This is a genomic window from Streptomyces sp. 796.1 (genome assembly GCF_047525675.1).
Lineage (GTDB): Bacteria > Actinomycetota > Actinomycetes > Streptomycetales > Streptomycetaceae > Streptomyces.
The window spans coordinates 57,672-98,932 of sequence record NZ_JBLIWA010000008.1 but is presented as its reverse complement, the minus strand read 5'-3'; the positions used below and the strand labels follow the sequence as shown (position 1 = coordinate 98,932).

The following is a 41,261-nucleotide window of genomic DNA, read 5'->3' as shown; positions in this document are numbered from 1 at the left end:
CGGCCGCACCCCACGCCGCGACCCACACCCCACGGCCTGCGCTCCACGGCCCACGGCCACGGCCCAACCGGCGATCCCCCTCCCTCACCGCAGCCGCCCACCACCACCCGGCCACGACCAGGGCGGCCTCCCTCCCCCCAGGTCCAACCGGATCCGGCGGCACCCCCTTCACTTGATTTGGACGACCGTCCAGGACTATCGTCCAAATAGAACAGGCCGGTAGACCGCGACATCCCTGGAGAGCGTGATGGACCACTCCCTGCTGACGACCCTGACCGGTGCGTTCCTGGTCTGGGAGGCGCTGCTGCTGATCCCCATGGTGCCGGGGAAGCTCATCGACACGAGGGACTTCTCGGCGCTCCCCCGCTGGCAGTTCAACGGGTTCAACGTCTGCCTCACCTCGCTCGGGCTCGCCAGCTTCGTCGTGGCCGGGTTCGCCATGGCGGACCAACACTGGACGTTCGCAGCGGCGCTGGTCCTGAGCCTTGGCTACGTCGTGGTCTTCGCGGCCGACCTCGGCGCGGTCTTCCCCGTCGTGCGCGACCCGCTGCCGGTGCAACTGCTCGTTCTCGAAGCCCTTGCGCTAGCCTCGGCCGGCGTCGGTGCCGTGCTCGCGATCCAAGGAATGCGCCTGTGAACGACCTCAGCCCGCCCCGAGCGAGCACCCGGGAGAAGATCATCGAGGCCGCTGCCAGCCTCATCCCCGAAGTGGGCTGGGGCGGCGTGACCAGCAGGCGCGTCGCGGAACGCGCGGGTGTGAACACCGGCGTGATCCACTACCACGTGGGCAGTATCGGCGAGCTCCGACGCATCGCCGCGGTGAGCAGAATCCGGCTGTTCTTCCTCGACCGGATCGGCGACGCCCTGGCCCAGCCGGACCCGCCGGCAGCCGTCGACATGCTGCTCCGCCGGCTGTGCGCCACCGACTCACGCGATCCGGAACTCCTGCTGCTGTACGAGTCCCTCGTTGCCGCAGGCAGGGACGAGCAACTGCGGAGCGAGATCGCCGCTTCGCTGGCCCAGCTCCGGCAGTGGCTACACGACTGGTTCGCCGAACACGGGGTCGCCAGACCGCTCACCGCAGCGGTGACCCTCACCGCGGCGATCGACGGCTTCCTCCTTCAGCGCACGCTCGATCCGGACCTCGACCCCACCCCCCTCATCGAGGGCATGACCGCCCTGGTCAGCCCACACCTGGCGTAGCGGCCCCGGACGCCCGCGCGGGCTACGCGGCCACGCGCGCGTACCCGCGCGCAGCCACCCGCCCCCACCCGCAGGACCACAGCGCTGCGCGCGCACCCCACACCCCCACCCACAAGCCGCGCGCCAGCGCCCCCTCACCCCGGCTTCTTCGCGTTCTTCACCACCGCCGCGACCCCCACGCCCAGGCCCGTCACGACCACCCCGACGGCGGGGCTGCTGCCCACCTCCAACGCTGCGTTCTTCAACTGGTCGGCGCTGCGGGCCGCGTCCCGCCAGCGGGTGGTGGCCAGCGCGTCGCGTCCGCCCTCGATGCCCAGCGGGGCACGGAAGTTCTCGACGGCCGTGCCGATCCGGTTGACCGTGTCCACCACGGTCCGGGCCGATGACGCGTGCAGCAGTACGCGCGCGTCGGCGGTGGCCGCCACCGCGTCGAGGCGCTCCATCAGGTGGCCGAGTTCTCGCGAGACCCGCTCGCGGCGCTGCTGCCGGTCGGTCCGCAGTGCGAGGCGGTAGGCGTCCAGGTCGGCCGGCGACTCCTCGCGGACCCGGTCGAGCCGCAGGACGTCGAGCGCGTCCTGAAGTTCGAAGCAGTGCGCCAGGACGGCCAGCAGTTCGGGTATCTCGCCTCCCGCCCGCGCGGCCACCCGGGCGGTTTCACCGACCTTGCGCGCGGCCTCCACCTCCTTGGCCAGGTCGTTGAGCCGCAACAGCGCCCCGGCCGTCGCGTCGCTGATCGTCTGCGTCCTGCCCTGCACCGTGGACCAGTTCGTCGGGTCCACGCGCTGCATCTCGCGGCGGAGGGCCAGGGCGGACTCGATGTCGATCCACGCCCCGATCAGCCTCTGCACGTCCGCGTTCTTCTGATTGCGGAGCACCTCGTCGACCTTCTTGTCGATCGTCGCGAGGTACTTCTTCAGCTCCCCCATCTCGTGCCGCATCCCGGCCTGCGTCAGCAGCCCCGCCACGCCCGACAGCACCGCCGGGTTGGTCAGGAACGTGCCGGCCCCCTGCGCGACCTTGAGCCAGGCGGTGACGTTGCCCGGCGTCCCGAGCATCGCGTAACTGACGCCTTCCGTCTTGGTCTCCATCAGCCCGAGCTCCTTGACGAGTTGGGCCGACTCCTCCGTCAGCTTCAGCCAGCGGCTCGAATGGGCGGCGACCTCCGCGCCCACCTGTGCCAGCCCGGCCCCCGTGTGCAGCAGCGGCCCGAGCCGGTGCAGCTCAAGGTCTTCCGACAGCGACAGCAGGCCGTGGGAGGCGAGGAAGCGCTCGACGTCCCGCCTGCCCCCGATGATCCCCAGCCCGTCGGCGTCACTGACCAGCTCTACCGTGTTGTCCATCGCCCGCGCTCCCCCGTTGTTTCCCGATCCCCCGACCCCCAGCCTCAGCAGGGTAGTTCGGGCAACCGCTCACGAACCCCCGCAACCCGCTACGGCTCACCGGTGGCCGAGCACGTTGACCACCTTCCCGTTCGGGTCGCGGACGAAGAAGCGGCGGACGCCCCACTCCTCGTCCTGGAGGGGGTGGACGATCTGCGCCCCGCTGCGCAGCACCGCCGCGTAGACCGCGTCCACGTCGTCCACCTCCACGCTCAGATCGGGGTTGACCGGGCCGGTCAGGTCCGCGGTCACCACGCTGACCTGGGCCGTCGGCTGGGTGGGCGAGGCGAGCGTCATGATCCAGCCGTGGTTCATGACCTCCTCGAACCCCAACATGCCGTAGAACTCCCGGCTCTCGGGCAGGGCGTCGGACGAGAGGTTGGGGACGACGCGACGTACGCTCACGGGGCGCTCCTTCGGCGGAACGGGCAGGTCGGGCAGGTCAGGCAGCCGGGCGGCCAGTGATCACGGCAGCCACCGCGAGAACGCTAACCCCAGCCACTGACAATCGACCGCCGACAGCCCGCCCGACCGCCCCCGCCGCCCCACCCGCCGCGTAGCCCAGCCACCCCGCGGCCACGCCAACCGCGCAGGTCAGCCACCCCACAGCCGCGTCAGCCAGATGCGCCGGCCCCTCCCACCAACCACCCCGTCACCCCCCGCTCCCACCCCCACCACGCCCCCGCTGGAAGCGCTCGCGGCCGCGAGGTCCACGATCGGCTCCGGGTAGTCGTAGCGGGCGCGCTCGGCCGCGGGCAGCTTCCACGGCTCGTGCACGGCGGGGCCGGAGAGATCGGCGAGTTCGGGCAGCCAGCGGCGTACGTACCGGCCGTCCGGGTCGAACCTGCGCCCCTGCCGCACCGGATTCAGCACCCGACCGGGCCGGGTGTCGGTGCCGGTCCCGGCCACCCACTGCCAGTTGAGCTGATTGTTGGCCACGTCCCCGTCGACCAGCAGGTCGAGGAAGTGCCGGGCGCCGATGCGCCAGTCCACGTACAGCGTCTTGGTGAGGAAGCTCGCGGCGAGCAGCCGACCGCGGTTGTGCATCCACCCCTCGTACGCGAGTTGCCGCATCGCCGCGTCCACCACCGGATAGCCGGTGCGCCCCGCCCGCCAGGCCGCGATCTCCTCGCCCGCGGTGTCCGCGTCGCGCCAGTGGTCCTCGCGCGGCCGGTAGTCGTCCCGCGAACACCGCGGCCTGGCGGCCAGCACCTGGTGGTGGAAGTCGCGCCAGCACAGTTGCCGCACGAAGTCCTCGGCGCCCGCCCCGCCGGCGCTGCGGGCCCTGGCGATGAGCTCGATCGGCGACACCGTGCCGAAGTGCAGGTGCGGCGAGAGGCGCGAGGTCGCGTCGCCCGGCAGGTCGTCGTGGCCGCTCGCGTACGCCGCGAGGCCGGACCGCCGCCAGTTCGTCAGGCGCCGCCGGCCGGCCCGTTCGCCACCGGCCGCGAGCCCGGGCGACAGGCCGCGCACCCGGTCCCTGGCCGGAATCGGGTCGGAGCCGAGCCCGTCGGGCACCCGTACCGCGCGCGGGGCCGGCAGCGGATCGCGCAGCGACTGCCGGGACCAGGCGCGGAAGTACGGGGTGAAGACGGCGAAGTGGTCCCGGCCGCCGCTCGGGGTCACCGCGCCGGGCGGCACCGCGGTGAGCACCGCGTCGTGCACCCGCAGCCGCCGCCCGTCCCGCTCAAGCGCCGCCCGCAGCCGCTCCTCGCGGCGCTGCGCGTAGTCGCTCACCCCGGCCGCGAGGTGCACCTCGCCCGCGCCCGCCTGCGCGGCGACCCGGCACGTCTGCGCCACCACGTCGCCCGACCTGACCACCAGCCGGCCGCCGCGGGCCCGCAGTTCGGCGTCGAGGTCGGTCAGGCAGTCCCGCAGGAACGCCTCCCGGTTGGGCGCGGCGAAACCGGCCGCCGCGATGGCCCTGTCGCGTACGAACAGCGGCACCACCTGCCCGGCCGCAGCCAGCGCGGCCCGCAGCGGCGGATGGTCGTGCACCCGTAGGTCGGCGGTGAACAGCACGACGGAAACCTGCATCGGCTCACTCCTGGTGGGGCAGTTGGGTGCGCGGGGGCATGGCTAGGTGCGCGGGGGCCCTCAACGCGCCCGGTCCGCCGGCTCCGCCGGCCCCCGTGGCGCCTCGCGGGCCGCCGCGCCGGCGATGTTGCGGGCCATGCCGCCGAAGACGAGGGCGTGGAAGGGCGCGACGGCCCACCAGTAGGCGTGGCCGAGCAGCCCGCGCGGGTGGTAGATGGCGCGCTGCCGGTAGCGGGTGCGGCCGGTCTCCGGTTCCTGGTCGACGCGCATCTCAAGCCAGGCGAGCCCGGGCAGCCGCATCTCGGCCCGCAGCCGCAGCAGCCGGCCGGGTTCGATCGCCTCCACCCGCCAGAAGTCGAGCGCGTCCCCCACCCGCAGGTGCTCGGCGTCGCGCCGGCCGCGGCGCAGCCCGGCCCCGCCGACCAGCCGGTCGAGCCAGCCGCGCACCGCCCAGGCCAGCGGGAAGGAGTACCAGCCGTGCTCGCCGCCGATGCCCTCCACCACCCGCCACAGCGCGGCCTGCGACGCGTCGACGGTGCGCTCGCGGCGGTCGGTGTAGAGGCTGCCGCCGGCCCAGTCCGGGTCGGTGGGCAGCGGGTCGCTCGGCGCGCCGGGCAGCGCGGCCGACGACCAGCGGGTGGCCACCTGCGCGTCCTGCACCTTGCGCAGCGCGAGCCGCAGCGCGTCCGCGAAGGGCAGCGGCTGCCGCGGCCCGTCCGGCACGTACCGCGCGATGTCGTGCTCCCGGCAGACCACCTCGTACCGCAGCGACGCGGCCAACGGCGCCGCGATGGCGTGCGGCACCGGCGTCACGAGCCCCACCCAGTAGCTGGACAGCCGCGGCGTGAGCAGCGGCACCGGCAGGATCAGCCGCCGCGGCAGACCGGCCACGCGCGCGTACCGGTGCATCATCGCCGCGTACGTCAGCACCTCGGGCCCGCCGATGTCGAAGGTGCGGTTCACGCCGGCCGGCAGCGCCGCGCACCCCACCAGGTAGCGCAGCACGTCGCGGACGGCGATCGGCTGGATCCTGGTCCGCACCCAACTCGGCGTGATCATGATCGGCAGCCGCTCGGTGAGGTAGCGCAGCATCTCGAACGAGGCCGAGCCGGAACCGATGATCACAGCGGCGCGCAGCACGGCCGTCGGCACCCCGGAGGCGAGCAGGATCTCGCCCACCTCGGCCCGCGAGCGCAGGTGCGGCGAGAGCTGTTCGGGCGGTACGCCCTCGGGGGTGAGCCCGCCCAGGTAGACCAGGCGGCGCAGGCCGGCGGCGGCTGCCTGGTCGGCGACGGTACGGGCCGCGCGGCGGTCGCTCGCCTCGAAGTCCCGCCCGGTGCCGAGCGCGTGCACCAGGTAGTACGCCACATCCATGCCGCGCAGCGCGTCGGCCATCGCCACCGGGTCCCGTACGTCCCCTTCGACGATCTCCACCCGGTCCGCCCACGGGTGGGCCCGCAGCTTCTCGGGCGAGCGCCCCACGCACCGCACCCGGTGCCCGGCCGCCAACAGCTCCGGTACCAGCCGCCCACCGATGTACCCGCTGGCCCCGGTGACCAGGCAGTTCAGGCCCGCCTCCGGCGCGGTGGGCGCGGCTTCGGCAGCCTTCGCCGTCCGCGCCGCTTCCGCTCCCGGCGCGGCTTCCGCCGCCCCATCGGCAGCAGCCGCGCCGGCATCCCGCGCCGCCCTGCCGTCCCCCGCCGTCCTGCCGTCCCCCGCCGGGCTTGCGTCCCCCGCCGGACCTGCGTCCGTCGCCGGCCTTGCGTCCCTCTCCGCCCCGGCCGCTCCCCTCGCCCCGGGCGGCCCTGCGGGCCCCGCGCCCGGCGAATTCCGGGTGCCCCCGGCTTCCCCCGGCCCCGTCGCCCCCGCCGGTCGGTCGTCGTCGCGCATGGCGTTCCCCTCGTGGTGGGTGGTCGGCCGCGCCCAGGTGGACGGCGCGGGGTGAGGTGGCAGGTGGTGGGGTGGTGGATCGCCGCCTCCCCCGACTCTCCCGCTTCCGGGCGCCCGACCGGCGCAGACACGGCGCGGCCGGCCCGCGATTCGCCCCGCGCACGAGTCTTGTCATGTACTCGACCCACTCTTACCGTCTAGTAACACACGCCAGTAACACGCACGGGTAACCCCTGCCGGCCCCGCCACCACCCCGGCCCCGGACCCCACCCAGGAGCCCCCATGGAGAAGCCCCGCCGGCGCACCGCACTCCGCGCGGCACGGCGCTCGGCCGTAGCGATCGGTACGGCGCTCTGCCTGGCCACCACGGCAGCGATCACCGCCACCCCGGCCCACGCCACACCCCCACAACACAGCCAACCCGGCCAACCCGGCCAGCCCAGCCGGGCCGACCAACCCAGCCAGCCTGGCCAGCCCAACCGAACCGACCAACCCAACGAACCCAACCAACCCAACGAACCCAACCAACCCAGCCAGCCCGACCAACCCGGCCGAGCCAACCAACCCAACGCGGCCAACGAGCCCAACCCAGCCACCCACAACGGCCACCCACCCCACCCCAACCGGCCCGCATCGCCTGCCTCGCGCACGTCGCCCGCATCGCGCACAGCCGCCGCGTACCCGGTCGGCGGGCTTCCCGAAGCCGTGCGGAACTTCCTGGTCAGCCCGGGGGCCGTGGCGGGGGCCAACGACTGGCGGTGCAGGCCGAGCGCGGAGCGCCCGTACCCGGTCGTCCTGGTGCACGCCACCGGCGTCAACCTGGGCGCCAACTGGACGCGACTGGCCCCCACCCTGGCCAACGCCGGCCACTGCGTCTTCGCCCTCAACTACGGCATGAACCACCTCTCGCTCGGCCGCATCGGCGGTCTCGGCGACATCCGCGCGTCGGCCGGACAGTTGAGCGCCTTCGTGGACCGGGTGCTGGCCGCGACGGGCGCCCGGAAGGTCAACCTGGTCGGCCACTCGCAGGGCGGCATGATGCCGCACTACTACCTCAAGCGGCTGCACGGCGCGGCCAAGGTGCACACCCTGGTCGCCCTCTCGCCGAGCAACCACGGCACCACGCTCTCCGGCCTCACCCACCTCGGCGAGGCGCTCGGCGTGCTCGGCTTCGTCAACGACCTGTTCGACTTCGTCGGCCTGCCCGCGCTCCGCCAGCAGGAAGTCAACTCCCGTTTCCAGCAGGACCTGTACGCCGACGGCGACACCGCGCCCGGCGTGCGCTACGTGGTGCTCCAGACCACCAAGGACGCGGTCGTCACCCCGTACGCGAACGCCTTCCTCCGCGGCGACGCGGTCCGCAACGTGACGATCCAGGACCAGTGCCCGGCCGATCCCGTCGGCCACGTGGGGATGTTCGTGGACGGCCCGGCCATCCAGCACGTCGTCAACGCGCTCGGCCCCGACGACCCGCACTTCCAACCCACCTGCCGGGACTACGGGCCACCGCTCTGACCCACCCGGCAACCCCCGCTGTCGAGCCGCGGGGGCGGAACCGTTCCGCCGCCCCCGGGCCACACCCCCGCACCAGCACCAACACGCCTACGGGGCAGCACAAATGGAGGCGCACGCCGGGGCCTGACGCGCCCCACACCGCGCGCTACCTACCCCCGCGCACCCCAAGCCGCCCGCCCACACCGGCCCGCGGGGCGCAGCCCAAGTCGCTAACCGGCCACGCCGAAAGCGCCCCGCGCACACCACACCCAGCGGGATCACCCCCACAGCGCCCGGGCCGAACTGCGGAACGCCACCCCGCCCTGGCAGTCAACGGCCACACCGGCCCGTAATTTCTCGGTGCGCACGGGTTTGGGGCCTGGCTCAAAGGAGACCCATCCGTAGCTGACCTCATCTGGTCACTTCTAGTACGGGCGGACGCCACCGCGTCGCACCCGTCACCCCGCGCAGAACGCCGGGGCCAGCACGAGGAGGGGCCGAACCCATCATGCGCAGCACCACGACCACCGCGCACACCACGACCGCCACCCACGGCGCGCACGGGACCACCGGCGCGACCCGCACCGGACGACGGACCGCCGTCCGTACCACCGCCGGCGTCGCCGTCCTGGCCGCGACGGTGTTAGCGACCGGACTCGCCACCGGCAGCGCAGGGGCGACAGAGCGCGCGGCCACCACGCCGACCTGCAAGTTGAGCGGCCTCAAGGTCACGTTCGACAAGGGCGGCGTGCCCGACGGCGTCCGCAACGGCATGAGCCACGCGGGCACCTACCTGCGCTTCAAGAACACCACCGACCACACCTGCATCCTGCGCGGCTACCCCGGGCTCGGCCTCGAAGGCACCCAGCACAAGCCGCTGACCACCAAGACCGAGTGGGGCTCGACCTGGTACGCCAAGGACCCGGGCAAGACCAACGTCACGGTCGAGGCGGGCGACTCCGCCTGGGCGGACCTGGCCTGGACCCAGTCCGGCACGGACGCCGTACGGTCCACGAGCCTGAAGGTCACCCCGCCCGCCGAGACCCGCTCCGCGGTGCTCTCCTTCGACCGCGTCGTGGACTGGGGCCGGCTCCAGGTGACCGCGCTGGCCGACGCCCCGCCGAAGATCGGCTGACCTGCCGGGAGCCCGACGCACCGACGCCACTGGTACGCCGAAGCCGCCGGCCCTCCCGGGACGCCCGAGCCGCCCCGGGAGCCAGGGCCCGGCCACATGACGGCCCGGCCACATGACGGCCCGGCCGCACGACGGCCACACCGCCGGACGTCGGCGCTCCGGGGACGCCGCCGGCTCCGCCCGCACCCCGTACCGCGGGGCGCGGGCGGAGCCGGCGGGGAGCGCCGACGTCCGGTGCTCGTGGCCGGACCGAACCGGCCCCGGTCAGCGGATGTCGACGTCCACGCAGGCGTAGAAGGCGTTGGGCGTGTCCGCGATGTTCCAGATCGCCAGCACCTTCTGCTTGCCGGACAGACCACCGAAGTTGACCTGGTGGGTCACGGTCTCTCCGGGACGGGCGCCACCGTCGTTGAACTGGGCGATCTTGCTGCCGCCGACGTAGTACTCCCAGGTGCTGGTCGCGTGCCGGGCCGTCAGCCGCCAGTTGAAGCTGGTGGTGCGGCTGACCTGGGTGTACTTCCAACCCTTGCTGTCGTTGTCCAGCTCGGCGAAGCCGGCGTTGCCACCACTGCAACTCCGCAGGCCCTTCGGGCCTTCGACGCTCTGCGGCTCGTACTTGATGGCGCCGCAGGAGACGGTGCCCTGCGCGCACTGGGCCTGACGGCTCGGCGGCGAGTTGATGTAGCCGTGGGCGCTGGCCGAGTTGGCCGGCAGGCAGACGGCCAGCAGCGGGGCGACGACCGCCCCGAGCGTGATGGCCAGCCTCTTCTTACCGTGCATGTCGACTCCTTCGGTGGGGGGCTGCCGTGGAGGCAGGGGGAGTTGGACGCAGACGGCGCGGGGCGCGGGCGTATCAGACAGCGACCGGGCGTGGGGGCACGGGTCGTCGGCGGCCGATGAAGCAGCCCCGCGCCGCCTGCTTGGTCTAGACCATACTGCTTGTCGAGACACGGTCAAGAGTTTGTTCGGAACGAACTTTTTCCCTTGCCCTCACCCCACCGTTCCCCCGCACACCCCTTCCCCGCGTCCCCCTCCCCCATCCCCACCCGCCCCGGCCCGGCCCGACCGCCCCTCACCAGCCGGTACGCACCCGCCACGGGCAAGCCCCCACCCCGCGGGCCGCCGCCCGCCCGAACCCCCGACCGCACCAACGCCCCAGACGACCACTCAGGGGCCAGCCGGCCACCCGGAGATCAACCCGCGCAAGCCGGTCAGCGCCCCGACCGCTCGCTCCGCGCTCCGCCCGGCAACCCGAGCTCCGGGAAGGTCGCCTGGATGATCCGCGCCCCGACCGGGCTCAACTCACCGTGCGCGTTGAGGGCGTTGACCGAGTAGACGAGGGTGCGCGACAGGTCCTCGGTGGCCGCGAGAGCCGTGGCGTAACCGGGCCGCGCACCCGCCTTGGCCCACACCACCGTCCCGTCCGCCCCCTCGAACCGCTGCAACCCGGCGCTGTAGCGGGCGCCCTCGACGTCCGGCAGCGTGAGCATCTCCTGCCGGAGCAGCGGACGCGGCACGAGCTTGCCGCGGAACAGGGCCCGCACCAGCCGCTCCAGGTCACCGGTGGTGGAGATCAGGTCGCCGGCCGCCCAGCGGTCCGACACGTTCCACTCCGTCGCGTCCACCACCCGGCCGTCCTGCAACCGCTGGTAGCCACGGTTGTGCGGGCCGTGGACGCGCGGATCGGGCCCGCCGGGGAACGAGGAGTGCCGCATCCCCGCGGGCCGGAAGACCCGCACCGCCGCCTGGTGTTCGTACGAGTCGCCGGTGACCCGCTCGATGAGCATCCCGAGCACGGTGTACCCGATGTTGCCGTACCGCTGCTTCCTGCCCGGCCCCTCGCCCTCCCCGCGGTACGGACCGGCGGCGACGGACGCCGCGACGACGGCCTCCGGGGTGAGCGTCTGGAACCGGTTCTCGTACCCCTCGCCGTCCGTCGGCCCGAGGTCGGCGCCCGGCTTGAGCCCGGCGGTGAAGGTCAGCAGGTGCCGTACGGTGATCGGCTCGAAGGCGTCGGACAGCAGCCCCGGCAGGTACCGCTGCACCGTCCCGTCCAAGTCGATCCGCCCCTCGGCGGCGAGTTGCAGCACCACCGCGGCCGTCACCACCTTGGTCGTGGACCCGGCCCGGAACCTGGCGTCGGCCAGCGCCGGACGCCCACTGGGCAGGTCGTGCACCCCCGCGGTGCCACGCCAGGTGACGTCCCCGCCGACGCGCACCAGCGCCGCGGTGGCGTCCTGGTCCGGCAGCCCGCGCAGCGCCTCGGCCAGCGCCGCCGTGTCGGGGCCCCGGGACGTCGCCGCGTCGGCCGCGGGCGCACCCGCCAGCACGGACCCGGCCGGCGACGCGGCGGGCCCGGCGTCCGCCCAGGCGGGGCCCGCGGTCAGCGGAACGGCGGCGACCAGCCCCAGCACGAGGGCGGCGGCCAGGCCGGTGCGGACGGGCCCCGACCTCGTACTCGCCCGCCCGGCAGACGCAGGGCCGGCGGCGGGGGCTTGGACGTGGTGACGCGCAGGGACATACGGCGGCATGCAGGACTCCCGGAATCAGCGGGCCGAACGGCTCGTGCGGACGCCGCCCATGCTTCCGAGCCACACCGACCCCGGGCGTCCGCCCGAGGGACGGCACCGCCCCTGACCCACCCCGCCCCACCACACCCCGCACGACGGGGCGCACGTCAGGGTTGCTCCCTAAGGTCGACCACGCGCGACGGGCCCCGGCCCACAAGCCCAACCGCCGGGGCCTGGCCGAGAAGGAGGCCGGTCAAGGGGCCCCGCCCCAGCAGCCCCCAGCCCGTCCGGCCCAACTCCCCTACCCGAGCGCCGACTTCACCACATCGGCCAGCCGCCCGGCGACCGTGCGGGCCTGCTCGATGTCGGCGGCCTCCACCATCACCCGGACCAGCGGCTCCGTACCCGACGGGCGGAGCAACACCCGCCCGGTGGCGCCGAGTTCGCGCTCGGCGTCGGTGATCGCGATGCGCAGTTCGGGCGAGGTCGCGGCCCGCGACTTGTCGACGTCGGGGACGTTGATGAGGATCTGCGGCAGCCGCTCCATGACGCCCGCCAGCTCGGCCAGCGACCGCCCGGTGGCCGCGACCCGGGCCGCCAGCAGCAGACCGGTCAGCGTGCCGTCGCCGGTGGTCGCGTGGTCCAACACGATGACGTGGCCCGACTGTTCGCCACCCAGCGCGAAGCCGCTGCGCTTCATCTCCTCCAGCACGTACCGGTCGCCGACCGCCGTCTGCACCAGGGCGACGCCCTCGCGCTCCATCGCCAGCTTGAAGCCCAGGTTGGACATGACGGTGGCCACCACGGTGTCCTGCCGCAGCGCGCCCGCGTCCCGCATCGCCAGCGCGAGCACGGCCAGGATCTGGTCGCCGTCCACCTCGGCCCCGGTCGCGTCCACCGCCAGGCAGCGGTCCGCGTCACCGTCGTGGGCCACGCCCAGGTCGGCACCGTGCTCGACGACCGCGGCACACAGCTTCTCCAGGTGCGTGGAGCCGTACCCGTCGTTGATGTTGAGGCCGTCCGGGTCGGTGCCGATGGTGATCACCTCGGCCCCGGCCCGGGCGAACGCCTCGGGCGAGACCCGCGCCGCGGCGCCGTGCGCGCCGTCGATGACGACCTTCAGCCCGTCCAGCCGGTTCGGCAGCACCCCGATCAGGTGCGCGACGTACTTGTCGAAGCCCTCGTCGTACGTGGTGACCCGGCCGACACCCGCCCCGGTCGGCCGGTCCCACGGCTGGCCGGCGGCGTGTGCCTGGTACGTCTCCTCGATGCGGTTCTCCAGCTCGTCGGCGAGCTTGTGGCCGCCGCGCGCGAGGAACTTGATCCCGTTGTCGGGCATCGCGTTGTGGCTGGCCGACAGCATCACGCCGAGGTCGGCGCCGAGCGAGCCGGTCAGGTACGCGATGGCGGGCGTCGGCAGCACGCCGACCCGCAGCACGTCCACGCCCGCACTGGCGAGCCCGGCCACCACGGCCGCCTCAAGGAACTCCCCGGAGGCCCGTGGGTCACGCCCGACCACTGCCACCGGGCGATGGCCATCGAACGTGCCCGCCGCGGCGAGTACGTGCGCCGCCGCGACCGACAGGCCGAGCGCCAGCTCCGCCGTCAGATCGGCGTTGGCGACACCGCGCACACCGTCCGTACCGAAGAGTCGTCCCACTGGTGTCCTCCGAGATCACATCACATGAACCAGGGTTTACGTCCAGGTATACGCCCCTGGTCGCCGATAACCGAACGCCCCGGCAGCACGAATGGTGCCGCCGGGGCGTGGTAAGCGCAGCGAGGCTCGCTGCAAACCGCTGCGAAGCGGTCGCGAGATTAGCGCTTGCTGTACTGCGGGGCCTTACGGGCCTTCTTGAGACCGGCCTTCTTGCGCTCGACCGCACGGTCGTCACGCTTGAGGAACCCGGCCTTCTTCAGCGCGCCGCGGTTGTTGTCCACGTCGGCCTCGTTGAGCGCACGGGCCACGCCGAGGCGCAGCGCACCGGCCTGGCCGGAGATGCCGCCGCCGCTGATGCGGGCGATGACGTCGTAGCGGCCTTCGAGCTCAAGCACCTTGAAGGGCTCGTTGACTTCCTGCTGGTGCACCTTGTTGGGGAAGTAGCCCTCAAGGGTGCGACCGTTGATCTTCCACTTGCCGGAGCCCGGCACGATGCGGACGCGGGCGATGGCGTTCTTGCGGCGCCCGAGGCCCGCGGCGGGCTGCGGGTCACCGAAGCGGGACGCGAGGGACTCGGAGGTGTACTCCTCGACCGGCACGTCCTCGATGAGCTCGGTCTCCACGACGTCTTCGACGACGGGGGTCTCTGCGGTGGTCTCGGCCACGATTCTCCTCAGATTCTTTTCGTCTTAGGGGGTGGCCGGGACTACTGCGCGACCTGGGTGATCTCGAACGGGACCGGCTGCTGGGCGCCGTGCGGGTGCTCGGCACCCGCGTACACCTTCAGCTTCGAGAGCATCTGACGGCCCAGGGTGTTCTTGGGGAGCATGCCCTTGATGGCCTTCTCGACGGCCTTCTCGGGGTTCTTCGCCAGCAGCTCGTCGTAGCGGACGGAGCGCAGACCACCCGGGTAACCGGAGTGGCGGTACGCCATCTTCTGGGTCCGCTTGTTGCCGGACAGGTGCACCTTGTCGGCGTTGATGATGATGACGAAGTCACCGGTGTCAACGTGAGGCGCGTACACCGGCTTGTGCTTGCCCCTCAGGAGGGACGCGGCCGTCGTGGCCAGACGGCCCAGGACGACGTCCTGCGCGTCAATGATGTGCCACTGGCGCTGGACATCGCCGGGCTTGGGGCTGTACGTACGCACGGTCGTAGCCTTCGCTTCTTCAGTGATGGGGTCGCCCCTGATCCGTGAGAACCAAGGGGACGGGGTCCTGACAAGGCCACCCGGACGATCACGACAGCCCTGGCCACACATCGGGGACGCAACCCGAGTGCTCGCCGCTGGTCATCGGCCCGGTGGACCGGCGTAAGGGCCCCTCACGTGAGATCGAGCAAGCCAATACGCATAACGAACTGGCAGAATACCGGCCCGCCCCCGGCCGGGTCAAAACAGGCGGCCGACCCCCGCACCGCACCGGGCCCGACCCCCGCACCGCACCGGGCCACCGGCCCCGCCCCGCCGGGCCGCCTCACCGCGCCCGCTGCACCCGCCCCTCGTCCCACACCGGCTCGGGCACCTCGCGCACCCGGCCGTCCGCGCCGAAGACCAGGAAGCGGTCGAAGGAGCGGGCGAACCAGCGGTCGTGGGTGACCGCGAGCACCGTGCCCTCGTACGCCGCGAGCCCCTCCTGAAGGGCCTCCGCGCTCTCCAGGTCCAGGTTGTCGGTCGGCTCGTCGAGCAGCAGCGCCGTCGCGCCCGCCAGCTCAAGGAGGAGGATCTGCATCCGGGCCTGCTGGCCGCCGGAGAGCTTGTCGAAGGGCTGGTCGCCCTGGCGCTCCAGCTCGTACCTGCGCAGCACGCTCATCGCCCCGCCGCGATCCTTGGCGTGCTCCTGCCACAGGATCTCGACCAGGGTGCGGCCCACCAGCTCCGGATGGGCGTGGGTCTGCGCGAAATGGCCGGGCACCACCCGGGCGCCCAGCTTCCACGCGCCCGTATGGCTCACCTCTCCACCGGCCAGCAGGCGCAGGAAGTGTGACTTGCCCGACCCGTTGGAGCCCAGCACCGCGACCCGCTCGCCGAAGAAGACCTCCAGGTCGAAGGGGCGCATCAGGCCGGTCAGCTCCAGTTGCCCGCAGGTGATCGCCCGCACCCCGGTGCGCCCGCCGCGCAGCCGCATCCGGATGTCCTGCTCGCGCGGCGGCTCCTGCGGCGGCCCGGCCTCCTCGAACTTCCGCAGCCGGGTCTGCGCGGCCTGGTAGCGCGAGGCCATGTCCGCGTTGTACGCCGCCTTCTGCTTGAACATGAGCATCAGCCGGCGCAGCTTCGCGTGCTCCTCGTCCCAGCGCCTGCGCAGCTCCTCGAAGCGCGCGAACCGCTCCTTGCGCGCCGCGTGGTACGTGGCGAAGCCGCCGCCGTGCACCCACACGTCGCTGCCGGCCGGGCCGGGCTCGACGCTGATGATCTTCTGCGCGGAGCGGGCCAGGAGCTCCCGGTCGTGGCTGACGAACAGCACCGTCTTGGACGTCTCCAGCAGCTTCTCCTCCAGCCAGCGCTTGCCCGGCACGTCCAGGTAGTTGTCCGGCTCGTCGAGCAGCAGCACCGCGTCGGGGCCGCGCAGCAGCGCTTCGAGCACCAGCCGCTTCTGCTCGCCGCCGCTGAGCGTGCGCACCTGCCGCCACTGGGCCCGCTCGTACGGCGTGCCGAGCGCGGCCATCGTGCACATGTCCCAGAGCGTCTCCGCCTCGTACCCGCGCGCCTCGGCCCAGTCGCTCAGCGCCTGCGCGTACGCCATCTGGGCGGCCTCGTCGTCCACGGTCATCACCGCGTGCTCGGCCGCGTCGACCGCCTTCGCGGCCTCCTGCAACCGCGGCTGGGACACCGAGACCAGCAGGTCACGCACGGTGCTCTCGTCCCGCACCGAACCGACGAACTGCGACATGACGCCCAGCCCGCCGCTGACGGTCAGGCTCCCGCCGTGCGGCTTGAGCTCGCCGGCGATCATGCGCAGCAGGGTCGTCTTGCCCGCACCGTTCGCCCCGACCAGGGCGACCGCCGCGCCCTCGGCGACCCGGAAGGAGACGTCGCCGAACAGCACCCGCCCATCCGGTAGGTAGTACTCCAGATGTGCGCCCTCGACGTGTCCCATGCGACCAGTCTCGCCGCCGCGGCCCGTCGCCGGCCAACCGTTTTCCGCCCCGGCCGCCGGGCGCCCCGGGCCCGCCCCCGCGCCCCGGGTGGGGCCCCGCGCGGTGCCCATAGGATGCGCGGCATGAGCTTTGGGCAAGGGGGGCCGTACGGGCCCGGGGGATCTCAGACGCCGGACTGGTCGGCCCTCGCCGACACCGCGGCCCGTGACCGGCGCCGCAAGTGGCTGCTCTTCGGCGGCGGGGCGGTGGCCGCCGCGGCCATCGCCGCGATCGTCGCCACGGCCGTGATCGTCAGCGACGACGGCGGCGGCGACAAGAACGCGACCCGGCTGCCGAGCCCGGCCCAGTTGCCCAGCGAGTCGGCCGTGCCCGAGCCCACGTTCTCCGACGTCGACCCGCCCGCGCCGATCTCCCCGCTGGAGGTCATCGCCGACGGCAAGAAGGACACCGCGCCGATCACCGCGGCCGGCCTGTTCCCCGGCGACCAGGCGGTGATCAGCGGGCGCAGCTACACCAAGGGCGCCGTCACCAGCACCAAGGACTGCGGCTCGGTGGCACAGAAGGCACTGCACCCGGCGCTCACCGGCAACGGCTGCCGCCAGGTGGTACGGGCCACGTACACCAGGGACGGCATCGCGGTCACCGTCGGCGTCGCGGTCTTCGACACCAAGGCCGCGGCGGAGCGGGCCAAGGAGGCCGCCGGTCCCTTCCTCGCGACGCTGCCCGGCGCCGGCGTGGACCGGTTCTGCGCCAACACGGCCTGCCGCTCCACCAGCAACGCCATCGGCCGCTACGGCTACTTCACCACCGCCGGCCACACCGACGGCAGCCCGGTGCCCACCAGCGACACCAAGGTCCGCCAGGCCGGCCTGGACGTCGCCGGCCACGCCTTCGACCGCATCATGCAGCGGGCCACCACCCAGGCGTCGGCCGCCGCCACCACCGACTGACCGCACCCGCCGCCCACCGGCCGACCGCCCGCCAGGCGCGGTCGGCCCGCACCGCGCCGCCCCGCACGACCGGCGGCCCCAGCACGCCCGAACCCACAGGCCCCAGATCTCAGCCCCACAACGATGCCCCCGCCGCGAGCGCGCCCGGTCGCGCGGACGGAGAGCGGGGCCACAAGGTTGTCTTGCGGTCGGAGATTGTGGGCCATTCCATATCGCCGCACCCGAGAGCAACCTTTGCCCCTCCGAACCGTCTAATGAGGCAGTCAGGCCAGAGGGGAGACAGCGCACCACAGGCGCAACCCGTGCTGCGTGAAGCCAACATGAAGATTTCGTTTCTGCTGCACAACGTGTACGGCATCGGCGGCACGATCCGCTCCACGTTCAACCTCGCGGGCGCGCTCGCCGAGCACCACGACGTGGAGATCGTCTCCCTCATGCGGACGCAGGAGGCACCCAGCCTCCCGCTGCACCCCGCCGTACGCATCGTGCCGCTGATCGACCTGCGCAAGAGCAGCCGCGTCAGTGACGCGGACAACCCGCTGCTCAAGCAGATCACCCCGCGCATCCCCGCGGCCGAGGCCAACGGCACGGTGAACTTCAACGCGCTCACCGACGAGCGCATCGCCGGCTACCTGGACTCCACCGACGCCGACGTCGTCATCGCCACCCGCCCCGGCCTGCTGATCTACCTGGCCGAACTGGGCCGCGACGCCGGCCGCCGCTTTCTGCGGATCGGCCAGGAACACCGGCTCTACGAGACGCACAAGCCCGCCCTGCGCGCCGCCTGCGACGCGGCGATCGCCCGGTTGGACGCGCACACCACCGTCTCCGAGGCCGACGCCGCCACCCACCGCGCCAAGCTGCCCGGCATCAGCACCCGGCTGGTCGGCCTGCCCAACGGCGTACCGGCCACCGGCATCGAGCCATCGGACGGCAACGCCAAGCTGGTCGTCGCCGCCGGCCGGCTGATCCCCGTCAAGCGGTACGACCTGCTGGTCACCGCCTGGGCCACGGTCGCGGCCCGACACCCGGAGTGGAAGCTGCGGCTGTACGGGCGCGGCCCCCAGCAGGCCGCCCTGCGCACCCAGATCGACGAGCTCGGCCTCGCCGACCACATCACCCTGATGGGCCCGCACTCCCCCATCGAGACCGAGTGGGCCAAGGGCTCGATCGCCGCCGTGACCTCCCGCGAGGAGTCCTTCGGCATGACGATCGTGGAGGCCATGCACTGCGGCGTCCCGGTCGTCGCCACCGACTGCCCGCACGGCCCCGGCGAGATCATCAGCAACGGCGAGGACGGGCTGCTGGTGCAGAGCGGCGACGCCGACGCCATCGCCAAGGGCCTGCTCACCCTCATCGAGGACGACGACCGCAGGCACGCGATGGGCAGGGCCGCCAAGGTCGCCGCCCAGCGGTACGCCCCCGAGCGGATCGCCGCCGCGTACGAGAAGCTCATCGGCGAGCTCCAGGCGGCGCGCGGCCAGTCCGCCACCGTCCGCCGCTCCCACGACAGCGCGCGCGCCCCCCGCAAGCCGCTCGCCGCCACCCTCAAGGCGACCGTCAAGGGCCTCATGGGCAAGGCGCCGCTGCGCCCCGTCGCCACCTGCCGGGCCGACGGCCACGGCAACCTCACGCTCGCCGTCAGCGGCCCCGGCGTGCAGGGCCAGGGCCTCGCGCTCACCCTCACCGAGCGCGCCAAGGGCAACCACCACCGCGTACCGCTCACGGCACCGGCCACCGCGGGCGGCGCCTGGACCGCGACGCTGGACCTGGCGGCGCTGCGGCTCACCGAGGACCGCTGGGACCTGCACGTGGTCCGCGGCGACGGCACCCGCCGCCGGCTGAGCTGCTCCTACGCCGAGGGCCGCGGCCTGCTCACCGCCCAGCCGCCGGCCGGCACCCCCTTCACCTGGTGGGTGCCGTACACCACGGTGGACGGCTACCTCGCGCTGCGCGCCTGGTACCGGGACGCCCACGCGGAAGCGGAGAGCGTGCACGCGGACGCCACCGGCGTGACCGTCACCTGCACCCTGTACGGCACCACGCTGGCCGACCCGGCGGACCTGGCCCGCACCGGCGGCAACGCGCCCAGCGTCATCGCCAAGCCGCGCACCACGGGCGACCCCCTCACCTCCCCGGTGACCGTGCTCGGCCCCGGCCGGTTCCGCTTCACCTTCTCGTACGCGCAGGTGCACGCGGCCCGGGCGGACCAGGAGGCCGCCGACCCGGTCTGGGACGTCAGCCTGCGCCCGGGCACCGGCGCGCCGGCCACGCTGCGCGTCGGCCGCATCCTGGGCGACGTGCTCGACCGCAACAAGACCGACCTGTACCCGCTGGTCGACGGCGTCCGCCCGTACTTCACCAAGGCCAACAACCTCGCCCTGACCGGCCCGAAGCGCTCGCGCTGAGCCGAGCGGGGCGGGAGCCCACCGCCCCCGCCCCGCCCTCTCAGCAGCAGCCCCCGCCGCCCCCGCCGGGTACATCCGCGCCCACGACCGGCAGCGTCCGCTTGTTCCGCGCCTCCCGGCTGCGGGCCGCAAGCAGCTCGTCGGCCGGGTAGCCGACCTCCTCCAGGGTCAGCCCGTGCGGGCGCACCACGTGCACGGCCGAGTCCCGTACGCCAGCGGCCAGCACCTTCGCCGGCCAGTCCGCCGGCCGGTGCCCGTCGCCCACGAAGAGCAGCGCGCCCACCAGCGAGCGCACCATGTTGTGGCAGAACGCGTCCGCCCGCACGGTCGCCGTGACCACCCCGTCCGCGCCCCGCTCCCAGTCGAAGCGCTGGAGCGTCCGGATGGTGGTGGCGCCCTCGCGCCGCTTGCAGTACGCGGCGAAGTCGTGCTCGCCGACGAGCCGCCCGGCCGCCTCGTTCATGGCCGCCACGTCCAGCGGCCAGTCGTGCCACAGCACGTGCCTGCGCAGCAGCGGGTCCACCCCGCCGGGGTGGTCGGTCACCCGGTACGCGTACCGCCGCCAGACGGCCGAGAAGCGGGCGTTGAACCCGGCCGGCGCCGGCGCCACCCGCCAGATCCGCACGTCGTGCGGGAGCCGCCCGGCCAGCCGGCGCAGCAGCCGCTCCTCGTGCTCGGCCCACACCTCGTCCGGCACGTCCACGTGGGCCACCTGACCCCGCGCGTGCACCCCGGCGTCGGTCCGGCCCGCCACCGTCAGCTCGTACGTCCGCGTCGAACGCGTCACCGTGCGCAGCGCGTCCTCGATCTCCGCCTGGACCGTGCGCCGGCCGCCGGCCTGGCGCGCCCACCCGGAGAAGTCCTTGCCGTCGTAGCTGAGGTCAAGCCGCAGCCGCACCCACCCCGGGGCCGCCTCGTCACTCACACCCGATCCCTTCGCACGCCACGTCCCTGCTCAAAGCCGAACGGGCCCGCCCCAGAGATCCTGGAACGGGCCCGTCGGTCAGCCATCGCCACACTCATCCGCCAACGGCGGGACGAGTCATCAGGCGTCCTTGGCCTCGGTCTCCTCGGCGGCCTCGGCCTGCGCGGCCTCGTCCTTCTTGAGGTCCGCGACGGCCTGGTCGCCCGCGGCGTCCTTGGCGGACCGCTTGGTGGCGGCCTCGGCCTCACCCACGGCGGTCTGCTGCACGGTCAGCGCCTCGACCAGCTCGATGACGGCCATGGGCGCGTTGTCGCCACGGCGGTTACCGATCTTGGTGATCCGGGTGTAACCACCCGGACGGTTCTCGTAGCGCGGGCCGATCTCGGTGAAGAGCGTGTGGACGACGCTCTTGTCCGTGATGACCTGGAGCACCTGACGGCGGTTGTGAAGGTCGCCCTTCTTCGCCTTGGTGACCAGGCGCTCCGCGTACGGGCGCAGCCGCCGGGCCTTGGCCTCGGTGGTGGTGATGCGGCCGTGCTCGAACAGCGCCGTCGCGAGGTTCGCGAGGAGCAGCTTCTCGTGCGCGGCGCTGCCGCCCAGACGGGCACCCTTGGTGGGACGCGGCATGGTGTTTCTCCTTCTGATCTGCACCGGCCGTACGAGGTACCGGTGTCAGTGTCCGAGCGGGCGGTCACCCGTCGGAGACCCGCACCCCCGAAGGGGCGCGGGGAAGCTGCGCGACCGGCCGCAGCCGGTCCGCAACCACGGTCGAACCGTCGAGCCCGAGCGCTCGCTACTGGTTCAGTACCGGTTCGGCACCGATCAGTACTGCTCGGTCTCCACGAAACCCGCGTCCGCGTCGTCGTCGGCGCCGAAGGCGTCGGCGGCGGCGGTCGGGTCGAATCCGGGCGGGCTGTCCTTGAGGGCCAGGCCCATGCCGGCCAGCTTCGCCTTGACCTCGTCGATCGACTTGGCGCCGAAGTTGCGGATGTCGAGCAGGTCCGCCTCGGAGCGGGCCACCAGCTCGCCCACCGAGTGGATGCCCTCACGCTTGAGGCAGTTGTACGAGCGGACCGTGAGCTCCAGCTCCTCGATCGGCAGCGCCAGATCGGCGGCGAGCGCGGCGTCCGTCGGGGACGGGCCCATGTCGATGCCCTCGGCGTCGACGTTGAGCTCACGGGCCAGACCGAACAGCTCGACCAGGGTCTTGCCGGCCGAGGCCATGGCGTCCCGCGGGCGCATGGCCTGCTTGGTCTCGACGTCGACGATCAGCTTGTCGAAGTCGGTGCGCTGCTCGACACGGGTCGCCTCGACCTTGTAGGTGACCTTGAGGACCGGCGAGTAGATCGAGTCGACCGGGATGCGGCCGATCTCCTGGCCGACCTGCTTGTTCTGCACCGCGGAGACGTAGCCGCGACCGCGCTCGACGGTCAGCTCCATCTCCAGCTTGCCCTTGCCGTTCAGGGTGGCCAGGACCAGGTCGGGGTTGTGCACCTCGACACCGGCCGGCGGCGCGATGTCCGCGGCGGTGACCAGGCCGGGGCCCTGCTTGCGCAGGTACATCACGACCGGCTCGTCGTGCTCGGAGGAGACGACGAGCTGCTTGATGTTGAGGATGAGGTCGGTGACGTCCTCCTTGACGCCCGGCACGGTGGTGAACTCGTGCAGGACCCCGTCGATCCGGATGGACGTGACCGCCGCACCGGGGATCGAGGAGAGGAGCGTACGCCGCAGGGAGTTGCCGAGGGTGTAGCCGAAGCCCGGCTCCAGCGGCTCGATCACGAACCGGGAGCGGTACTCGTCGACGACCTCTTCGGTCAACGAAGGACGCTGAGCGATCAGCATGAGGTGTTGCCTCCAGTCTCCGGCACCCACTATTTGATGCCGACGGATACTGCAAGGGTACGGGCGGCACGCCACGACACCGGCGAACCGGTGCGGCGTACCGCCCGTGACCCGGAGCGACTACGGCCCGTAGTGCAGGTGCACTACGCCCCGTAGGGCTCGATGATCAACTGCTCCCGCGCCGGGCGCCGAGCACCTGGCGCGCGGGCAGGCCGTTCCCGCGGTCGATCAGACCCGGCGACGCTTCGGGGGGCGGCAGCCGTTGTGCGGGGTCGGGGTGACGTCCTGGATCGAGCCGACCTCAAGGCCGGTGGCCTGGAGCGAGCGGATCGCGGTCTCACGGCCGGAGCCCGGACCCTTGACGAAGACGTCGACCTTGCGCATGCCGTGCTCCTGCGCGCGACGCGCGGCCGACTCGGCGGCCATCTGCGCGGCGAACGGGGTGGACTTGCGCGAGCCCTTGAAGCCGACGTGGCCGGCAGAGGCCCAAGAGATCACGTTGCCCGTGGGGTCGGTGATCGAGACGATCGTGTTGTTGAACGTGCTCTTGATGTGAGCGTGCCCGTGGGCGACGTTCTTCTTCTCCTTGCGGCGCACCTTCTTGGCGCCCGCCGTACGGCTCTTCGGAGGCATTCTGATGAACTCCCGTGGAGGTGGTCGGTCCTACAGCTCGGACCGCGAACTGTTCGCGGTCGGGGGCGGGCCCCCGATCCGCGGCGCGTCCGGTGCGGACTACTTCTTGCCCGGCTTCTTCTTGCCGGCGATGGCGCGACGCGGGCCCTTGCGGGTGCGGGCGTTGGTGCTCGTGCGCTGACCGTGGACCGGCAGGCCACGACGGTGACGCAGACCCTGGTAACAACCGATCTCGACCTTGCGGCGGATGTCGGCCTGGATCTCACGACGGAGGTCACCCTCGGTCTTGAGGTTGGCGTCCACGTACTCGCGGATCTTGACCAGGTCCTCTTCGGCCAGGTCGCGAACGCGGGTGTCCGGGTTGACGCCGGTGTTCTTCAGGGTCTCCTGGGCACGGGTGCGACCGATGCCGAAGACGTAGGTGAGGGCAACCTCCACGCGCTTGTCGCGCGGGAGGTCAACGCCTGCGAGGCGTGCCATGAATCTGGCTCCAGGTGATAGACGGAGGTCTTCCGCAGCACCTCTCCCGACCGCCCTCCGCGGAGGGCCCTGCCGGGTCCCCGGCCTCCGCCGGGGGTGTCATCCGCATCAGCTGCGGACGGGTGACTGCGTATGTACGTATTGCTCGCGTCGCGCGAAGGTACTGCGAGGTGCGGGGTCGTGCGTCAGCCCTGGCGCTGCTTGTGGCGCAGGTTGTCGCAGATGACCATGACCCGGCCGTGACGGCGGATCACCTTGCACTTGTCGCAGATCTTCTTGACGCTCGGCTTGACCTTCATGGGTGAGGTTCTCCGGGTCGTGCCATCGCCCCACGGGAGCGGGACGGCGGCGAGATCTACTTGTAGCGGTAGACGATGCGTCCGCGCGTCAGGTCGTAGGGAGAGAGCTCCACCACGACCCGGTCGTCAGGGAGGATGCGGATGTAGTGCATGCGCATCTTGCCGCTGATGTGCGCGAGGACCTGGTGACCGTTCTGGAGCTCCACCTTGAACATGGCGTTCGGCAGGGACTCGATCACGGTGCCCTCGATTTCGATGGCACCTTGCTTCTTGGCCACGCTTCGCCCTTCGAATCGGCTACCTTGATCAACTCTCGGCACGGACACGCGCTCGCAGCGTCGCTCAGAACGAGCTGACATGCGGGCGCGCGGATATACGAGAGCCGACGCATCAGTCTACGTCAGCGGTACCCGAAAGACGAATCCAGGTCTTCTGCCCGTACGCGGAGATCATTAAGCAAGGTGCCGCTCAGCGGCGTACGGACCGGCCAAATCGGGGCAGGCCCGGCCTCGCTCAGCCCGCGGCCAGCGGGTCGGGCGCCGCCGTCACGCCGTACTCGGCCAGCTTCGCCCGGCCGCCGTCCACCGCGGTCAGCACCAGCGGGCCCTCCTCGGTCAGCGCCACCGAGTGCTCCCAGTGGCACGACCAGGAACCGTCGTCCGTCTTGACCGTCCAGTCGTCCGCCAGCACATGGGTACGGGCCGTGCCCAGGCTCACCATCGGCTCGATCGCCAGACACAGTCCTGGCACCAGCTTCGGGCCCTTGCCCCGCTTGCGGGAGACGTAGTTCAGCAGGTGCGGGTCCATGTGCATCTCGCTGCCGATGCCGTGGCCGCCGTAGTCCTCGATGATCCCGTACTTGCCGGAGGCCGGCCGCGGCTGCCGGCGGATGTACTGCTCGATGGCCCGCGAGACGTCCACCAGCCGGTGCCCCTTGCGGACCGCCGCCAGGCCGGCCCACATCGACTCCTCGGTGACCCGGCTCAGCTCGTGCAGCTCCGGCGCGTGCCCCTCACCGACGAAGGCGGTGAACGCGGCGTCCCCGTGCCAGCCGTCCACGATGGCACCGGCGTCGATGGAGATGATGTCGCCGTCCTTCAGCACGGTCTCCGCGTCCGGGATGCCGTGCACCACCACGTCGTTCACCGAGGTGCAGATCGTCGCGGGGAAGCCGCCGTACCCCAGGAAGTTGGACTTGGCCCCGGCCTCGGCGATCACCTTGCGGGCGGCGTCATCCAGGTCCTTGGTGGTGGCGCCCACGACGGCAGCCGCCCGGCAGGCCTCGTGGATGCGCGCCACGACCAGCCCCGCCGCCCGCATCTTCGCGATCTGCTCCGGGGTCTTGATCTCCAACATGGGTCGCCTTCCGCCTTCTGTGATACCTACACACAACAGTACGGCCGTGGCGCTCGCTGGGAGCACCACGGCCGCACGCGCCGTTACCGCACCGCCGCACCCGCCCCATCGGGCCGGCGGTGGTCTGGACTCACGGACCCGGTACGGTCCGGCCGTCCGTCGTCGCGGTCCGCTCGGACTGCTGGAGCAGCGCGTCCATGGCCCGCTGGGTGACCTCGGCCACCTTGCCGAGCGCCGAGATCGTCACGACCAGGCCCTGGGCCTTGTAGAAGTCGATGATCGGCTCGGTCTCGCTGTGGTAGACCTCCAGCCGCTTGCGGACCGTTTCCTCACTGTCGTCCTCGCGCTGGTACAGCTCGCCGCCGCAGACGTCACAGACGTCCGGGACCTTCGGCTTGCTGTACTCCACGTGGAAGGTGTGGCTGGAGTCCGTGCGGCAGGTACGCCGCCCGGCGATCCGCTTCACGACCTCGTCCTCGGGGACCTCCAGGTCCAGCACCGCGTCCAGGCGCAGCCCGTCCGCGGTCAGGATCTGGTCGAGCACCTGGGCCTGATGGAGGTTGCGCGGGAAGCCGTCGAGCAGGAAGCCGCCCTCGGCATCGGGCTGGGCCATCCGGTCCTTGGCCATGCCCACCGTGACCTCGTCCGGCACCAGTTGTCCGGCCTTCATGTACTCCTGGGCCTGCTGGCCCAGGGGCGTGCCCTGACTGATGTTCGCGCGGAAAAGGTCACCCGTGGAAATGTGCGGGATTGACAAGTTCTTGGCGAGGTACGCGGCCTGCGTTCCCTTGCCCGCCCCGGGAGGCCCGACGAGGACGATTCGCATCAGCGGAGGAACCCTTCGTAGTGTCGCTGCTGAAGCTGGCTCTCGATCTGCTTCACCGTCTCCAGACCAACACCCACGATGATGAGGATGCTGGTACCACCGAACGGGAAGTTCTGATTGGCGTTGAGCGTCACCAGCGCCACCGTTGGCACCAGAGCGATCAGGCCCAGGTACAGCGAGCCGGGCCACGTGATGCGGTTCAGCACGTAGCTCAAGTACTCCGCAGTGGGACGACCAGCCCGGATACCCGGGATGAACCCACCATACTTCTTCATGTTGTCGGCAACTTCTTCGGGGTTGAAGGAGATGGCGACGTAGAAGAAGGCGAAGAAGACGATCAGCAGGAAGTACGTGACGATGTAAACCGGGTGGTCACCGGTCACGAAGTTGTTCTCGATCCAGACGGCCCACTCCGCGTCGGAGCCGCTGAACTGGGCGATGAGCGCCGGGATGTAGAGCAGCGACGAGGCGAAGATGACCGGGATCACACCCGCCTGGTTCACCTTGAGCGGGATGTAGGTCGAGGTCCCGCCGTACGAACGGCGGCCGATCATGCGCTTCGCGTACTGGACCGGGATGCGGCGCTGTGCCTGCTCCACGAAGACCACCAGGGCCACCATCGCCAGACCACAGACGATGACGAGGCTGAACTCCAGCCAGCCGTCCATGATCTTGCCCTGCTGACGGATCGCCCACAGCGCGCCGGGGAAGCCGGCCGCGATGGAGATGAACATCAGGATGGACATGCCGTTGCCGATGCCGCGGTCGGTGATGAGCTCACCGAGCCACATCACCACCGCCGTGCCGGCGGTCATGGTGATCACCATGGTGATGGTGACGAAGATCGACTGGTCGGGCACGATTTCGTTGCCGACCTGGCAGTTCTGGAAGAGCGAGCCGCTGCGTGCGGTGGCCACCAGGCCGGTGCCCTGCAAGATCGCCAGCGCCACCGTCAGATAACGGGTGTACTGCGTGATCTTTGCCTGCCCCGACTGACCCTCCTTCTTGAGGGCTTCAAGACGGGGGATCACCACCGTGAGCAACTGAAGGATGATGCTCGCCGTGATGTACGGCATGATCCCTAGCGCAAAGATGGTGATCTGCAGTAGCGCACCACCACTGAACATGTTGACCAGGCCGAAGAGCCCCTGCTGAGACTTGGCCTCGTCCATGCACTGCTGGACGTTCGAGTAGTCGATTCCGGGAACCGGGACGTGCGCCCCGAGCCGGAACAGGACAATGATGCCCAGCGTGAAGAGCAGCTTCTTGCGCAGGTCGGGCGTCTTGAACGCTCGGGCGAACGCGGTGAGCACGGTGCCTCCTGCGCCCCCCGCGCCGAGCGCGAGAGGTGACGGTCTTGAGGATCGACGAATACAAATCAGCCAAAACCCGCGCGCACACAGGCCACGCGGAGGGTAACAGCGCACGCCAGCTTACCGGCGACTGGACCCCCTAGGAACGACCAACCGGGGATGCCCCTCGCAAGGGACATCCCCGGTTGGTTGTCACCGACTCAGATGAGCTCGGTAACGGTGCCGCCAGCAGCGGCGATCTTCTCCTTGGCGGAGCCGGAAACGGCGTCCACCGTCACCGTCAGCGCCACGGAGATCTCGCCGGTGCCCAGCACCTTGACGAGCTCGTTCTTGCGCACCGCGCCCTTGGCGACCAGGTCGGCCACCGTGACCTCGCCACCCTGCGGGTAGAGCGACGCCAGCTTCTCCAGGTTGACCACCTGGAACTGCTTGTGGGCGGGGTTCTTGAAGCCCTTCAGCTTCGGGAGACGCATGTGGAGGGGCATCTGCCCACCCTCGAAGCGCTCCGGAACCTGGTAACGGGCCTTGGTGCCCTTGGTACCACGACCGGCCGTCTTACCCTTCGACGCCTCACCACGACCCACACGGGTCTTGGCGGTCTTGGCGCCCGGGGCGGGACGGAGGTTGTGGACCTTCAGCGGCTTGCTCTCGGAGGAACCAGCCATGATCAGTCGACCTCCTCAACCGTGACGAGGTGGCGGACGGTGTGCACCATGCCGCGGAACTCGGGACGGTCCTCCTTGACCACCACGTCGCCGAGCTTCTTCAGCCCGAGCGAACGCAGCGTGTCACGGTGGTTCTGCTTGCTGCCGATGTACGACTTCGTCTGCGTGACCTTGAGGCGAGCCATTACGCACCCACCCCGGCACGCGCCCGCAGCAGAGCCGCGGGGGCGACGTCCTCCAGCGGCAGGCCACGGCGGGCGGCGATCTCCTCGGGACGCTGAAGCCCCTGGAGCGCCGCACGCGTGGCGTGCACGATGTTGATCGGGTTCGACGAACCGAGCGACTTGCTCAGCACGTCGTGGATGCCCGCGCACTCCAGCACGGCGCGCACCGGGCCACCGGCGATCACACCGGTACCGGGGGAAGCCGGCTTGAGCAGCACGACGCCCGCGGCCTCTTCACCCTGGATGGGGTGCGGGATGGTGCCCTGGATCCGGGGGACCTTGAAGAAGTTCTTCTTGGCCTCCTCAACGCCCTTGGCGATGGCGGCCGGAACCTCCTTCGCCTTCCCGTATCCGACACCCACGGTGCCGTCACCGTCGCCCACCACGACCAGCGCGGTGAAGCTGAAGCGACGACCACCCTTCACGACCTTGGCGACGCGGTTGATCGCGACGACGCGCTCAACGTACGCGGTCTTCTCGGCAGCAGCGCCGCCGTCCCGGCCCTTCCGGTCCCGCCGCTCGCCGCCACCGGCGCCGCCACCGCGGCGCTGGGGTCCAGCCATTGGAAATACCTCTCTCTGTTACGGTCCGCTAGCTCCGGAACCGGGGCTTAGAACTTCAGCCCGGCTTCGCGGGCGGCGTCCGCCAGAGCGGCGATGCGCCCGGCGTACTGGTTGCCACCGCGGTCGAACACCACGGCCTCGACGCCGGCGGCCTTGGCACGCTCCGCCACCAGGGCCCCGACCTGCTTGGCCTGGGCGCTCTTGTCGCCTTCTCCGCTACGGATCGACGTGTCCAGGGTCGACGCCGACGCGAGCGTGTGGCCCGCGATGTCGTCGATGACCTGCGCCACCATGTGGCGGTTGGAACGCGTGACCACGAGGCGGGGACGCTCGGGCGTACCCGAGATCCGCTTGCGAACGCGGATGTGGCGACGCTTGAGGGCGGCACCCTTGCGGGCGTTGCCCTTCGCGATCTTCACACCGTATGCCATGGCTTACTTACCAGCCTTTCCGACCTTGCGGCGGATGACCTCGCCCGCGTACTTGACGCCCTTGGCCTTGTACGGGTCAGGCTTGCGCAGCTTGCGGATGTTCGCGGCGACCTCGCCGACCTTCTGCTTGTCGATGCCCTCGACGCTGAGCTTGGTCGGGGACTCGACCTTGAAGGTGATGCCCTCGGGGGCCTCGATCAGGATGGGGTGGCTGTAGCCCAGCGAGAACTCCAGGTTGGAGCCCTTCGCCTGGACGCGGTAACCGACACCGCTGATCTCAAGTGCCTTGCTGTAGCCCGCGGTCACGCCGGTGATCATGTTCGCCACCAGCGTCCGGGACAGGCCGTGCAGGGCCTTGTTCTGACGCTCATCGTTGGGGCGCGTGACGTTGATGACGCCGTCCTCGCCCTTGGCGATCTCGATGGGCGCGGCAACGGTGTGGCTGAGGGTGCCCTTGGGGCCCTTCACCTGGACCGTACGGCCATCGATGGTGACGTCCACACCAGCGGGAACCTGGATGGGCAGCCGTCCAATACGCGACATTGGCTATTCCTCCGTTCCCGGTTACCAGACGTAGGCGAGGACTTCCCCACCCACGCCCTTCTTCTGAGCCTGCTGGCCGGTGAGCAGACCGTGCGACGTGGAGATGATCGCCACGCCCAGGCCGCCGAGCACCTTCGGCAGGTTGGTGGACTTTGCGTAGACCCGCAGGCCCGGCTTGGAGATGCGCTTGATGCCGGCGATCGAACGCTCACGGTTCGGGCCGAACTTCAGCTCAAGGATGAGGTTCTTGCCGACCTCGGCGTCCTCGACCTTCCAGCCGGTGATGTAACCCTCCTGCTGGAGGATCTCCGCGATGTGCGACTTGATCTTGCTGTGCGGCATCGACACCGAGTCGTGGTACGCCGAGTTCGCGTTCCGCAGACGCGTCAGCATGTCTGCGATGGGATCAGTCATGGTCATGAATTGGCCTTCGGCCTCTCTCGCCGGGGTTTCCTATCTGCGCCATCCCTCTCCCCGATTCAGCTCGGGACGGGTGCGGCGCGGGGACCTTCGGCGTAGTAAGCGACTTCTTGCGGGCGCATCGCCCGCAGCGGTCTCGGACGGCGGGGCGCCCAACCCTTCTACCCTACGGGAAGAAGAGCCGGGCCCCCGCCGGCCGGATGCTTACCGAGAGCTCCAGTGGTCTCGCCACCCCGCTCCGGTGGCGCCCCGCAGGGCGCTCACCAGGCGGAGCGTCGAATTACCAGGAGCTCTTGGTCACGCCCGGCAGCTCGCCACGGTGGGCCATCTCACGGAGGCACACGCGGCACAGGCCGAACTTGCGGTAGACGGAGTGCGGCCGGCCACAGCGCTGGCAGCGGGTGTAGGCGCGCACCGCGAACTTCGGCTTGCGGGCGGCCTTAGCGATCAGAGCCTTCTTCGCCACGGTCAGTTCTCCTTGAACGGGAAGCCGAGGTGACGAAGCAGGGCACGGCCCTCATCGTCGTTCTGGGCGGTCGTCACCACGGTGATGTCCATGCCCCGGACCCGGTCGATCTTGTCCTGGTCGATCTCGTGGAACATGACCTGCTCCGTGAGACCGAAGGTGTAGTTGCCCCGGCCGTCGAACTGCTTGGGCGACAGACCACGGAAGTCGCGGATGCGCGGGAGCGCGAGCGACAGCGTGCGGTCCAGGAACTCCCACATCCGGTCACCGCGGAGGGTGACGTGGGCACCGATCGGCTGACCCTCACGCAGCTTGAACTGCGCGATGGACTTGCGGGCCTTGGTGACGGCCGGCTTCTGACCGGTGATCGTGGTGAGGTCGCGGATGGCGCCCTCGATCAGCTTGGAGTCGCGGGCGGCGTCGCCCACACCCATGTTGACCACGATCTTGGTGAGGCCGGGGACCTGCATGACGTTCTCGTACGAGAACTCCTCACGCAGCTTGCCCACGATCTCCTCGCGGTAGCGCTGCTTGAGGCGCGGCGTGCTGGGGGCGCTTGCACTGGTGGCAGTCATCAGATGTCCTCACCGGTCCGCTTGGCAACGCGGATCTTGTTGCCCTCGTCGTCGAAGCGGTACCCGACGCGGGTGACGACCTTCTTGCCGTCCTTCTCCACCACGAGCTGAACGTTGCTCACGTGGATCGGGGCCTCGGTCGTCACGATGCCGCCGGTCTTCGAGCCACGAGCGGTCTGGCCGGCCTTCGTGTGCTTCTTGACCCGGTTCACACCCTCGACCAGGACGCGGTCCTCGCGGGGGTAGGCCACGATGACCTTGCCCTGCTTGCCCTTGTCCTTGCCGGTGATGACCTGGACCAGGTCACCCTTCTTGATCTTCATCGGTTACAGCACCTCCGGCGCGAGCGAGACGATCTTCATGAACTTCTTCTCGCGCAGCTCACGGCCGACCGGGCCGAAGATACGGGTGCCGCGGGGGTCGCCGTCGTTCTTCAGAATGACGGCGGCGTTCTCGTCGAAGCGGATGTACGAGCCATCGGGGCGGCGGCGCTCCTTGACGGTGCGCACGATGACCGCCTTGATGACGTCACCCTTCTTCACGTTGCCACCGGGGATCGCGTCCTTGACGGTGGCGACGATGACGTCACCGATGCCCGCGTAGCGGCGACCGGAACCACCGAGAACACGGATGCAAAGGATCTCCTTCGCACCAGTGTTGTCGGCGACGCGCAGTCGCGACTCCTGCTGGATCACGTCTATCTCCTGATCGTCTGCCGGTTCCCGGCAGGGACCCGGTCGCCCGAGTCCCTGCCGAGCCTGGCGGAACTATTCCGAGGGGGTCCCCCTCGGAGGGGAATTACTTGGCCTTTTCGAGGATCTCGACGACGCGCCAGCGCTTCGTCGCCGAGAGCGGCCGGGTCTCCATGAGGAGGACGCGGTCGCCGATGCCCGCGGCGTTCTGCTCGTCGTGCGCCTTGAGCTTGTTCGTACGACGGATGACCTTGCCGTACAGCGCGTGCTTGACGCGGTCCTCAACGGCGACGACGACGGTCTTGTCCATCTTGTCGCTGACGACCAGACCCTCACGGGTCTTGCGGAAGCCGCGCTCGTTTGCAGTCTCAGTCACATTCGTCTCGCTCATCAGGCGCTCTCCACCGTCTCGATGCCCAGCTCGCGCTCACGCATCAGGGTGTAGATCCGGGCGATGTCCTTGCGGACGGCCTTCAGCCGGCCGTGGTTCTCAAGCTGTCCGGTCGCCGCCTGGAAGCGGAGGTTGAACAGCTCCTCCTTGGCCTCACGGAGCTTGGCGACGAGATTCTCGTCGTTCAGCTCGCGCAGCTCGGTCGCCTTGGTACCGGCCGCCATCACGACTCACCTGCCTCGCGCCGAACGATGCGGCACTTCATCGGAAGCTTGTGCGCGGCGCGGGTCAGCGCCTCGCGAGCAGTCTTCTCGTTCGGGTAGGACAGCTCGAACATCACCCGACCGGGCTTGACGTTCGCGATCCACCACTCCGGAGAACCCTTACCGGAACCCATGCGGGTCTCGGCGGGCTTCTTGGTGAGCGGCCGGTCCGGGTAGATGTTGATCCAGACCTTGCCGCCACGCTTGATGTGGCGGGTCATGGCGATACGAGCGGCCTCGATCTGACGGTTCGTCACGTACGCCGCGGTGACGGCCTGGATGCCGTACTCGCCGAACGCCAGCTCCGTGCCGCCCTTGGCCATACCCGACCGCTTCGGGTGGTGCTGCTTGCGGTGCTTGACCCTGCGAGGGATCAGCATGTCGGTCAGGCCTCCGTTCCGGTGGTCTCCGCCGGAGCAGCGGCGGCAGGCGCCTCGGCCTTGGGGGCCTCGGCGGCCGGAGCCGACTGCTGCTGCGGCTTGCGGCCTCGGCCGCCCCGCTCGCCGCCACGGCCACCACGGGCCGGGCGCTCGTTGCCGCCGCCGCGCGAGGGGCGGTTGCCCGCACGCGCAGCCGCGTTCTCGGCGCGGACCTCGGCGATGTTCTTCACGTCGCCCTTGTAGATCCACACCTTCACACCGATGCGGCCGAAGGACGTCTTGGCCTCGAAGAAGCCGTAGTCCACGTTGGCGCGCAGGGTGTGCAGGGGCACACGGCCCTCGCGGTAGAACTCGGAGCGGGACATCTCGGCGCCGCCGAGACGGCCACCACACTGGATCTTGATGCCCTTGGCGCCGGCCTTCATCGTCGACTGCATGCTCTTGCGCATGGCACGACGGAAGGAGACGCGCGAGGAGAGCTGCTCGGCCACGGCCTGCGCCACGAGCTGAGCGTCGGTCTCCGGGTTCTTCACCTCAAGGATGTTGAACTGGATCTGCTTGCCGGTGAGCTTCTCCAGGTTGCCCCGGAGCCGGTCGGCCTCCGCGCCGCGGCGGCCGATGACGATGCCCGGCCGGGCGGTGTGGACGTCGACGCGGACCCGGTCCCGGGTGCGCTCGATCTCGACCTTGGAGATGCCGGCGCGCTCCATGCCCTGGGTGAGCATGCGACGGATCGCGACGTCTTCCTTGACGTAGTCCTTGTACAGCTTGTCGGCGTACCAACGGGACTTGAAGTCCGTGGTCACACCGAGCCGGAACCCGTGCGGGTTTACCTTCTGGCCCATTACCGGGTTCCTTCCTTGCTGCTGACGACCACGGTGATGTGGCTGGTCCGCTTGCGGATCCGGTAGGCACGGCCCTGGGCGCGCGGCCGGAACCGCTTCAGGGTCGGGCCCTCGTCGACGTACGCCTCGGAGATGTAGAGGCTGTTCGCGTCGGTGTGGTCGTAGTTGTGCGCGGCGTTGGCAATGGCGCTGTCCAGCACCTTGCCGACCGGCACGCTGGCGGCCTGCGGGGCGAAACGCAGGACCGCCTGAGCCTCCGTGGCATCCATGCCACGGATAAGGTCCACCACGCGGCGGGCCTTCATGGGCGTGACGCGGATGTACCGCGCCTGGGCCCTGGCTTCCATGGTTGTCCCTTCGGTGTCTGTCATGGTCTTCGCTTTCCGCAGATCAGCGACGACGCGACTTGCGGTCGTCCTTCTCATGGCCGCGGAAGGTGCGGGTCGGCGCAAACTCGCCGAGCTTGTGGCCGACCATCGACTCGGTGACGAACACCGGGACGTGCTTGCGGCCGTCGTGCACCGCGATCGTGTGGCCGAGCATGGCCGGGACGATCATGGAGCGGCGGGACCAGGTCTTGATGACGTTCTTGGTGCCTGCCTCGTTCTGTACGTCCACCTTCTTGATCAGGTGGTCGTCGACGAAGGGCCCCTTCTTGAGACTGCGCGGCATCTAAACCCGCTCCTAGCGCTTCTTGTTCGTCTTGCGGCGGCGGACGATGTACTTGTTGCTGGCCTTCTTCGGCGAGCGCGTACGGCCCTCCTTCTGACCCCACGGCGAGACCGGGTGGCGACCACCGGAGGTCTTGCCCTCACCACCACCGTGCGGGTGGTCGACGGGGTTCATCACGACACCGCGGACGGTCGGGCGGACGCCCTTCCAGCGCATACGGCCGGCCTTGCCCCAGTTGATGTTCGACTGCTCGGCGTTGCCGACCTCACCAACAGTGGCGCGGCAGCGGACGTCGACCAGGCGGATCTCACCGGACGGCATACGGAGGTGGGCCATGGCCCCCTCACGCGCCAGGAGCTGCACGGACGCACCGGCGGAGCGGGCGAACTTCGCACCGCCGCCGGGCCGCAGCTCGATGGCGTGGATGACCGTACCGACCGGGATGTTGCGCAGCGGCAGGTTGTTGCCCGGCTTGATGTCGGCCCCGGGGCCGTTCTCGATCCGGTCGCCCTGCTTCAGGCCGGCCGGCGCGATGATGTAGCGCTTCTCACCGTCGGCGTAGTGCAGCAGCGCGATGCGCGCGGTGCGGTTGGGGTCGTACTCGATGTGAGCGACCTTCGCCGGGACGCCGTCCTTGTCGTGACGACGGAAGTCGATGACGCGGTACGCGCGCTTGTGTCCGCCACCCTGGTGGCGAACGGTCACACGACCGGCGTTGTTACGACCGCCCTTGCTGTGCAGCGGGCGGACCAGCGACTTCTCCGGCGTGGACCGCGTGATCTCGACGAAGTCGGCGACGCTGGAGCCACGACGGCCCGGAGTCGTCGGCTTGTACTTGCGGATACCCATTTCTCAGTCCTCGGAAGATTCCGGACTTCTGGACGTACCGATCTCCGTTAGGAGACCGGGCCGCCGAAGATGTCGATACGGTCGCCCTCGGCGAGGGTCACGATGGCGCGCTTGGTGTCCTTGCGCTTGCCGAAACCGGTGCGGGTGCGCTTGCGCTTGCCCTGGCGGTTGATCGTGTTGACCCCGGTGACCTTGACCGAGAAGACCGCCTCGACGGCCTGCTTGATCTGGGTCTTGTTCGCACGCGGGTCGACGATGAACGTGTACTTGTTCTCGTCAAGCAGCGCGTAGCTCTTCTCGGAAACCACCGGCTTGACCAGGATGTCACGGGGGTCCGTGAAGGTCTTGCTGGTGATGATCTCCGCGGTTGCCTCACTCATCAGGCGTCGCTCCCTTCGAGCTCAGCCTCGGAGGCGACGGCCTTGGCCGACGCGGCCGGACCGGCCACGAAGGACTCGAAGGCGGCCTGCGTGAAGACCACGTCATCGGAGACGAGCACGTCGTACGTGTTCAGCTGGCCCGGCTCCAGGATGTGCACCTGGGGCAGGTTGCGGGCGGAGAGCCACGCGGCCTCGTCGGCCCGCTCGACGACCAGGAGCAGGTTCTTGCGCTCGCTGATCTTGCCGAACAGGGTCTTCGCGGCCTTGGTGGAGACCTCGCCATCCACCACGCCGGAGACGACGTGGATACGGCTGTGGCGCGCCCGGTCGGAGAGGGCGCCACGCAGGGCGGCGGCCTTCATCTTCTTGGGGGTGCGCTGCGAGTAGTCGCGCGGCACGGGACCGTGCACGACGCCACCACCGGCGAACTGCGGCGCGCGGGTCGAGCCCTGACGGGCGCGGCCGGTGCCCTTCTGGCGGTACGGCTTCTTGCCACCGCCGCGGACCTCGCCACGGGTCTTCGTCTTGTGCGTGCCCTGGCGGGCAGCGGCCAGCTGGGCGACGACGACCTGGTGGATCAGCGGAACGCTGACCTGCGCGTCGAAGATCTCCGCGGGGAGCTCGACGGTCCCGGCCTTGTCGCCAGCCGGCGAAAGGATGTCAACGGTACTGGTAGTCATGGTTAACCTCAGGCCCCCTTGGCCGCGGTGCGGACCAGGACGAGGCCGCCGTTCGGACCGGGAACCGCGCCCTTGATGAGGAGCAGGCCCTTCTCCGCGTCAACGGCATGGACGGTCAGGTTCTGGGTGGTGACCCGCTCGTTGCCCATCCGGCCGGCCATGCGCAGGCCCTTGAACACGCGGCCCGGGGTGGCGCAGCCACCGATGGAGCCGGGCGAGCGGTGCTTGCGCTGCGTGCCGTGGCCGGCGCCGAGGCCACCGAAGCCGTGACGCTTCATGACACCGGCGGTGCCCTTGCCCTTGCTGGTGCCGGTCACGTCGACCTTGACACCGGACTCGAACACCTCGGCGGTGACCTCCTGGCCGAGCGTGTACGCGCTGGCGTCAGCGGTACGCAGCTCCACCAGGTGGCGGCGCGGGGTGACGTCCGCCTTGGCGAAGTGGCCCTTGAGGGGCTTGTTCACCTTGCGCGGGTCGATCTCGCCGAAGGCGATCTGGACGGCGTCGTAGCCGTCCGAGTCAGCGGTACGGACCTGGGTCACGACGCAAGGCCCGGCCTTGACGACGGTGACCGGAACAACGCGGTTGTTCTCGTCCCACACCTGCGTCATGCCGAGCTTCTCGCCCAGGACGCCCTTGATCTGCTTAGCCATCTCGCGCGTCACCTCAGAGCTTGATCTCGATGTCGACGCCGGCCGGCAGGTCGAGGCGCATCAGCGAGTCGACGGTCTTCGGCGTGGGGTCGAGAATGTCGATGAGGCGCTTGTGCGTGCGCATCTCGAAGTGCTCGCGCGAGTCCTTGTACTTGTGCGGCGACTTGATGACGCAGTACACGTTCTTTTCAGTGGGCAGCGGCACCGGGCCCGCGACCGACGCACCAGTACGGGTCACCGTCTCGACGATCTTCTTCGCCGAAGAGTCGATGACCTCGTGGTCGTAGGCCTTGAGCCGGATGCGGATCTTCTGTCCCGCCATGGCTACTTCGTAGTCCTGTCTCTCGTCACGCTCTGGGACCCGGTGCGTTCGCGGCCTTTCCCCGACCCACGCGGTCGGGCGTGTCGCGCCCCTTCTTGTAACTCTCCATAGGAGAATTCCCTGGTGAAGGGGGTTGTGGGGGAAAGTCACCCACCGGGCGCCTGGCTGGGGCCCCGTAACGCTTCCCGGAAGATTCCCGTACTTCCGCCCCTGCGCCTTGCGGCACACTGCATGGGGCGACGAGTACTGCGGGACTCGCTTCCAGTCCCCCCGGCGGGAGGCGCGCAACATCGGCACTCAACCGAGCAACCTGAACAGTGTGCCATACGGGGCATGCCGGTCGCGAATCGAGCCTTGGAGGGTACCCCACAGGGGTGGCGGCGAATCATCACCGGGGAAGCGACGGCGCGGCGACGGGCTGGTAGTGGGGGCTGCGGCGGGGCCCTAAAAGCCCAGCATGCCCGGCGAATCGATATCGATGGCGAGGGTGCCGGGCGGGTAGGCATCTTCGACGCCGGTGAGCAGGATGGACGTGCCCGTGAACTCGGCCCGCGGAAGGGCACAGTACAAGGCGTGACACGTGTCCGGCCCACCGAACCCGTCCCGCATCATGGTCCCGACCGTGACAGCGGCCACCGTGTTGAGGTCGTCCACCATCACGCCGGACATTGCGAGGACCACGCGCGAGACGTTCTCATCCCGCGTCTCGGCCTGGAGCAGGCAGAGCGCCGGCACGTACAGGAAGTCACGGGGGGTACGGGCCATGTTGCCCGCCAGCAGATTCAGCGCCTTGTGTCCGCCGGCCAAAGCGGTGACGGCACTGGTGTCAAGAATGATCACGCCGCGCCAGACCGCCCTTGCCGAACCTTCTCCGCCGCCATCCGATAGATGTTGCCGAGCACGTCGGGGGCCTGGTCGAACTCCTCATCGCTTGTCTCGCACCCGGTCAGGGCCCGCAATGCGGCCCGATCGGCCGCCAGCCGCTCGGCCCGCTGCGCCTCTGTCGGCTGCTGTCGCGCCAAGATCTCGACGTACTGCCCGATGCTGACCCCGCGCTCCTTGGCCAACTCGGCAAGCTGATCGCGCGTGTCCCGCGAAACCTGGATGGTGGTGGTCGCCATAAGGCCACTATAGCGAGGCCATAGCAAAGCGGAAGCGGTTATGCGGACTGGGCTCCGGACCGGCTCCGGGCGAGACAACGCAGGGTCAGGCAGTGCGCAGAGGCCGTCCGCGGCGCGGCCGTTCGACGGCGCCAGCCATGGGCGGAGTGGTTCGGCAGTCATGGTGAGATCCTGTGCCACCCCTCCCCCCGCAACGCCCCGATCGGGCCCGATATAGCTCATACGGGCGGAACGGTTGCAACAGGGGAACCTCGCACACGCCGCCCCACCGCACCCATCCGCCAGGACAGCACCGGCACCGCGGGCGCCGGCCCCACCCACTCCAACCCCCAGCACACACCCACCCCCTGAACCACCTCACCTCACCGCCACCCCCACACACCGATCCACCACCCCAAGTCCCGTAAAAATCAAGCCAGTTGGATACAACAACACCACGGCGACCAATTCGTGATCATGGAGTCGGGCCGGGCGAGCAACCCGGGTGCAATATGCACCGTCTACCTGGGTGAGCGCAGTCCGTGGACGTAGGGCTGCCCGGGGATGACAACGCGAGGCACGACAGGTGAAGAGCACGACCCCGTGGCCCATGCCGGGACGGCGACAGGTGGTGGCCGCACTGGCGGCGCTGACGGCGGCGGGCGTCGGCGTCGGCCGGAGCGCGGGGACCCTCTCCGCGGCGAGCGCGCGCCCCAGCGGGCCCATCGCCCCGGTGCGGTCGGTCGACCCGCACGCCGCGCAGCCGTTCACCTCGGTCACCGGTGACCAGGACGCCCTGCTCCTCCAGGTCCTCGCGCACCCGGACGACGACCTGTACTTCATGAACCCGGACGCCCGGCACGTGCTCGACGCCGGGATCCCGGTGGTGTCCGTCTACGTCACCGCGGGCGAGGCGCTCGGCGTCAACAACGCGCCCGGCCGCCCGCTGCCGCCGGCCGACAAGCCCGGCTACACCTCGTCCCGCCAGCAGGGGCTGCGCCAGGCGTACGCGGAGATGCTCGGCATGCACCGCTTCACCCGCTGGCAGCGGACCGTGCTCGACCTGCCCGGCGGACTCAGCGCCGAGCTCAACCACCTTGCGCAGGGCGGCCGTTCGGTCCAGTTGGTCTTCCTGAACATCGCCACCCTCGCCTCCGACGGCTCCCGCATGCCCGACCTGTGGGACGAGCCGGGCACCGTCCTGGAGACCCTGCTGCCCACCGGGTCGCCGCTGCGCCAGGCCACCAGGTACCGGCACGAGACGCTGGTCGACACCCTCGCGTACCTCATGAACCGCTTCCGCCCCACCCTCATCCACACCATGGACCCCGACCCCGACTTCCAGGTGCACGACGCCAGGCACCGGCGGGACAGCGACCAGCCTGGCTGTTCCGACCACCGCGACCACACGCCGGTCGCGCTGTTCACCTGGAAGGCGATGTTCCAGTGGGCCGCCGACGCCGCCCGCCGCGACGGCCGCGCCCCGCGCTTCACCACCACCGCCTTCCGCGGCTACTACAACCAGCGTTGGCCGTTCAACCTGCCGTCCGACGTGGTGGGCGACAAGGCGCGCTTCCTCGCCGCGTACGGCGGCAGCCCCGACTGGGAGTGCGGCAACGAGGCCGGCTGCGGCGACTACGGCCAGGGCGGCACCCGCCCGCTGCGCAACCGCAAGGGCTGGATACGCAGCACCCACTACCGGCACCGCGGCCCACGGCTCGCCCCGCTCACCGAACCGGACGGCCGGCTCGTCGCGTACGGCGTGCTGGGCACCCAGGCGGTGCGCTGGCGCGAGACCGCCCCCGGCAGCGGGCGCTGGGACGCCCCGCGCAACCTCGGCGGCGGACCGCTGGCGCCCGCCCTGTGCGCGGTGGTCGACGCGGCCGGCCGGCAGTCGGTCTTCGCGCTGCGCTTCGCCGCGCTGGAGGGCCAAGGGGGCGCCAACGTACGGGAGTTGGTGGTGCTTGAGCAGCGTGCCGCGGGCGGCGGGTTCCGGCCCTGGCGCGGTCTCGGCACCCCGGACGAGGACCCGGAGCGTGGCCGCCGGGTGGGCTGCCCGGCCGCGATCGCCACCCCCGACGGCCAGGTGCACCTCTTCGCCCGCACCGCGGGCAAGGGCCTGGCCTGCCGCATCCGCGACGCCCGCGGCACCTGGTCGCCCTGGCAGCCGATATCCGACGCGGCGGCCCCCGGCACCGGCTCGCCGCCGCTCGCCGAGGCCCACGAGATCCAGGACGGTCTCGGCGTGGTGCTCGACGCCGCCGGGCTGGTGCACGTCTTCGCCGCGGGGCGCGGCGGGCTGCGGCACTGGGCGCAGACCCGGGCCGGCGAGCCGGTGGCCGCCCAGCCGGTCCCGGCCGACCTGCCCGTCCCCGCCGAACAGCCGGCCGCCGCGCTCGATCCGTCCGGCACGCTGCACGTCACCTACCGCACGCCGGGCGGCGACGACCCGGTCAGCCACCCGATCGGCGCCGGCCGCGGCAGGCCCGTGGCGCTGCGCGGCTTCGACGGGTACGGGCCGCTCGGCACCGCGTACGCCACCGGGCAGCCGCACCGGCCCGTGCTGCTCGCCGTCGGCCGGGGCCGGGACGGCGAAGCGCTCCTCCAGCACGGCACCGGACCCGGCGTACGGGCGCAGCGCTCCCCCGCCCGGCTCCGCCCCGTCGGCCTGCCCACCCTGGTGGAGCCGGGGCCGCAGTCGGAGCACC

General features: G+C 70.8%; 50 protein-coding genes (1 of these 50 only partly in view). 7 read left to right on the top strand and 43 right to left on the bottom strand.

What is annotated here, in order from left to right; all coding sequences use genetic code 11:
- Positions 1-247: 247 nt before the first annotated feature.
- Positions 248-637, top strand: a complete 390-nt coding sequence (locus ACMA1D_RS07955; RefSeq protein WP_414723146.1) for a hypothetical protein — start codon at positions 248-250, stop codon at positions 635-637.
- Complete coding sequence (locus ACMA1D_RS07950; protein WP_414723145.1) at positions 634-1,203, top strand: TetR/AcrR family transcriptional regulator; 570 nt, start codon at positions 634-636, stop codon at positions 1,201-1,203. Before ACMA1D_RS07955 ends, ACMA1D_RS07950 begins: the two co-directional genes overlap by 4 nt.
- 134 nt (positions 1,204-1,337) lie before the next feature.
- On the opposite strand, the gene ACMA1D_RS07945 is transcribed toward ACMA1D_RS07950, so the two are convergent.
- The 4 genes from ACMA1D_RS07945 to ACMA1D_RS07930 all read right to left on the bottom strand — a co-directional run bounded on the left by ACMA1D_RS07945 (position 1,338) and on the right by ACMA1D_RS07930 (position 6,188).
- Positions 1,338-2,543, bottom strand: coding sequence for a hypothetical protein (locus ACMA1D_RS07945; protein ID WP_414723144.1), 1,206 nt, complete (start codon positions 2,541-2,543; stop codon positions 1,338-1,340).
- Positions 2,544-2,639: 96 nt separating this feature from the next.
- Positions 2,640-2,987 carry a VOC family protein gene (locus ACMA1D_RS07940; RefSeq protein ID WP_349993657.1) on the bottom strand — a complete coding sequence of 116 codons (348 nt, stop codon included), beginning with the start codon at positions 2,985-2,987 and terminating at the stop codon, positions 2,640-2,642.
- A gap of 189 nt (positions 2,988-3,176) precedes the next feature.
- Entirely contained in the window at positions 3,177-4,619 is a 1,443-nt protein-coding gene (locus ACMA1D_RS07935) for a cryptochrome/photolyase family protein (protein ID WP_414723143.1), read from the bottom strand.
- Between the two features lie 60 nt (positions 4,620-4,679).
- A complete protein-coding gene (locus ACMA1D_RS07930; protein WP_414723205.1) occupies positions 4,680-6,188 on the bottom strand; it encodes an SDR family oxidoreductase in 1,509 nt (502 codons plus the stop codon).
- A 603-nt stretch (positions 6,189-6,791) separates the two neighbouring features.
- On the opposite strand from ACMA1D_RS07930, the gene ACMA1D_RS07925 reads away from it, so the two are divergent.
- Positions 6,792-8,024: an alpha/beta fold hydrolase gene (locus tag ACMA1D_RS07925; RefSeq protein WP_414723142.1), complete on the top strand. Its 1,233-nt coding sequence runs from the start codon at positions 6,792-6,794 to the stop codon at positions 8,022-8,024.
- 487 nt (positions 8,025-8,511) lie between these two features.
- On the top strand, positions 8,512-9,138 hold the full coding sequence (locus ACMA1D_RS07920; protein WP_414723141.1) for a DUF4232 domain-containing protein: 627 nt from the start codon (positions 8,512-8,514) through the stop codon (positions 9,136-9,138).
- Between the two features lie 264 nt (positions 9,139-9,402).
- Here the strand turns inward: ACMA1D_RS07920 and ACMA1D_RS07915 are convergent, their stop codons facing one another.
- The 6 genes from ACMA1D_RS07915 to ACMA1D_RS07890 form a co-directional block, all read right to left on the bottom strand.
- Positions 9,403-9,918, bottom strand: coding sequence for a lytic polysaccharide monooxygenase auxiliary activity family 9 protein (locus tag ACMA1D_RS07915; RefSeq protein ID WP_414723140.1), 516 nt, complete (start codon positions 9,916-9,918; stop codon positions 9,403-9,405).
- 431 nt (positions 9,919-10,349) lie between these two features.
- Positions 10,350-11,669: a serine hydrolase domain-containing protein gene (locus ACMA1D_RS07910; protein ID WP_414723139.1), complete on the bottom strand. Its 1,320-nt coding sequence runs from the start codon at positions 11,667-11,669 to the stop codon at positions 10,350-10,352.
- A 280-nt stretch (positions 11,670-11,949) separates the two neighbouring features.
- The gene (gene glmM, locus ACMA1D_RS07905) at positions 11,950-13,308 is read right to left on the bottom strand and encodes a phosphoglucosamine mutase (RefSeq protein WP_414723138.1); all 1,359 of its coding nucleotides are present in this window, start codon (positions 13,306-13,308) and stop codon (positions 11,950-11,952) included.
- Positions 13,309-13,466: 158 nt separating this feature from the next.
- A complete protein-coding gene (gene rpsI, locus ACMA1D_RS07900) occupies positions 13,467-13,973 on the bottom strand; it encodes a 30S ribosomal protein S9 (protein ID WP_414723137.1) in 507 nt (168 codons plus the stop codon).
- 41 nt (positions 13,974-14,014) lie between these two features.
- Positions 14,015-14,458: a 50S ribosomal protein L13 gene (rplM, locus tag ACMA1D_RS07895; protein WP_349990655.1), complete on the bottom strand. Its 444-nt coding sequence runs from the start codon at positions 14,456-14,458 to the stop codon at positions 14,015-14,017.
- Between the two features lie 325 nt (positions 14,459-14,783).
- Positions 14,784-16,403: an ABC-F family ATP-binding cassette domain-containing protein gene (locus ACMA1D_RS07890; RefSeq protein WP_414723136.1), complete on the bottom strand. Its 1,620-nt coding sequence runs from the start codon at positions 16,401-16,403 to the stop codon at positions 14,784-14,786.
- Positions 16,404-16,526: 123 nt separating this feature from the next.
- On the opposite strand from ACMA1D_RS07890, the gene ACMA1D_RS07885 reads away from it, so the two are divergent.
- Both ACMA1D_RS07885 and ACMA1D_RS07880 read left to right on the top strand, forming a co-directional pair.
- On the top strand, positions 16,527-17,354 hold the full coding sequence (locus tag ACMA1D_RS07885; RefSeq protein ID WP_414723135.1) for a hypothetical protein: 828 nt from the start codon (positions 16,527-16,529) through the stop codon (positions 17,352-17,354).
- A 320-nt stretch (positions 17,355-17,674) separates the two neighbouring features.
- Positions 17,675-19,762, top strand: a complete 2,088-nt coding sequence (locus ACMA1D_RS07880) for a glycosyltransferase family 4 protein (RefSeq protein WP_414723134.1) — start codon at positions 17,675-17,677, stop codon at positions 19,760-19,762.
- Between the two features lie 40 nt (positions 19,763-19,802).
- Here ACMA1D_RS07880 and truA read toward each other — a convergent pair whose 3' ends face one another.
- The 33 genes from truA to ACMA1D_RS07715 all read right to left on the bottom strand — a co-directional run bounded on the left by truA (position 19,803) and on the right by ACMA1D_RS07715 (position 38,574).
- Entirely contained in the window at positions 19,803-20,687 is an 885-nt protein-coding gene (gene truA / locus ACMA1D_RS07875; RefSeq protein ID WP_414723133.1) for a tRNA pseudouridine(38-40) synthase TruA, read from the bottom strand.
- A gap of 120 nt (positions 20,688-20,807) precedes the next feature.
- The gene (gene rplQ / locus ACMA1D_RS07870) at positions 20,808-21,314 is read right to left on the bottom strand and encodes a 50S ribosomal protein L17 (protein ID WP_414723132.1); all 507 of its coding nucleotides are present in this window, start codon (positions 21,312-21,314) and stop codon (positions 20,808-20,810) included.
- Positions 21,315-21,509: 195 nt separating this feature from the next.
- Positions 21,510-22,532 carry a DNA-directed RNA polymerase subunit alpha gene (locus ACMA1D_RS07865; RefSeq protein WP_144380962.1) on the bottom strand — a complete coding sequence of 341 codons (1,023 nt, stop codon included), beginning with the start codon at positions 22,530-22,532 and terminating at the stop codon, positions 21,510-21,512.
- 228 nt (positions 22,533-22,760) lie between these two features.
- Positions 22,761-23,165, bottom strand: a complete 405-nt coding sequence (rpsK, locus tag ACMA1D_RS07860; RefSeq protein ID WP_009715860.1) for a 30S ribosomal protein S11 — start codon at positions 23,163-23,165, stop codon at positions 22,761-22,763.
- Positions 23,166-23,264: 99 nt separating this feature from the next.
- Positions 23,265-23,645: a 30S ribosomal protein S13 gene (gene rpsM / locus ACMA1D_RS07855; RefSeq protein WP_414723131.1), complete on the bottom strand. Its 381-nt coding sequence runs from the start codon at positions 23,643-23,645 to the stop codon at positions 23,265-23,267.
- Between the two features lie 185 nt (positions 23,646-23,830).
- A complete protein-coding gene (rpmJ, locus tag ACMA1D_RS07850; RefSeq protein WP_003956441.1) occupies positions 23,831-23,944 on the bottom strand; it encodes a 50S ribosomal protein L36 in 114 nt (37 codons plus the stop codon).
- Positions 23,945-24,000: 56 nt separating this feature from the next.
- Positions 24,001-24,222 (bottom strand): translation initiation factor IF-1, encoded by a 222-nt coding sequence (gene infA, locus ACMA1D_RS07845; protein WP_030262853.1) that lies wholly within the window; start codon positions 24,220-24,222, stop codon positions 24,001-24,003.
- A gap of 235 nt (positions 24,223-24,457) precedes the next feature.
- Positions 24,458-25,300 (bottom strand): type I methionyl aminopeptidase, encoded by an 843-nt coding sequence (gene map, locus ACMA1D_RS07840; protein WP_414723130.1) that lies wholly within the window; start codon positions 25,298-25,300, stop codon positions 24,458-24,460.
- A gap of 130 nt (positions 25,301-25,430) precedes the next feature.
- A complete protein-coding gene (locus tag ACMA1D_RS07835; RefSeq protein ID WP_414723129.1) occupies positions 25,431-26,126 on the bottom strand; it encodes an adenylate kinase in 696 nt (231 codons plus the stop codon).
- Positions 26,126-27,439: a preprotein translocase subunit SecY gene (secY, locus tag ACMA1D_RS07830; protein ID WP_414723128.1), complete on the bottom strand. Its 1,314-nt coding sequence runs from the start codon at positions 27,437-27,439 to the stop codon at positions 26,126-26,128. The genes ACMA1D_RS07835 and secY overlap by 1 nt, the downstream gene beginning before the upstream one ends.
- A 200-nt stretch (positions 27,440-27,639) precedes the next feature.
- On the bottom strand, positions 27,640-28,104 hold the full coding sequence (gene rplO / locus ACMA1D_RS07825; RefSeq protein WP_349990641.1) for a 50S ribosomal protein L15: 465 nt from the start codon (positions 28,102-28,104) through the stop codon (positions 27,640-27,642).
- Positions 28,105-28,106: 2 nt separating this feature from the next.
- The gene (gene rpmD / locus ACMA1D_RS07820) at positions 28,107-28,289 is read right to left on the bottom strand and encodes a 50S ribosomal protein L30 (RefSeq protein ID WP_144380953.1); all 183 of its coding nucleotides are present in this window, start codon (positions 28,287-28,289) and stop codon (positions 28,107-28,109) included.
- Entirely contained in the window at positions 28,289-28,891 is a 603-nt protein-coding gene (rpsE, locus tag ACMA1D_RS07815) for a 30S ribosomal protein S5 (RefSeq protein ID WP_176163514.1), read from the bottom strand. Before rpsE ends, rpmD begins: the two co-directional genes overlap by 1 nt.
- Positions 28,892-28,938: 47 nt before the next feature.
- The gene (gene rplR / locus ACMA1D_RS07810) at positions 28,939-29,322 is read right to left on the bottom strand and encodes a 50S ribosomal protein L18 (RefSeq protein ID WP_414723127.1); all 384 of its coding nucleotides are present in this window, start codon (positions 29,320-29,322) and stop codon (positions 28,939-28,941) included.
- A 3-nt stretch (positions 29,323-29,325) separates the two neighbouring features.
- On the bottom strand, positions 29,326-29,865 hold the full coding sequence (gene rplF / locus ACMA1D_RS07805; protein WP_349990636.1) for a 50S ribosomal protein L6: 540 nt from the start codon (positions 29,863-29,865) through the stop codon (positions 29,326-29,328).
- 21 nt (positions 29,866-29,886) lie between these two features.
- Positions 29,887-30,285 (bottom strand): 30S ribosomal protein S8, encoded by a 399-nt coding sequence (gene rpsH / locus ACMA1D_RS07800; protein WP_349990632.1) that lies wholly within the window; start codon positions 30,283-30,285, stop codon positions 29,887-29,889.
- Between the two features lie 280 nt (positions 30,286-30,565).
- The gene (locus tag ACMA1D_RS07795; protein ID WP_004571834.1) at positions 30,566-30,751 is read right to left on the bottom strand and encodes a type Z 30S ribosomal protein S14; all 186 of its coding nucleotides are present in this window, start codon (positions 30,749-30,751) and stop codon (positions 30,566-30,568) included.
- A gap of 2 nt (positions 30,752-30,753) precedes the next feature.
- Positions 30,754-31,326 carry a 50S ribosomal protein L5 gene (rplE, locus tag ACMA1D_RS07790; protein WP_349990630.1) on the bottom strand — a complete coding sequence of 191 codons (573 nt, stop codon included), beginning with the start codon at positions 31,324-31,326 and terminating at the stop codon, positions 30,754-30,756.
- Positions 31,326-31,649, bottom strand: coding sequence for a 50S ribosomal protein L24 (rplX, locus tag ACMA1D_RS07785; protein WP_209239899.1), 324 nt, complete (start codon positions 31,647-31,649; stop codon positions 31,326-31,328). The genes rplE and rplX overlap by 1 nt, the downstream gene beginning before the upstream one ends.
- A 3-nt stretch (positions 31,650-31,652) precedes the next feature.
- On the bottom strand, positions 31,653-32,021 hold the full coding sequence (gene rplN, locus ACMA1D_RS07780) for a 50S ribosomal protein L14 (RefSeq protein WP_176163508.1): 369 nt from the start codon (positions 32,019-32,021) through the stop codon (positions 31,653-31,655).
- Positions 32,022-32,124: 103 nt separating this feature from the next.
- Complete coding sequence (gene rpsQ, locus ACMA1D_RS07775; RefSeq protein ID WP_349990627.1) at positions 32,125-32,409, bottom strand: 30S ribosomal protein S17; 285 nt, start codon at positions 32,407-32,409, stop codon at positions 32,125-32,127.
- A complete protein-coding gene (gene rpmC, locus ACMA1D_RS07770) occupies positions 32,409-32,633 on the bottom strand; it encodes a 50S ribosomal protein L29 (protein ID WP_414723126.1) in 225 nt (74 codons plus the stop codon). Before rpmC ends, rpsQ begins: the two co-directional genes overlap by 1 nt.
- Positions 32,633-33,052 (bottom strand): 50S ribosomal protein L16, encoded by a 420-nt coding sequence (rplP, locus tag ACMA1D_RS07765; protein ID WP_311726659.1) that lies wholly within the window; start codon positions 33,050-33,052, stop codon positions 32,633-32,635. Before rplP ends, rpmC begins: the two co-directional genes overlap by 1 nt.
- Positions 33,053-33,057: 5 nt before the next feature.
- Positions 33,058-33,897, bottom strand: a complete 840-nt coding sequence (gene rpsC, locus ACMA1D_RS07760; protein ID WP_277320557.1) for a 30S ribosomal protein S3 — start codon at positions 33,895-33,897, stop codon at positions 33,058-33,060.
- Entirely contained in the window at positions 33,897-34,244 is a 348-nt protein-coding gene (rplV, locus tag ACMA1D_RS07755) for a 50S ribosomal protein L22 (RefSeq protein ID WP_414723204.1), read from the bottom strand. The genes rpsC and rplV overlap by 1 nt, the downstream gene beginning before the upstream one ends.
- Positions 34,245-34,287: 43 nt before the next feature.
- Positions 34,288-34,569 carry a 30S ribosomal protein S19 gene (gene rpsS, locus ACMA1D_RS07750; protein WP_014178772.1) on the bottom strand — a complete coding sequence of 94 codons (282 nt, stop codon included), beginning with the start codon at positions 34,567-34,569 and terminating at the stop codon, positions 34,288-34,290.
- Positions 34,570-34,581: 12 nt separating this feature from the next.
- Entirely contained in the window at positions 34,582-35,418 is an 837-nt protein-coding gene (gene rplB, locus ACMA1D_RS07745) for a 50S ribosomal protein L2 (RefSeq protein ID WP_349990621.1), read from the bottom strand.
- A gap of 47 nt (positions 35,419-35,465) precedes the next feature.
- Positions 35,466-35,798: a 50S ribosomal protein L23 gene (rplW, locus tag ACMA1D_RS07740; protein ID WP_349990620.1), complete on the bottom strand. Its 333-nt coding sequence runs from the start codon at positions 35,796-35,798 to the stop codon at positions 35,466-35,468.
- On the bottom strand, positions 35,798-36,478 hold the full coding sequence (rplD, locus tag ACMA1D_RS07735) for a 50S ribosomal protein L4 (RefSeq protein WP_414723125.1): 681 nt from the start codon (positions 36,476-36,478) through the stop codon (positions 35,798-35,800). The genes rplW and rplD overlap by 1 nt, the downstream gene beginning before the upstream one ends.
- An 8-nt stretch (positions 36,479-36,486) precedes the next feature.
- Positions 36,487-37,131: a 50S ribosomal protein L3 gene (rplC, locus tag ACMA1D_RS07730; RefSeq protein ID WP_414723124.1), complete on the bottom strand. Its 645-nt coding sequence runs from the start codon at positions 37,129-37,131 to the stop codon at positions 36,487-36,489.
- A gap of 13 nt (positions 37,132-37,144) precedes the next feature.
- Positions 37,145-37,453, bottom strand: a complete 309-nt coding sequence (rpsJ, locus tag ACMA1D_RS07725) for a 30S ribosomal protein S10 (protein WP_003948644.1) — start codon at positions 37,451-37,453, stop codon at positions 37,145-37,147.
- A gap of 444 nt (positions 37,454-37,897) precedes the next feature.
- Complete coding sequence (locus tag ACMA1D_RS07720) at positions 37,898-38,293, bottom strand: hypothetical protein (RefSeq protein WP_414723123.1); 396 nt, start codon at positions 38,291-38,293, stop codon at positions 37,898-37,900.
- Positions 38,290-38,574 carry a hypothetical protein gene (locus ACMA1D_RS07715; RefSeq protein WP_414723122.1) on the bottom strand — a complete coding sequence of 95 codons (285 nt, stop codon included), beginning with the start codon at positions 38,572-38,574 and terminating at the stop codon, positions 38,290-38,292. Before ACMA1D_RS07715 ends, ACMA1D_RS07720 begins: the two co-directional genes overlap by 4 nt.
- Before the next feature lie 589 nt (positions 38,575-39,163).
- Here ACMA1D_RS07715 and ACMA1D_RS07710 point away from each other — a divergent pair.
- On the top strand, positions 39,164-41,261 hold the 5' portion of the coding sequence (locus ACMA1D_RS07710; protein WP_414723121.1) for a PIG-L family deacetylase. Its footprint extends 71 nt past the window's final position; only the first 2,098 of its 2,169 coding nucleotides appear in the window; the start codon lies at positions 39,164-39,166; its stop codon lies off the right edge, out of view.

Bases quoted from the DNA above. Each gene is read 5' to 3' on its own strand.
- ACMA1D_RS07715 (WP_414723122.1), bottom strand. From the start codon at position 38,574: ATGGCGACCACCACCATCCAGGTTTCGCGGGACACGCGCGATCAGCTT.
- ACMA1D_RS07910 (WP_414723139.1), bottom strand. From the start codon at position 11,669: ATGCCGCCGTATGTCCCTGCGCGTCACCACGTCCAAGCCCCCGCCGCC.
- ACMA1D_RS07880 (WP_414723134.1), top strand. From the start codon at position 17,675: ATGAAGATTTCGTTTCTGCTGCACAACGTGTACGGCATCGGCGGCACG.
- ACMA1D_RS07935 (WP_414723143.1), bottom strand. From the start codon at position 4,619: ATGCAGGTTTCCGTCGTGCTGTTCACCGCCGACCTACGGGTGCACGAC.
- rpsC (WP_277320557.1), bottom strand. From the start codon at position 33,897: ATGGGCCAGAAGGTAAACCCGCACGGGTTCCGGCTCGGTGTGACCACG.
- ACMA1D_RS07955 (WP_414723146.1), top strand. From the start codon at position 248: ATGGACCACTCCCTGCTGACGACCCTGACCGGTGCGTTCCTGGTCTGG.
- rpsM (WP_414723131.1), bottom strand. From the start codon at position 23,645: ATGGCACGCCTCGCAGGCGTTGACCTCCCGCGCGACAAGCGCGTGGAG.
- rplQ (WP_414723132.1), bottom strand. From the start codon at position 21,314: ATGCCGCGTCCCACCAAGGGTGCCCGTCTGGGCGGCAGCGCCGCGCAC.
- rplX (WP_209239899.1), bottom strand. From the start codon at position 31,649: ATGAAGATCAAGAAGGGTGACCTGGTCCAGGTCATCACCGGCAAGGAC.
- rplF (WP_349990636.1), bottom strand. From the start codon at position 29,865: ATGTCGCGTATTGGACGGCTGCCCATCCAGGTTCCCGCTGGTGTGGAC.
- ACMA1D_RS07890 (WP_414723136.1), bottom strand. From the start codon at position 16,403: ATGGGACACGTCGAGGGCGCACATCTGGAGTACTACCTACCGGATGGG.
- ACMA1D_RS07945 (WP_414723144.1), bottom strand. From the start codon at position 2,543: ATGGACAACACGGTAGAGCTGGTCAGTGACGCCGACGGGCTGGGGATC.
- rplR (WP_414723127.1), bottom strand. From the start codon at position 29,322: ATGGCATACGGTGTGAAGATCGCGAAGGGCAACGCCCGCAAGGGTGCC.
- rpmC (WP_414723126.1), bottom strand. From the start codon at position 32,633: ATGGCGGCCGGTACCAAGGCGACCGAGCTGCGCGAGCTGAACGACGAG.
- rpmJ (WP_003956441.1), bottom strand. From the start codon at position 23,944: ATGAAGGTCAAGCCGAGCGTCAAGAAGATCTGCGACAAGTGCAAGGTG.
- ACMA1D_RS07865 (WP_144380962.1), bottom strand. From the start codon at position 22,532: ATGCTGATCGCTCAGCGTCCTTCGTTGACCGAAGAGGTCGTCGACGAG.
- rplW (WP_349990620.1), bottom strand. From the start codon at position 35,798: ATGAGTGAGGCAACCGCGGAGATCATCACCAGCAAGACCTTCACGGAC.
- map (WP_414723130.1), bottom strand. From the start codon at position 25,300: ATGTTGGAGATCAAGACCCCGGAGCAGATCGCGAAGATGCGGGCGGCG.
- ACMA1D_RS07885 (WP_414723135.1), top strand. From the start codon at position 16,527: ATGAGCTTTGGGCAAGGGGGGCCGTACGGGCCCGGGGGATCTCAGACG.
- rpsJ (WP_003948644.1), bottom strand. From the start codon at position 37,453: ATGGCGGGACAGAAGATCCGCATCCGGCTCAAGGCCTACGACCACGAG.
- ACMA1D_RS07920 (WP_414723141.1), top strand. From the start codon at position 8,512: ATGCGCAGCACCACGACCACCGCGCACACCACGACCGCCACCCACGGC.
- rplC (WP_414723124.1), bottom strand. From the start codon at position 37,131: ATGGCTAAGCAGATCAAGGGCGTCCTGGGCGAGAAGCTCGGCATGACG.
- rplD (WP_414723125.1), bottom strand. From the start codon at position 36,478: ATGACTACCAGTACCGTTGACATCCTTTCGCCGGCTGGCGACAAGGCC.
- rpmD (WP_144380953.1), bottom strand. From the start codon at position 28,289: ATGGCTCGCCTCAAGGTCACGCAGACGAAGTCGTACATCGGCAGCAAG.
- rpsK (WP_009715860.1), bottom strand. From the start codon at position 23,165: ATGCCTCCGAAGAGCCGTACGGCGGGCGCCAAGAAGGTGCGCCGCAAG.
- ACMA1D_RS07925 (WP_414723142.1), top strand. From the start codon at position 6,792: ATGGAGAAGCCCCGCCGGCGCACCGCACTCCGCGCGGCACGGCGCTCG.
- ACMA1D_RS07835 (WP_414723129.1), bottom strand. From the start codon at position 26,126: ATGCGAATCGTCCTCGTCGGGCCTCCCGGGGCGGGCAAGGGAACGCAG.
- rplE (WP_349990630.1), bottom strand. From the start codon at position 31,326: ATGACTGCCACCAGTGCAAGCGCCCCCAGCACGCCGCGCCTCAAGCAG.
- rplB (WP_349990621.1), bottom strand. From the start codon at position 35,418: ATGGGTATCCGCAAGTACAAGCCGACGACTCCGGGCCGTCGTGGCTCC.
- rpsH (WP_349990632.1), bottom strand. From the start codon at position 30,285: ATGACCATGACTGATCCCATCGCAGACATGCTGACGCGTCTGCGGAAC.
- rpsS (WP_014178772.1), bottom strand. From the start codon at position 34,569: ATGCCGCGCAGTCTCAAGAAGGGGCCCTTCGTCGACGACCACCTGATC.
- rplV (WP_414723204.1), bottom strand. From the start codon at position 34,244: ATGGAAGCCAGGGCCCAGGCGCGGTACATCCGCGTCACGCCCATGAAG.
- rpsE (WP_176163514.1), bottom strand. From the start codon at position 28,891: ATGGCTGGACCCCAGCGCCGCGGTGGCGGCGCCGGTGGCGGCGAGCGG.
- rpsQ (WP_349990627.1), bottom strand. From the start codon at position 32,409: ATGAGCGAGACGAATGTGACTGAGACTGCAAACGAGCGCGGCTTCCGC.
- rplP (WP_311726659.1), bottom strand. From the start codon at position 33,052: ATGCTGATCCCTCGCAGGGTCAAGCACCGCAAGCAGCACCACCCGAAG.
- ACMA1D_RS07915 (WP_414723140.1), bottom strand. From the start codon at position 9,918: ATGCACGGTAAGAAGAGGCTGGCCATCACGCTCGGGGCGGTCGTCGCC.
- rplO (WP_349990641.1), bottom strand. From the start codon at position 28,104: ATGGCTGGTTCCTCCGAGAGCAAGCCGCTGAAGGTCCACAACCTCCGT.